Consider the following 57,671-nt stretch of genomic DNA (forward strand, 5'->3'; position numbering starts at 1 on the left):
TTGAGATGGGCCTCCGTGCGCCGCTGGGCGGCCCTGGCGGCACCCAGCGGCTCCAGCAGCATGCGCATCTCCAGGAGATCCGCGGCCTCCTGCTCCGTGGGTTCCGCGACGCACGCCCCCGCGTGCCGGCGGGTCACGACGAAGCCCTCGGCCTCCAGGGTGCGCAGCGCCTCGCGCACGGGGACACGCGAGACGCCGTAGCGCCGCGCGAGCAGTTCCTCGGTGAGCCGGCCGCCGCGCTCGTAGACACCCGCGACGATGTCGTCACGGATCGCCGTGCATACCGAGTGCGCCGGAATACGCATGACCGACCTCCGCTTTAATCCCCGCGAAACGCCATCGATTGACGCTTGTTCAGTGACTCTATTGCAGGAAGCCTGAATTTCCGATGGCAGGCCTGAATCCATGGATATTTTTTGGACATACGGCCTCCGGAAACGATGATGCCCCGGCTCGGTGAGCCGGGGCATCGAAAGCGGCGAAGAAGCCGCGAAGCGGTCGTCAGACGTTGACGCCGTGCGAACGCAGGTACGCGACCGGGTCGATGTCCGAGCCGTACTCGGCGGTCGTACGGGCCTCGAAGTGAAGGTGCGGTCCGGTCGTGTTGCCGGTGGCCCCGGAGAGGCCGATCTGCTGCCCCGGGGTGACCGTCTGCCCCACGGACACACCGATGGACGACAGGTGGCCGTACATGGTGTACGTGCCGTCGTGCATCTTGATCACGACTTGATTGCCGTAGGCACCGCCCCAGCCGGTCGTGACGACCGTGCCGGAGCCGACGGCGTGGACCGAGGTGCCGGAGGCGGCGTGGAAGTCGACGCCGGTGTGGCTGCCGGAGGACCAGAGGCTGCTGCTCGCCTGGTACCCGGTGGAGATGTACGAACCGGTGATCGGGATGACGAAGGTGTTCAGGCGCTTGCGCTCGGCCTCGCGGGCGGCGCGCTCCTTGGTCTCACGCAGCTTCGCGGCCTGCTCGGCGGCGTGCTTGCGCGCGGTCTGCTCGGCCTGCTTGCGCGCTGCGGCCTCGTCGGCGGCGCGCTGCTGCGCGAAGGCCTGGGCGTCGACCTGGTCGGCGACCGAGTCGCCGAGGGTGACGGCCTGGGTCAGCCCGGTCTGCTCCACGGGGGACTCCGCGGCGAACGCGGGGGAGCCCAGAGTTCCGATCACACCGGTGGTGGTGAGCGCCGCGACCCCGACGGCGGTCTTGGTGGTGCTGTGCACCCGGCTCGGACGACGATGCTTGCCGGTGCCACAGGAGAACGCCATGTAGGGGCTGGTCCTTTCCTTCCCTCTCGCCTACCGGGTTAGCTGACGGGTTCGGAGCAGGAAGGTCTCCTACGGGCTCCCTCCGGGGAGGGCGTCCGATTCACCCCAGGGACTACGTGTGGGTCCCCGGCTCCCCTGGCTCGCGCCATGGGGACTCGGCGATGACTGTCCGGTTGCCGCGGGCGCGGCGCACTACGTGACGAACAGACGGACCGACGCTAAGCGGGACGTCTTTCGAACAACAAACGGATCACGGTTTTTGTAGCGCATCCCACAGAGCAGAAGGGCAACCTCCGTACCAATACGGACATCTTGGGGGCGTTGTCCGCGAAAAAGAGGGCCCTGATGACTCTTCAGTCACCAGGGCCCCTCGGCCGCGCGAGCTCTACTCGGCGGCCACCACGCTGACTTCACCGATTCCGAGAGCCTTGACGGGCTCCGCGATCTGCGCCGCGTCGCCCACCAGAACGGTCACCAGACGGTCCACCGGGAAGGCGCTCACGGCCGCCGCGGTGGCCTCCACGGTTCCTGTGGCGGCGAGTTGCTGATACAGCGTCGCCTGGTAGTCGTCCGGCAGGTGCTGCTCGACCTGGTCCGCGAGTGTGCTCGCGACGGCCGCGGCCGTCTCGAACTTGAGGGGCGCCACGCCCACCAGGTTCTGCACGGCGATGTCACGCTCGGCGTCGGTCAGTCCCTCGGCCGCGAGGGTGCGCAGCACCTTCCACAGGTCGTCGAGCGCGGGACCGGTGTTCGGGGTGTCCACGGAGCCGCTGATGGCGAGCATCGCGACGCCCGTGCCGTCCGGCGCGGAGCGCAGGACCTGGCCGAACGCCCTCACGCCGTAGGTGTAGCCCTTCTCCTCGCGCAGGACGCGGTCCAGGCGCGAGGTGAGGGTGCCGCCGAGGCAGTACGTGCCGAGTACCTGGGCGGGCCACACACGGTCGTGCCGGTCGGCGCCGACCCGGCCGATGAGCAACTGCGTCTGGACGGCGCCGGGGCGGTCGACGATGATCACGCGGCCGGTGTCGTCGGCGGTCACCGGCGGCACGGGACGGGGCTCGGCCGACGAACCGGTCCAGGAGCCGAGCGTGTCGCCGAGCAGCTCGTCGAGGTCGACACCGGTCAGGTCTCCGACGACGACGGCGGTCGCCGTGCCGGGGCGCACATGCTTCTCGTAGAAGGCGCGTACCGCTGCGGAGTCGATCTTCTGGACGGTCTCCTCGGTGCCCTGACGCGGGCGCGACATGCGCGCGGTCGCCGGGAACAGCTCCTTGGAGAGCTCTTTGGCGGCACGGCGGGCGGGGTTGGCCGTCTCGTGCGGGATCTCGTCCAGCCGGTTGCGCACCAGCCGCTCGACCTCGCTGTCCGCGAACGCGGGTGCCCGCAGGGCGTCGGAGAGCAGTCCGAGCGCCTTCGCCAGGCGTGAGACGGGCACTTCGAGGGACAGGCGAACGCCCGGGTGGTCGGCGTGCGCGTCGAGCGTGGCGCCGCAGCGCTCCAGTTCGGCGGCGAAGTCCTCGGCCGAGTGCTTGTCGGTGCCCTCGGAGAAGGCACGCGCCATGATCGTGCCGATGCCGTCCAGGCCCGCGGGCTCGGCATCGAGCGGCGCGGCGAGGATGACCTCGACGGCGACGACCTGCTGGCCGGGTCGATGGCAGCGCAGCACGGTCAGGCCGTTGTCCAGGGTGCCGCGCTCGGGGGCGGGAAACGCCCACGGCTTCGGCTGGCCGGCCTCGGGCCGCGGGTGGAAGTCCATGGTGGCGAGCTCGGTCACTTCGCCGCCTCCTCGTCGGTCTCGTCGGCGGAGCCAGCCGCTTCGGTGGCTTCGGCGGTGGTCGGCTCGTAGACGAGCACCGCGCGGTTGTCGGGGCGCAGGCGGGCCTTGGCGGCCTCCTGGACCTCCTGTGCGGTGACGTCGAGGACGCGCTGCACGGCGGTCAGGGCGAGCTGCGGGTCGCCGAACAGGACGGCGTACCGGCACAGTTCGTCGGCGCGGCCCGCGACGGTGCCGAGCCGGTCCAGCCACTCGCGCTCCAACTGGGCCTGCGCGCGCTCCATTTCCTCGGCCGTGGGGCCCTCCTCGGCGAACCGGGCGAGCTCCTCGTCGACGGCGGCCTCGATGACCGGGACCTCGACGTCGCCGGACGTCTTCACGTCCAGCCATCCCAGGGAGGGCGCTCCGGCGAGCCGCAGCAGGCCGAACCCGGCCGCGACGGCGGTGCGGTCACGGCGTACGAGCCGGTTGTAGAGCCGGGAGGACTCGCCGCCGCCGAGGACGGTGAGCGCGAGGTCGGCGGCGTCGCACGCGCGCGTGCCGTCCTCCGGGAGCCGGTAGGCCGCCATCAGGGCGCGCGCCGGGACCTCTTCCTCGACGACCTCGCGCAGTTCCTCGCCGATGATGTCGGGCAGCGAGCCGTCACGCGGGGCGGCCTTGCCGTCGTGCCCGGCGATCGAGCCGAAGTACTTCTCGACCCAGGCGAGCGTCTGCTCCGGGTCGATGTCCCCCACGACCGACAGAACCGCGTTGTTGGGCGCGTAGTAGGTGCGGAAGAACGCGCGGGCGTCCTCCAGGGTGGCCGCGTCCAGGTCCGCCATCGACCCGATCGGCGTGTGGTGGTACGGGTGGCCCTCGGGGTACGAGAGCGCGGTGAGCTTCTCGAACGCGGTGCCGTACGGCACGTTGTCGTAGCGCTGCCGACGTTCGTTCTTGACGACGTCGCGCTGGTTCTCCATGGACTCGTCGTCCAGCGCGGCCAGCAGCGAACCCATGCGGTCGGCCTCCAGCCAGAGGGCGAGCTCCAGCTGGTGGGTGGGCATGGTCTCGAAGTAGTTGGTGCGCTCGAAGCTCGTCGTGCCGTTGAGCGAGCCGCCGGCGCCCTGGACGAACTCGAAGTGACCGTTGCCGTGAACCTGCTTGGAGCCCTGGAACATCAGGTGTTCGAAAAGGTGGGCGAGTCCGGTCCGGCCCTCGACCTCGTGGCGCGAGCCGACGTCGTACCAGAGGCACACCGCCGCGACCGGGGTCAGATGGTCCTCGGAGAGCACCACGCGCAGGCCGTTGGCCAGGCGGTGCTCGGTCGCTGTCAGGCCGCCGGAGCCTGCCTCAGCTGTGGCCGTGTGACCCATGGGCATGTACGTCCCTTCGATCGCGGAACTGCGTCATTCCTGTCGGTCCTGCCACTGTATGCAAGCGCGCGGACGCCTGGCGAAGTTCCCGCACCTCGTACGCCGAGAGCGAGACTTACGCGTGTCCCTGACACGCCTCGGAGAATGCTCCGAGAACCACCGCGGGCGAGTTCGCTGGCCGCCGGGCACCCGGCCCGAGGGCTGCCCGGGAACGGTCTCGGCCACACCCGCGGGACGCGTCGCGGAGGCGCTACGGACGGGTCGCGGTCGGCGTTGTCAGTGGGGCGGTCCACAATGGTGCGCGTCAGAACCCGCTCATGCCCCGGCAGAGACTGTGAAGGAGCCGCAGCAGCGATGGCCCGCCGCAGCACGAAGACCCCGCCGCCCGACGACTCGTACGAGGAGAAGATCCTCGACATCGACGTCGTGGACGAGATGCAGGGCTCCTTCCTCGAATACGCGTACTCGGTCATCTATTCGCGAGCCCTGCCGGACGCCCGCGACGGCCTCAAGCCGGTGCACCGTCGCATCGTCTACCAGATGAACGAGATGGGCCTGCGTCCCGACCGCGGCTATGTGAAGTGCGCCCGCGTGGTCGGCGAGGTCATGGGTAAGCTCCACCCGCACGGCGACGCGTCGATCTACGACGCCCTGGTGCGTCTGGCCCAGCCCTTCTCCATGCGGCTGCCCCTGGTCGACGGTCACGGCAACTTCGGCTCGCTCGGCAACGACGACCCGCCTGCCGCGATGCGTTACACCGAGGCCCGGATGGCCGACGCGACGTCGCTCATGACCGAGTCGATCGACGAGGACACGGTCGACTTCACGCCCAACTACGACGGCCAGGAGCGGGAGCCGGTGGCCCTGCCGGCCGCCTTCCCGAACCTTCTGGTCAACGGCTCGTCCGGGATCGCCGTCGGCATGGCCACGAACATGCCGCCGCACAACCTCGGCGAGGTCATCGCCGCCGCCCGCCACCTCATCCGGTACCCGGGCGCCGACCTCGAGACGCTGATGAAGCACGTTCCGGGACCCGACCTGCCCACGGGCGGCCGGATCGTCGGCCTCTCCGGGATCAGGGACGCGTACGAGACGGGCCGCGGCACGTTCAAGATCCGTGCCACGGTGTCGGTCGAGGACGTCACGGCGCGCCGCAAGGGCCTCGTCGTCACCGAACTGCCCTTCACCGTCGGCCCGGAGAAGGTGATCGCCAAGATCAAGGACCTGGTCGGGGCGAAGAAGCTCCAGGGAATCGCCGACGTCAAGGACCTCACCGACCGTGCGCACGGACTGCGCCTGGTCATCGAGATCAAGAACGGCTTCGTGCCGGAGGCGGTCCTCGAACAGCTCTACAAGCTGACGCCGATGGAGGAGTCCTTCGGCATCAACAACGTGGCACTGGTGGACGGTCAGCCGCTCACCCTGGGCCTCAAGGAGCTGCTGGAGGTCTACCTCGACCACCGCTTCAACGTCGTACGCCGCCGCAGCGAGTTCCGCCGTACCAAGAAGCGCGACCGGCTGCACCTGGTCGAGGGTCTCCTCGTCGCCCTCCTGGACATCGACGAGGTCATCCGCCTCATCCGCTCCAGCGACAACTCGGCGCAGGCCAAGGAACGCCTGATCGAGCACTTCTCGCTCTCCGAGATCCAGACGCAGTACATCCTGGACACGCCGCTGCGCCGCCTCACCCGGTTCGACCGCATCGAGCTGGAGTCGGAGCGCGACCGGCTCAACGGCGAGATCGACGAGCTGACCGGCATCCTGGATTCGGACGCGGAGCTGCGCAAGCTGGTCTCCGGCGAACTGGCCGCTGTGGCCAAGAAGTTCGGCACCGACCGGCGCACGGTGCTGCTGGAGTCGGCGGGCAGCCCCGCCGCGACGGTCTCGCTCCAGGTCGCCGACGCCCCGTGCCGGGTGCTGCTGTCCTCGACGGGACTGCTGGCGCGTACGGCGACCGGTGACCCCTTCGGGGAGGACCCGGACGGCAAGCGCACCAAGCACGACGTGATCGTCTCCGCGGTGCCCGCGACGGCACGCGGCGAGATCGGCGCGGTCACGTCCCTGGGCCGCCTCCTCCGCCTGAACGTGATCGACCTCCCGCAGCTGCCCGAGACGGCGTCGGCGCCGAACCTCTCCGGGGGTGCCCCGGTCTCGGAGTTCCTGTCCTCCCTGGAGCAGGACGAGACGGTGATCTGCCTGACGACGCTCGACGAGGCGTCCCCGGGCCTGGCGATCGGCACGGAGCAGGGTGTCGTCAAGCGTGTGGTTCCCGACTACCCCTCGAACAAGGAGGAGTTGGAGGTCATCACCCTCAAGGACGGCGACCGGATCGTCGGCGCGGTCGAGCTGCGCACCGGCGAGGAGGACCTGGTCTTCATCACGGACGACGCGCAGTTGCTGCGCTATCAGGCCTCGCAGGTACGCCCGCAGGGCCGGGCGGCGGGCGGCATGGCCGGCATCAAGCTGATCGAAGGGGCCAAGGTGATCTCGTTCACCGCGGTCGACCCGGCGGTCGAGGCGGTGGTGTTCACGGTTGCCGGCTCACGCGGGACGCTGGACGACTCCGTCCAGACCACGGCCAAGCTGACTCCCTTCGACCAGTACCCGCGCAAGGGCCGCGCCACGGGCGGTGTGCGCTGCCAGCGGTTCCTGAAGGGCGAGGACTGCCTGTCGCTGGCCTGGGCCGGTCCGACGCCGGGACGCGCGGCGCAGAAGACCGGCATGCCCGTCGACCTGCCGGAGATCGACCCGCGCCGCGACGGCTCGGGCATCTCGCTCGGCAAGCCGGTGTCGGTGGTGGCGGGCCCGGTGTAGTGCGCGGTCAGCCCTCCGGGCTCGGCTCCTGTACGTAGCGGAGGACGCCCCACATGCTGTGTTCATCGGCGTGCGGGGCGTCCTCTTCGCATGCCTCCAGCTGCTTGGTCAGCGCCGCCGTGTCGATCCCGGAGCCGATGAGCACGAGCTGGGTGGTCCGCTCGTCCGAAGCGGGCCAGGGCTCCGGGTAGAAACGCAGGAACCGCCCGACGGCGTGCACCGAGTACCGGTTGCGGATGTCCTGGACGCCGAAGTCGACGTACCCCTTGATCCGGTAGAGCCCTTCGGGCCTGCTGTCGAGGAACGTCATCAACCGCCGTGGATCCAGCGGCACTTCGGAGCTGAAGGACAGAGCCTCATAGGCGGAGTGCAGATGGCCGGCGCCACCGGGCTCCTCGTGACCGTTCTCCCCCGCACCACCTTCGACGCGGTCATGGTCATGGTCATGGAGATCGTCGAAGGACAGCTGCCCGATGCGCTCCTCGCTGGGCCTGCAGTCGAAGAGGAACTCCGGATCGACCCGGCCGTAGGTGGCGGGGACGACCGCGGCGCGGCCGGCGAGCTCCCGGACCACTGCCAGCACCCGGCCCGCGTCGTCGGCCCGGTCGATCTTGTTGACGACGACGAGATCGGCGAGGGCGAGGTGCCGGTCGATCTCGGGGTGCTTCTCGCGCGTGCCGGCGAACTCGGCGGCGTCGACGACCTCGACGAGCCCTCCGTACACGATGCCCGGAAGCTCGCTGGCGAGGACCATGCGCACGAGCTCCTGGGGCTCCGCGAGCCCGCTCGCCTCGATGACGATGACGTCGATACGGGCAGAGGGTTGAGCGAGCCGATCCATATATTGATCAAGCTCGCCGACGTCGACCGCACAGCACAGACATCCGTTGCCGAGCGAGACGGTGGAGTCACCGAGCGCTCCGGCCACGGCCATCGCGTCGATCTCGATCGCGCCGAAGTCGTTGACCACGGCCCCGATCCGGCTGCCCCCACCGCGGTGCAGAAGATGGTTGAGCAGCGTCGTCTTGCCGGAACCCAGGAAGCCGGCGAGAACGATGACCGGGATCTGCGGGGGACTCGACTGGCTCACCATGCGCCCTCTCTGAACCTGTGCGCGCACCGGCTCACTGGACCGGCGCTCACGCGGGGAATGAATGCCGACCAAGCATACGAGCGGGAGGAAACGCCCCGAAGTGAACGATTGTTAGCGGCGCTCGCGGGGCACACGTTGGACATGGCGCCGGTGGACGCGACCCGCACATCCCTCCGTGCGCCTCCTCTCCGCCTCCCTGCCGATCAGAGCCGCTCGGCAACACTGGGGGGCGGCAAGCGCGCCGCCCACCGCTCGCCGGTCCGCTCCCTGTCGCCCCACCACCGACGACCGGCGGACGGTCGCCTGACTCGGGGGTTGACATGGCCACACGGAAAGACAAAGTGCGTGGGTTGGGCTCCGCCGCCGCGGCGGCCGTCGGCCTGCTGACCGGCGCCGCCGTCACCCTCGTCGCGCAGAGAACCACGCTCGACGCGCTGCACGCCCGGATCGAACTGCTCGAACAAGCCGCCCAGACCCAGCGGCAGGCCAACCTCGCCCATCAACAGCGGCTCCACTGGGAGCTGTTGAGCAAGGCCATGGACGATCCCGAGCTGGCCGAGGTACTGGACACGTACGAGGGGACAGTCCCTCCGAGGAGACAGCGCCAGTTCCTCTTCACCAACGCCTTGTACACCAACGCGCTCTGCTACTACCGCATGGGCAACATGACCCGCGAGGAGTTCTTCGGATTTGCCCGCGGCTGGCTCCAGAACCCGATCTTCCGCGAGTACTGGTACGCAACGCGCCCTTATCGCGCGACTCTCATCAGCACATCGGACGAAGCCCAAATCGGACTTATGGTCGAAGAGCTCCTCTCCCAACTGGAGGAGACAGACGCGGACGAGTGGTGGGTGGTGGGCGAGCCGCCGAGCGAGTAGCGCTTTCCGTCCGCCACACTCCGGCGCAAACCCGTTCACTTGCGCCACCCTGTCGAGCGAATCACACGGTCGGGCGATAACGAACGAGTAAATCGGCGCGTTTCCCCAGATGCCAACAGGGTTGACTGCTGCGCAATCACGTATTGGGTCGATCCCCACCGAACGTCGTTCCAGCCGCGGGTCCGAGGTTGCAGCCCCACAGGGCCGCATCGCGCCGCGCAGCAACAGCGCGCAGGCAATCCCACCTCGAGATCAAAGGGAAGCAAGAACAGTGAGCCACATCATCCGTCGGATCGGCACTCCTCCAACCTTGCGAGGAAGCACCTCTGGTGCGAATTGCCCGGACATCTTCGAACTGTCCGACGGAACGTTCGCTGTGATCGGAACAGACGTCACCGAGAAGCTCGACGCCGAGCTTCCCCCGGACGCATCCCGGGCAGATTACGAGAGAATCGTCGTAGTGACCCGCGAAACCCTCATTCACGCGAAGATGGACATTCCCGACGCATAGGCCCGCCCCGAACGTCGCGTTCTCACGCGAGTATCGGCACACCCTCCGATCACTATGCGTTCGCTTTGCCCTTGGTAGCCCAGTTTTGCGCACCGTCCCGTCCGGTGGGCGGTCGCGAGACGACCCACACCAGGTCCGCCGGGTCACCGCACACATGTGCCCGAGACTCTCGTCCAGGCGATTTTCCTCGCGCGTAGCGGCAGCGGTTCCGGAGCTACTGACACCCCCGGGCTCGGCACCGATCTGGTGCCGGGCCCGTTTTCGCTCCGCCCCGGACCCGCGCGGTGCGGTCCGGCCCGTTCAAGCCCTGCCCGTTCAGGTCCTGCGCGATGCCGGGCGGTCCGGTGCGGGCCGATGCAGGCCGGTATGGCGCGGTGAGATGCGGTGAGGTGCGGTCAGCCGAGGGCAGGAACCGGCACCGGCGGAACCGGTCCCACGTATCGGGCCGCCGGGCGGATGATCTTCGAATCCTCCGACTGCTCCAGGATGTTGGCGCTCCAGCCGACCACCCGGGCGGCGGCGAACGTGGGCGTGAACATCGCGCGGGGCAACCCGCAGAGTTCCATGACCACACCGGCGTAGAACTCCACGTTGGTGTGCAGCTCACGGCCCGGCTTGAGCTCTGCCAGGATCGCCTCCACCTGCCGCTCCACTTCGACGGCGAACTCGACGAGCGGCCCGCCGAAGCCCTGGGCTATCCCGCGGAGCATCCGCGAACGCGGGTCCTCCGTGCGGTAGACGGGGTGTCCGAAGCCCATGATGCGATCACCTGCGAGGACACGTTCGCGGATCCAGGAGTCGATACGGTCGGGGGTTCCGATCGCGTCGAGCGTGTCCAGGGCCCGACTGGGAGCACCACCGTGGAGAGGTCCGGAGAGGGCACCGACCGCACCCACCAGGCAGGCCGCCACATCCGCGCCGGTGGACGCGATCACCCGGGCGGTGAACGTTGACGCATTGAATCCGTGATCAATGGTTGAGATGAGGTATTGCTCAACCGCACGAGCACGGACCGCTTCCGGCTCCGATCCCGTCAACATGTACAGGTAGTTGGCGGCGTACCCCAGGTCCTCGCGCGGTTCCACCGGCTCCAGCCCCTGCCCGAGCCGGTACAGGGCCGTGAGCAGTGTGGGTACGGCCGCCGACGCCACGAGGCCGTCGTCGCGGCGCCGCCCGGCGTCGATGTCGTACACCGGGCGGAACCCCAGCGAGGCCCCCAACAGCGACAACGCGGTGCGCAACCCGGCGAGCGGTCCCGCCGGTCCGGTCGCCGCCGCGATGGCGGGCAGCGCGGCGCGCACGTCGTCCGGCAGCCGGCGCAGCCTCGCCGTCCTCGCGGCGAAGGCGGCCCGGCGAGTCCCGTCGGGCAGCTCGCCATGGGCCAGCAGATGCCATACGTCCTCGAAGCCGCGGGACCGCGCGAGGTCGACGGCCGAGTACTGGCGGTAGTGATAAAAGCCCTCCAGGCCTCTGACGTCACCCAGTTCGGTGTCGGTGACGACGACGCCCGCGAGTCCTCGCGGCACGTCGACAGAGGTGGACGCGGTTCGGTTGATCGGCATGTTTCCTCCCTGGACTTGATTCGACTGTCCATGATTGACTCTAGAGCTGTCAATGTTGATTTAATCAACATAACGATCCACGGATACGGTGGCGCTCATGAGGGATCGAGAAGCGGCAACGCCGGCACACGAAGGCCGACGGCTCAGCACCAAAGAGACCGCCGAACTGCTCGGCGTGAAGCCGGAGACCGTGTACGCGTATGTGAGCCGCGGTCAGCTCAGCAGCAGGCGGGAGCCGGGAGGGCGCGGGAGCACGTTCGACACCAAGGAGGTGGAGGCGCTCGCTCGGCGCAACAGGCGGGAAAGTGGCGGCAGTTCGAGCGGCGGCGACGAGCTCTCCGTCCGCACCCGCATCACCCTGATCGACAGGGACCGCTACTACTACCGGGGCGTCGACGCGACGGAACTGGCCGCGCGGTACTCCTACGAAGAGATCGCCGAATGGCTGTGGACGGGCGTACTGCGCCCCGGGGTCGTGTTCACGGCCCCGGAAGCATCCGCGGCCGTCGCCCGGCGCAGCGTCGACGCACTGCCCGAACACGGCGGCCCGACCGACCGTCTGAGGGTCGCCGCGATCGCCGCCGCGGCGGCCGACCCACTGCGCTTCGACCTCTCCGAGAGCGCCGTGCTCGGCACCGGGCGCACTCTCATCCCCACGCTCGTCGCCGCGCTCCCCCCGGTGCGGCACGACCACCGCGACGAGGGCCCGCTGGCGCATCGACTGTGGGCACGGCTCACCGGGCGCACCCCCGATGACGCGTCACTGCGCGTACTGGACACGGCGCTCGGGCTGCTCGTCGACCACGACCTCGCCGCCTCGACGCTCGCGGTACGGGTGGCCGCGTCGGCCCGCGCCCACCCGTACGCGGCCGTGTCGGCGGGCCTCGGCGTCCTCGAAGGGCCCCTTCACGGGGCGGCCAGCGGTCTCGCGCACCGACTGCTGCTCGACGTTCTGGACCAGGGCACCGCCGTTCCCGTGGTCGCCGACGAACTGCGCGCCGGGCGCCGTGTCCCCGGACTCGGTCATCGGCTCTACCCCGGCGAGGATCCCCGCGCGCGTGCCCTGTTCGCCCTCCTGGAAGAGGTGCCCGGTGCCGCGCCCGCGCTGGCGGCGGCCCAGGATGTGGTGACCACCACGGCCCGCCACACTCCCCTGCACGCCAATGTCGACCTCGCCCTGGCCGTCTTCACCGTCTCCTCCGGCATGCCGGCCTCCGCGGGGGAGACGATCTTCGCTGTCGCCCGGACGGCGGGCTGGATCGCCCACACCCTGGAGGAGTACGCGGAGCGTCCCCTGCGGATGCGGCCGAGCGGGCACTACGTCGGCGAGCGGCCGCCGCAGCCGCTCCCGCGCTAGACGGCCGCACCCCGGGCGCGGGAGGAGCGCCCCCAGGCGCCCTCCCGCCACGTCCTCCCCCACATATCTCCGCACGCCCGGCCCCGCGCCTGGACCACCCCCGACGCGCCCCCGTACCTGCGACCGGAAGTCGCCCTGGGTGAAGTCAGGTTAGGCTCACCTCTGTGAGTACGTGCACGACCGCGTCGCGGCACCTCGACGAGCCACTCTCCGGGACCGCGGCCACCGCGAGAACATGGCTGCTCATCGAGCAGCCCGGCCCCTGGGGTGCCAAGGCGCTCACTTCGAGCCACCTGGACCCCACGCTCGGTCGTGCCCTCGAAGCGGCCGCGCGGGGCACAGGGGTACGGATCGCGCTCATCCGCCGCCCCGGACGCCATGCCGACTGCGGCACGGCCGCCGAACGGCATGTGTACGCAGCCCACACGACCCCGGGAAACGTATGGCTGCACGGCGCCATGACGCGTGATCCCGGACAGGTGCTCGACCTCGACTTCCACGCCCTCGGCGCGGGTGATCCATGCTCCTTCGACGGGGTTCTTCAGGGGCGGCCCCACACGGGCGATCCGCTCGCCCTCGTCTGCACCAACGGCAAGCGCGACCGCTGCTGCGCACTGCTCGGACGGCCCCTGGCGGCGGAACTGGCCGCGTCCGGGGTCAACGGCGCCTGGGAGGTCACCCATCTGGGCGGTCATCGCTTCTCGCCCACCGTGCTGGTCCTGCCTTACGGGTACGCGTACGGCCGCGCCCAGGCGCACGCCGTCAAGGAGGTCCTGCAGGGCGTCCGGGAAGGCCGCGTCGTCACGGAGGGCTGCCGGGGGAACTCCGCCTGGGAGCGCCCCGGCCAGGCGGCCGAGCTGGCCGTACGGACGTCGTCGGGAGAGCACGCCGCCGATGTCCTGACCGTGGTCCGCACGGAGGGCGCCGCGCCGCGCTGGGAGGTGACCGTCGCCCACGCGGACGGTCGCATGTGGCGGGTCATCGTCGCGCAGGGCGCCTCGCTGCCGCCCCGCCCGGAGAGCTGCGGCTCGGCACTGGGTTCACCCGCCCGGATGGACGTGGTGGCCGTACGGCAACTGGAGGCGACGGCCGTCGCCGTGGCCTGCTGACAAGCCGGGTCCCGCCTCCCCTCCCCCGCGCCCCACCACCGGCTCACGTATTGATCAAGAGATCCATGCCACACCCCCTTCGAAGGGGCGCGTACATCCCCGTACCGTCATGGGCATGAGCCCCACTCCCCCCGCACGACGACTGCGCCTCGGTCTGCCGCGGCGAGTGTTCTCGCAGGTGCTGCTGATGCAGATCGCGATCGCGGCGGGCGTCGCCGTGCTCGCCACTGGGCTGTTCCTGGCGCCGTTGAGCGCGCAGCTGGACGACCAGGCCATGCGGCGCGCCCTCGCGATCGCCCAGGCCACGGCCGCCCAGCCGCAGTTCGCCGTGGACCTCCAGAGGACGGCCCCGTCCCCGGCCGGACCCGTGCAGGTCGAGGCCGAGCGAATACGCAGGGCGAGCGGTGCCGAGTACGTGGTCGTGATGAACATGCGCGGCATCCGCTGGTCGCACAGGGACCCGGCCGAGATCGGCAAGAAGGTCTCCACGAACCCCAGGCGGGCGCTGGCCGGCAGTGACGTCATGGAGATCGACACCGGAACGCTGGGCCGCTCCGCGCGGGGCAAGGTGCCGCTGCGGGACACCGACAACAGGATCATCGGCGCGGTCTCGGTGGGGATCAGGTACGGCAGTGTGCGGGCACGGCTGATCGATTCGATCCCGGGGCTGCTCGCGTACGCGGGAGGTGCCATGGCGGTCGGCGCGCTGGCCGCCTATCTGATCTCGCGCAGGCTCCACCGGCAGACCCGCGACCTGGCCTTCTCCGATATCTCGGCACTGCTGGCGGAGCGCGAGGCCATGCTGCACGGTATCCGGGAGGGCGTGGTCGCCCTGGACCGCGACGGTCGCGTACGCCTTCTGAACGACGAGGCTCAGCGGCTGCTGGCGGTGGGCGCCGAGGCCGTCGGACGGCCCCTGGACGACGCGCTGGGCCCCGGCCGTACGACGGACGTCCTGGCGGGGCGCGTCACCGGCACCGATCTGCTCACCGTTCGCGGCCAGCGCGTCCTCGTGGCCAACCGGATGCCCACCGAGGACGGCGGCGCGGTCGCCACCCTGCGCGACCGGACCGAACTGGAACAGCTCGGCCGGGAGCTCGACTCCACACACGGTCTGATCGACGCGCTCCGCGCGCAGGACCATGAGCACGCCAACCGGCTGCACACGCTCCTGGGCCTGCTCGAACTGGAGATGTACGACGACGCCGTGGAGTTCATCGGAGAGGTGGTCGGCGACCACAGGGTCACCGCGGAGCAGGTGACGGAGAAGGTCCACGATCCGTTGCTCGCCGCCCTGCTGGTGGGCAAGGCGACGGTGGCGGCGGAGCGTGGAGTTGCGCTGTGGTTCTCGGACCGGACACTGTTGCCGGACCGGTTGATCGACCCGCGCGGGCTCGTCACCGTCGTCGGGAACCTCGTCGACAACGCGCTGGACGCCGTCGCGGGCACGCCCCACGCGCGCGTGGAGGTCGAACTGCGCCGTGAGGGCCGCACCGCCGTACTCCGGGTACGGGACACCGGACCGGGCATCCCGCAGGACCGTCGAGAGTTGATCTTCACGGACGGCTGGAGCACCAAGAAGCCTCCGGCGCACGGCAAGCGCGGAATCGGCCTCTCCCTGGTGCGGCGTCTCGCCGAGCGGCAGGGCGGCAGCGCCGAGGTGACCGACGCGGACGGCGGAGGCGCGGAGTTCACGGTCGTCCTGCCGGAGGCGCTGACGGACCCGGGGCTCACGCCGGACGAGGTGCCGGCGACCGCCCTCGCCGCTGCCGGAGACACCAGGGAGACCCGGGAATCCGGGGAGACGAGCGGGACCCACAGGACCAGCGGGACCGGGACCAGCGGGGCCAGCGGGGCCAGCGGCGGCGGGACGAGGGACGGCGCGGCGGCCAGGAAGGTGTCGCGATGATCGAGGTCCTCATCGTGGAGGACGACACACGGGTCGCCCATGTGAACGCCGCTTACGTGGAGAGGGTCCCGGGCTTCCGTGTCGCCGGCGAGGCGCACAGCGCAGCCGAGGCGTTGCGCCGGATGGAGGCGCTGCCGCGCCCGGATCTGGTCCTGATGGACCACCATCTGCCGGATGAGACAGGCCTCGCGGTCGTCCAGGAGATGCGCCGCCGGGGTCACCGGACCGATGTGATCATGGTGACGGCGGCCCGTGACGTCTCGACCGTCCAGGCGGCCATGCGGCAGGGCGCGCTCCAGTACCTGGTCAAGCCGTTCACGTTCGCAGGGCTGCGCTCCCGGCTGGAGGCGTACGCGGAGCTGCGGCGGACCCTGGACGGCGGCGGCGAGGCGGAACAGCACGAGGTGGACCGGATCTTCGGCGCCTTCTCCGCGAGAGCCGAGCCGGATCCGCCCAAGGGCCACTCCCCTCCGACGGCCGAGCTCGTACGGCAGGCCCTGCTGGACGCGGAGGGCTCGCTGTCTGCCCAGGAGGTCGCGGCCAGGACGGGACTGAGCCGGCAGACCGCACAGCGCTATCTGAAGCTGCTGGAACGCGCGGGAAGGGCCGGTCTGACGCTCAAATACGGTGATGCGGGCCGCCCCGGGCATCGCTACTTCTGGGCGACCCGCGCCTGAGGACAGAGCCGACGAGGGCGGAACTGCGGCCGCCCCGTCGCGCGTACGACTGCCGGGGAGCACAGTCGTACGCGCGACGGGGCGGTGGTTCACCGGTGGGACGGCTCGGTGAGTGGCCGGCCGGGCGCGGCCGTCGGCACGGTCAGCCGGTCGCCTTCTTCACGAACTCCGTGGTGTACGTCTTGTCCAGGTCCACATGGGCGTTCTTGATATTGGTGTTGAACGCCTTGAGGACCTTCTCGACGGTCTCGGGACCGTCCTGGGGCATCACGCCGTCCTCGGTGAACATCGGCAGCGTGCTCTGGATCGCACGGGCGTACAGCGTCTTGTCGCCCTGGGAGTAGTCGGCGGGCATCTTGGCTGCGATGTCGGCGGCGCTGTGCGCGGCCATCCACCGAAGGGTCTTCACGAAGGCGTTGGCCAGCTTCTGGACCGTCTCCTTGTGACCGTTCACCCAGTCCGTCTGCATGTAGAGACTGGACGACGGGTACGGCCCACCGAGCGCCTTCTGCGAGCCCTCGGGGGTCCGCATGTCGATGAGGACCTTGCCGAGCTTCTTCTCGATGACGGTGGCGACGGTCGGGTCCGTCGTCATTCCGCCGTCGATGGCGCCCTGCTGGAGAGCGGAGACGAACGTCGGTCCGGCGCCGACGGCGACCGGGGTGAACTCGCTGACCTTCACGCCGTTCTTGACCGCGAGGTACTTCGTGAGGAAGTCGGTCGAGGAACCGAGCCCTGTGATGCCGAGCTTCCTGCCCTTGAAGTCCTTGGGGGAGGCGATGTCGCCCTCGCGCTTGTCGGAGACGATCTCGACCTCGCCCGGAGCGTGCGAGAACTGCACGACGGACTCGACGGACTTGCCCTTGGTCTGCAGGTCGAGCGTGTGGTCGTAGAAGCCGACGGCCCCCTGCACCTGCCCCGAGACGAGGGCGGTCTCGGCCTGGACACCGGCCGGCTCACTGAGGAGCTGGACATCGAGACCCTCGTCCTGGAAGTAGCCGAGCCGCTGCGTCAGCATCGCCGGCAGGTAGATGACCTTGTCCAGACCGCCGACCATGATCTTGACGTGCTCCCCCTTGCCGCCACCCCCACCGCTGCCGGAGTCGGCCGTCGTGCTCGCCGCGTCATTGGCGCAGGCGGTGAGCGAGGTGAGAGCAAGCAGACCGGCGGCTGCCAGCGCGGAGTATCTGGCGGTCTTGCGCATGGTGGTTCACGTCCTTGTGAGTGGAGGAGAAGCGAGTGCGTGCGTACGGCGGGGTCGTGAGCGCGCGGGAACGGGACCGGGCCTACGGGACCGGGCCTACGAGCGCGGACTGCGTGACGTACGGCGGGGTCAGCGGTCGGATTCCGACGACTTCCAGCGGAAGATGCGCCGTTCGCCGAAGGTCAGCAGCCCCTCGGCGAGGAGGGCGACTACGGCGAGGATGACCATCGCCGCGTACACGCCGGCCGCGTTGAAGGTGCCCTGCGACTGCGCGACGAGCAGGCCGATGCCCTTCGTGGCGCCGATGTACTCCCCGACGATCGCGCCGATGAGCGCGAACCCGAAGCTGACATGGAGGCTGGTGAAGATCCACGAGGTGGCGGACGGAATGACGACCTGAAGCGTCACCCGGCGGTCGCTCGCGCCGAGGATCCGGGCGTTGGCCACCAGGTTCCGGTCGACCTCACGGGCTCCCTGGAAGGCGTTGAAGAACACCGGGAAGAAGACGAGCACCACGGCCGAGGCGACCTTGGAAGCCGGTCCGAGCCCGAACCAGATCACGAAGATCGGGGCAAGGACAATCCTCGGTATCGAGTTGAGCACCTTGATGTATGGACCAAGAATGTCGGCAAGCAAGGCGATCCGCCCGAGCGCGATACCGAAGACCACCCCGGCGACCACACCGATGACCCAGCCGAGCAGCGCCTCGTGAAGCGTGTACCAGATCTGCTCGCCGAGCGGGCCGAGCGCGGTCCCGTGAGTCACCCAGGTCCAGATCTGTTCCCAGATCTTCGAGGGCATCGAGAAGTTGAACGGGTCGATGACCTCGGCCCGGGACAGCACCTCCCACAGGCCGAGCACGACGACCAGGAGCAGTGCTCGGGCGGCGCCCACCACGATCTTGCGCCTGCGGGCGGCACGGGCTCGGGAGTGCGCGCGGCCCGGGATCTTGGCCGTGTCGACGACCGGGGTGCTGAGAACCTCAGGCGACATGAGCGGCACCCCTCTCACGGGTGATGCGGACCTCTTCGCCGAGCGACTCCCAGATCTCGCGGTAGATCTCGATGAACCGCGGCTCCAGGCGTACCGCTTCGACCTTGCGCGGCCGCGGCAGGTCGATGTCGAAGACCTGCTTCACGGTGGCGGGGCCCGCTGTCATCACGACGACCTTGTCGGCGAGCGCGATGGACTCCTCCAGGTCGTGGGTGACGAAGACGACAGAGGCGCCCGTGCCCTCCCACAGTTCGAGCAGTTCGTCGGACATCAGGGCCCTGGTCTGCACGTCGAGCGCCGAGAAGGGCTCGTCCATCAGCAGGATCTCGGGGTCGTTGACGAAGGTCGCGGCGAGGGCGACGCGCTTGCGCTGACCGCCGGAGAGCTGGTGCGGATAGCGGTCCTCGAAAGCCGCCAGTCCGACCCGGGCGAGCCATTCCCGGGCCTGTCGCTTGGCCTCCGCCTTGGGCACACCGCGGAAGCGGGGTCCGGCCATCACATTGGAAAGGACCGTGCGCCAGGGGAAGGTGGCGTCCTGCTGGAAGACGAAGCCGACTTTTCCGCCCACGCCGGTGACGGGCTCTCCGGCGACCAGTACCTCGCCCTCGGTGGGCTCCTCAAGACCGCTGACCAGGGTCAGCGTGGTGGACTTCCCACAGCCGGTGGGTCCGACTACGGCCACGAACTCGCCCCGGCCGATGGTCAGATCAAGATCCCTCACCGCCGTGTGCGCACCCCCTGACGGGGTCTTGAAGATCTTGCTCGCGCCCCGCAGCTCGATGGCGGGACTGGTGTCTGTGCTCATGGCCCGGGACCGTAGATGTGGTGCGGGCCACAGCGTCAGTCTTCTGGGCGCAAGGCATTCTTCTGCTCGCAAGGGGCTGTTGTGCTCGTTTTGCTCGCGCTACAACAGCGGAGCCGAAACACGGGCGCAACATTCGCCCAGGCCTTGAGAGAAAGAGGCCCGATGATTGACGTCCTGGTCGTGGACGACGATTTCCGCGTTGCCGAGATCAACGCGAAGTACGTGGGGAAGGTTCCCGGATTCCGGGTGGCCGCCCGCGCGCACAGTGCCGCCCAGGCCCTGGCCGCCGTCGAGCGCGCGCCCATCGATCTGGTGCTGCTCGACCAGTACCTGCCGGACCGGACGGGCCTCGAACTGGTCCACCGGATGCGGGAAAGCGGTCACGGCACCGACGTCATCATGATCACCGCGGCCAGCGACGTGGTCACCGTGCAGGCGGCGATGCGCCTTGGCGCGCTGCACTACCTGGTCAAGCCGTTCACCTTCACCGCCCTGCGTACCCGACTGGACTCCTACGCGGCCCTGCGCCGCACCGTCGACCGGGTGGGCGGACGCGGTGTGGCGGGCCAGGAGCAGGTCGACCGGATCTTCGGTGCCCTGCGCACCACGCCCGCACCGTCCTCCCCCGGGCTGCCCAGCGGTCACTCGGAGCCGACGACGGACCTGATCTGCGACGTGCTGCACCGCGCCGCCCGGCCGTTGTCCGCCCATGAGGTGGCCGCCGAGACCGGCCTCAGCCGGTCCACCGCCCAGCGCTATCTGCGCCACCTGGAACAAGCGGGAAGGTTGTGCCTCTCCCTCAAATACGGCGACACAGGACGCCCGGAACACCGCTACGCGTGGGTCGCGCCTTGAGCGCCCCCCTGCGGCCCTGGGTGGTCGCGTACGCCGCCCCGGGCGCCCTCAGACCGCTCCGGCGCCCGTGAGCGCGCGGACCTCGATCTCGGCGTGCTTGGCCTCGTCCGGCGGCTCCGCCGAGGTGACGGTGCCGAGCCAGCCGGCGACAAAACCCAGAGGGATCGACACAAGACCCGGGTTCTGGAGCGGGAAGTACTGGAAGTCCACTCCGGGGAACAGCGATTCGGGGCTGCCCGACACCACCGGCGAGAGCAGCACGAGCAGCAGCGCGGGCACCAGACCGCCGTATACGGCCCACACGGCACCGCGTGTCGTGAAGGACCGCCAGAACAGGGAGTACAGCAGCACCGGCAGGTTCGCGGACGCGGCGACCGCGAAGGCGAGACCCACCAGGAAGGCCACGTTCAGATCGCGGGCCAGGAGGCTCAGAGCGATGGCGACCAGCCCGATGCCGACCGACGCGGCGCGCGCCACCGCCACCTCGCCGTGCGGCTTCGCGCGGCGGCGACGCAGCGAGGCGTACAGGTCGTGGGCCACGGAGGCCGAGGACGCGAGGGTGACGCCGGCGACGACCGCGAGAATGGTGGCGAAGGCGATGGCGGCGACGACCGCGAACAGAACCGTTCCCCCCGTGGAGTCGGCTCCGCCGCCCAGATCGAGGGCCAGCAACGGAACCGCCGTGTTCCCCGCGGCGTTCGATCCGCGTACCGCCGCCGGACCGACGACGGCGGCCGCGCCGAACCCCAGCACGATCGTCATCAGGTAGAAGCCGCCGATGAGTCCGATCGACCACAGCACCGAGCGCCGTGCGGCTCGCGCGGTCGGCACGGTGTAGAAGCGCGACAGGATGTGCGGCAGCCCGGCGGTGCCGAGCACCAGCGCCAGCCCGAGGCTCATGAAGTCGAAGCGCGCCGTCCAGTCCCCGCCGTACTTCAATCCGGGCGCGAGAAAGGCCTGGCCGTGCCCGCTGCGCCGCGCGGCCGTACGCAGCAGGTCGTTGATGTCCCCGTGGAACCGCATCAGGACCAGCACGGTGAGCACGACGGCACCGCCGATCAGCAGGACCGCCTTGACGATCTGGATCCAGGTGGTCGCCCGCATCCCTCCCATCGACACATAGATCACCATGAGGGCGCCGACACCGATCACCGTCCAGTTGCGCGCCGCGTCGCTCGTACCTCCCAGCAGCAGGGAGACGAGGCTGCCCGCACCCACCATCTGCGCCACCAGATACAGAACGGACACCACGACCGAGGACGTTCCGGCCGCGATCCGTACCGGCCTCTCGTCCATCCGCGCCGCGACGACGTCGGCGAGTGTGAACCGCCCGCAGTTGCGCACCAGTTCGGCGACGAGGAACAGAACGATCAGCCAGGCCACCAGGAACCCCACGGCGTAGAGCAGCCCGTCGTAGCCGTAGAGGGAGATGAGTCCGGTGATGCCGAGGAAGGAAGCGGCCGACATATAGTCACCCGAGAGGGCAAATCCATTCTCCATCGGCGAGAACAACCGCCCGCCCGCGTAGAACTCCTCGGCCGAACCGTGCCGGTTGCGGCTCACCCACGTCGTGATCCCCAGCGTCACGGCGACGAACGCGCTGAACAGCAGGAGTGCCAGCGTCTGATGGTGGCCGCTCACCGCTGACCACCCCGGGCGTTCCGTGTCATCTCTTGTGTGTCCCAGCGCAGTTCGAGCGCGGCACGGTCCCTGTGGAGCCGCGCGTGCCGTGCGTACGCCCAGGCGAGCACGAACGTCGTGAGGAACTGCCCGAGTCCCGCGAGCAGTGCCACGTTCACCACTCCGACGACGGGCCGCGCCATGAACCCCGGCGCCGTCGTCGCTGTCACGACATAGCCCACGTACCAGGGGAAGAAGAGGGCAATGGCCGGAATCACGAACCTGCGGTACCGGCCGCGCACTTCCTGGAAGGCGGCACTGCGCTGCACCTCCAGATAGACGTGGGCTGCCCCGCCCGTTCGTCCGTCGTGCCCCGCGCGGGCGGCCGGAACGGCGGGAGCGAGCGCACCCGTACCGTCCAACTCACCCCAGCCGGAAGCGAGCGCGTCGTACCAGGGGTCGTCGAACCGGACCTCCCCTGTGCCGCCGCCGTCGTGCTTGTCCACCGAACTCTCCTTGTCCGCGACCCGTTTCGGCCGCGTACCCAAGGATGTGCAGATCGGGACGCTCCCGGGCTCCTCTCTCCGAGCTCTTCACCCCATCAGGTGACTTCATCCCGCCGGCGGCCGTACGAGACCTTTCCCATAGGCATAACGGACAGCTTGAGCACGGTCCTTGAGACCGGTCTTGGCGAAGAGATTGTTGATGTGGGTCTTCACCGTGGCCGTGGACACATGCAGCTTGCGGGCGATCTCGTGATTGCTGAGGCCCTCGGCGATCAGCAGGAGTACCTCCGTCTCGCGCGAGGTGAGCCCGTCCGGCGCTTCCGGAGGCGGGCCGGGCCTCGGTTCCGGATCCGACAGCCGCTCCAGCAGTCGCCGCTGGATGCTCGGCGAGAGCCCCGCGTCCCCGGAGAGCACGCTTTCCACGGCCCGCACGATCTCGTCGCCTCCCGCGTCCTTCGTCAGATAGCCGCGGGCTCCGGCGCGGAGTGCGGGAAACAACGACTCGTCGTCCGCGTACGTCGTGAGCACGACGACCTGCGTCCCGGGATACTCGGCACGGATGCGGCGGGTGGCCTCGACCCCGTCGCAGCGGGGCATGCGCAGATCCATCAGCACGACGTCCGGGGCGAGTTCGGCCACCAGCCGCACCGCCTCAGCCCCGTCACCGGCCGCGCCGACGACCTCGATCCCCGGCAGCAGTCCCAGAAGCATCACGATGCCTTCGCGGACGACCGTCTGATCGTCCGCGACCACGACGCGCGCCGGCTTCCTGCCCTCCGCCCTCTCGGTCATACAGGCACCTTCAGCGTCACCACGAACCCCTCCTCGCCCGGTCCGGCATCCAGCGAGCCGCCCAGCAACTCGGCGCGCTCCCGCATGCCCAGCAGACCGTACCCGGCTCCCGAAGCGCTGAGCTCGCCCGGTTTTCCACCCGAATCCCGTACGTCCAAAGTCACTTCGTGCTCGCCGTAGTCGAGCCGGATGTGGACTCTGGCACCCGGAGCGTGTTTGCGTACGTTCGTCAGCGCCTCCTGCGCGACTCTGCGCACCGCCTGGGAGGCCTCCGCCGGCAGTGGCTGGCGCTCGCCCGTCACCATGACTTCGGCTCCGTCGGCGGTCGTGACGAGTTCGCCGAGGAAGTCCTCCAGCGGAGACATCTCGCCCCGGAGCGCGGAGAGTGCCTGGCGGGTCTCCGCGAGTCCCTCGCGCGCCATTCCCCGTGCCGCCACGACCCGTTCGAGGATCGTCTCCCGGTCCGCCCCCCGCTCGATGAGCAGCCGCGCCGCCTCCAGATGCACGAGTTGCGCCGAGAGGCTGTGGGCCAGGACATCATGGATCTCCCGCGCTATCCGGGCACGCTCCCCGAGCGCGGCCGACTGCGCCTCCGCCGCACGTGCCGCGCGCTCCTGGGCCAGCAGCCGCTGCGCACTCCCCCGTGCCTCCGCGTCGAGGCGCAGCACATACCCCGCGAGGGCGAGTCCCACGGTGGTGGCCACGGTGGTCAGCCAGTCGTCGTTGTTGACCGCCGCGTACGCGCCCAGTGCCACCGCGGCGAACGGCAGTGCCGCCGCGAGGGGCAGCCGTTCGATGGCGCTGACGGCACATCCGCACCAGAGGACGACCGCCGCAACCCGGAAGCCCACGTCCTGCCCCACGGCCGCGAGCGCCAGCAGCAGAACGAGCAGCCCCAGGGACGGCAGGAGGCGATGCTCCAGCGTGGTCCGCCAAAACCCCCAGGCGAGGACCCCGCACACGACGATTCCCGTGATCGCTCCGGCGAGGGCCCAGCCGTTCAGCTCCGTGTTCGTGAACGTCGTGGCGATGAGCATGGCGAGGACGAGGACCCGCGTGACCCGGGCGAGCGCTCGGCGGGCCCTGTGGACGCCCACGCGGGAGAGTGCCTCACGGGAGGGCCAGCGCAGCCACGCGTTGTCCGTCACAGACGCTCCTTCCGCAGGGCCCGACCCACGCCGTCACCGTACGCCGGGCTCTGTCCGATCACCGACGGCCGCGAGGACTGCACCCGCCAGGCCACCAGCCCGGAACGGACCAGCAGGGTGGCCGCCAGGCCGAGCGTCAGGGCCGAGGAGCCCTGGTGCACACCGAGCACGGCACCGATACCGAACAGCCCAAGGCGCAGGCAGATGCCGACGATCCAGACGGCCCCGCCGGCCTTGGTGCTCCTGCTCCACACGGCGCCGTCCGGCTCCGTCCATATCCGGGTCGTCCACGCCCATCCGGCTCCGACGGCCAGTGCTGTCACCAACTCCGTACCCAGGAGGAGGGACGCCTCGACCTGGTGGTGCGGGTCGATCAATCCGGGGTCGCGCAGTGCCATGAAGGCCAGCACGGCGGGCACGATCCACCAGCGCCTGTCCGAACTGATCCGGCGCGCACGGAACTGGCGCGCGATCACCACAACCGCGACGGCGACGATCACCACAGCATTGACGAGCCCGGACATGCACGGCCTCCGTGAGCGAGAAGCGGTTGTCCGCAGCGAGCGCTGCCGACACCGTCGACGCTACGGAAATCGCGTCCCCGGCAGATCGGAGCCCGGGTGGATCGTGGGTGGATCCCCCGTGCCGCGCTCCTCCACCCGCGGGTGGAGCCTCGCCGCGCGCCGCGCCGGGCCGCGACCGGCGGCCCGGGCTCAGGCTTCCTTCGCCCCTCCGCGCCGACCCGGCCCACCCGGGGGGTCCGCGCCGGAGCCCGCTCCTCGAACGCCGGAGGGGCGGAGTTCTCACTCCGCCCCGCACCAGACAGTTCCAGGCACCCGAAGACGCCCGGGAGGGCTCCTACGCGTCGATCCGCGACCGGTCCAGCGTCGCGGCCGAGCTCGAGATGAACTCCTTGCGGGGAGCCACGTCGTTACCCATCAGCAGATCGAACACCTGCTCGGACGCTTCCAGGTCGGAGATGTTGATCCGGCGCAGCGTCCGGAACCTCGGATCCATCGTCGTCTCGGCCAGCTGATCGGCGTCCATCTCGCCGAGACCCTTGTACCGCTGGATCGAGTCCTTGTAGCGCACACCCTTGCGCTGCAGCTCCAGCACCGTCTCCCGCAGCTCACGGTCCGAGTACGTGTAGACGTACTTGTCCTGCCCCTTCTTGGGCTGGCTGAGCTCGATCCGGTGCAGCGGCGGGACCGCCGCGAACACCCGGCCCGCCTCGACCATGGGCCGCATGTACCGCTGGAACAGCGTCAGCAGCAGAATCCGGATGTGCGCGCCGTCGACATCGGCGTCGACGAGGAGAATGATCTTCCCGTAGCGCGCCGCGTCGATGTCGAAGGTCCGCCCGGACCCCGCCCCTATGACCTGGATGATCGCACCGCACTCGGCGTTCTTCAGCATGTCCGTCACGGACGCCTTCTGAACGTTGAGGATCTTGCCCCGGATCGGCAGCAGCGCCTGGAACTCGGAGTTCCGGGCCAGCTTCGCCGTACCCAGCGCGGAGTCGCCCTCGACGATGAACAGCTCGCTGCGCTCCACGTCGTCGCTGCGGCAGTCGGCGAGCTTGGCGGGCAGCGAGGAGGATTCCAGAGCCGTCTTCCGGCGCTGCGCGTCCTTGTGCTGACGGGCGGCGATCCGCGTACGGGCGGCGGCGACGGCCTTCTCCATCACGACCCGCGCCTGCGCGGCCGTGTCCCGCTTCGGGGAGGTCAGGAACGCCTTGAGCTCCTTGGTCACCACGTTCGTCACGATGCGGCGGGCAGCCGAGGTGCCAAGGACCTCCTTGGTCTGCCCCTCGAACTGCGGCTCGGCGAGACGCACGGTGACGACGGCCGTGAGGCCCTCCAGCGCGTCGTCCTTGACGATGTCGTCCTCGGCGACCCGGAGCATCTTCTTGGCCCGGAGGACCTCGTTCATCGTCTTGGCGACGGCCTGCTCGAAGCCCGCGACATGGGTGCCGCCCTTGGGCGTGGCGATGATGTTCACGAACGACTTCAGGTTCGTGTCGTAACCGGTGCCCCAGCGCATCGCGACATCGACACCCAGCTCACGGGTGACCTCGGTCGGCGTCATCTGTCCGTGCTCGTCGAGGACCGGGACGGTCTCCTTGAAGGTCCCCTGTCCGAAGAAGCGGAGGACGTCGTTGACCGGCTTGTCGGAGGCCAGGTACTCGCAGAACTCGCTGATCCCGCCGTCGAAGCGGAACGACTCCTCGCCCTTGCTGCCACCGTCGCCGAGCCCGTATTCGTCACGGACGACGATGGTCAGGCCAGGCACCAGGAAGGCGGTCTGACGGGCGCGCTGGTGGAGGTGCTCCAGCGAGAGCTTGGCGTCCTTGAGGAAGATCTGGCGGTCGGCCCAGTAGCGCACACGGGTGCCGGTGCGGGTCTTCGGGATCCGCTTGAGCTTGCGCAGCCCGCCCGTCGCGTCGAAGGCGGCGTCGGAGCCGTCGGCCTTGAACGCTCCCGGGGTGCCACGGCGGAAGCTCACCGCGTGGGTCTGGCCGTTGCGGTCCACCTCGACGTCCAGCCGGGCGGAGAGCGCGTTCACCACAGAGGCGCCCACGCCGTGCAGACCGCCCGAGGCGGCGTACGAGCCGCCGCCGAACTTGCCGCCGGCGTGCAGCTTGGTCATGACGACCTCGACACCGGAGAGCCCGGTCTTGGGCTCCACGTCGACGGGGATGCCGCGGCCGTTGTCCCGCACCTCGACGGAGGCGTCGTCGTGCAGGATGACGTCGATGTGGTCGCAGTAGCCCCCGAGGGCCTCGTCCACGGAGTTGTCGATGATCTCCCAGAGGCAGTGCATCAGGCCACGACTGTCGGTCGACCCGATGTACATGCCCGGGCGCTTCCGCACTGCCTCGAGCCCCTCAAGGACGAGCAGGTGCCGCGCGGTGTAGTTGGAACCGTCCCGGTCTGCTCCGGTCAGCAGCGCTGTGGACGGCACGGACGTCTCGGCGGTCACGCGGTTCGCTCCTCGCTGAATTTCATGGGAGACCCTTTTGGGTAAGGGCCCGGCTTCGGTCGCCGCTCAGAGGGTACCGAGGCCTGGTAGAGCCGTTGTAGCACCACCCTCGCATGAACTCACACTAGTCCAGGGTCGCATGGGTGTTCGATCCCTCGATGGAGTGAAGTACATATCACGTTCCCTTCCAGGCATGAACCATTTAGGCTCCGGGCACGTCCTCATGAACAACCGGCAATCCAGCCGGGAGGACCGACCACCTGACAGACAGCGCGAACCCGTACAGACACGAAGACACGCAATACGGCTCATTCGCCGCCAACCGGCAACAGACAGCCGGCTCGAAAGAAAATTTCGAGGAAAAGCCGCGAGCGGGAACGTTTTCGGCCTGGTTGGATGTTGACCCTGGTACGACAGCTCGTCGAGCTAGAGAAGAGGCGACGTGACTACTGTTCTGACCCCCGCGAGCCCGCTGACGGCCGCTGACCGCTGCGACCGTTGCGGCGCCCAGGCATATCTGCGCGTCGTCCTCCTGAGCGGCGGAGAACTGCTCTTCTGCGCCCACCACGGTCGCAAGTTCGAGCCGGAACTCAAGAAGATCGCCGCTGAGATACAGGACGAGACGGAGCGGCTGACGTCCGTTCCCGAAAGCGTCAACGACGAAGAACACTGACCCTTCGCATCAACGACGAGCGGGTGCCGGCGACAGGCCGGTCGGTGGGCGGTCACCCCCTGGACACAGGGAGTGGCCGCCCGCACTCGTACCGCATCGTCAAGGGCTCTCAGCGACCCGCGTCGAGCGCCTGGACCACCTCCGAGACCCGCGTGTAGACACCCGGGCTCCCGGCGCGCCCACAGCCGCTCCCCCAGGAGACCAGGCCGATGAGGCGCCCCTGGGCGACCAGCGGCCCGCCACTGTCCCCCTGGCAGGCGTCACGCCCGCCCTCCGGCTCCCCGGCGCACACCATGGACGCCGCGTCGTAGGTCCCGGCCTCATTGCCGGGATAGGCCCGCTTGCACGAGGCGTCGGAGAGCACGTGAACGTCCGCGGCCCGCAGGCTGTCGGAGTAGTCCCCGCCGCCCGTCAGGTCGCCCCAGCCATAGACGACGGCGGCCGTCCCTGACTCGTACGCCGGATCACCGGGCGGCGCCATGCGGATCACGGAGGCGGCCGGCAGCGGCTCGGCCAGCGTCAGCACGCCGAAGTCCCCGGCGTTCGTATCACTGTCGTAGTGCGGGTTGACCCAGATGTCGCGTACGGCGATCTCCTTGCCGTCGTCGGACATCAGGTTCCCGCGCCCCGCGATGACCTTCAGATCGCGCGCCTGGCGCGGTGGCGCCCCCAGCACGTCGTCTCCCAGGCAGTGCGCCGCGGTCACGACCGTGGTCGGTCCGACGACCACGCCTCCGCAGAACTGCCCCCCGCGTGTACCTCCGAACCGGTCACGACTGGACAGCGCGACCGTCCAGGGACTCTCGGAGATCCGGACCGGACGGCTTCCGATGACAACGCTGTCGGAAGCCGCGAGGGCAGGAGTGGTCAGCGGTATCACCGCTGCGGCGGCCGCAAGGGCCAGCGTCGGGACGAAGGGACGGCGCATGCGCGCTCCTCACACTGGGACGGTCGTGGAATACCCAGAGTGATCCAGTGAGCGGAGGCACGCACTCCGCGCGTACGTCGAAGGCCCGACCCCCGGCAGAGGGTCGGGCCTTCGACGTACGCGCGGCCGAGGCCTAGTCGAGGTAGTCGCGCAGCACCTGGGAACGCGACGGGTGACGCAGCTTCGACATGGTCTTGGACTCGATCTGGCGGATCCGCTCACGGGTCACGCCGTACACCTTGCCGATCTCGTCGAGGGTCTTCGGCTGACCGTCGGTGAGACCGAAGCGCATCGAGACGACGCCCGCCTCGCGCTCGGACAGGGTGTCGAGAACGGAGTGCAGCTGCTCCTGCAGAAGCGTGAAGCTGACCGCGTCGGCCGGGACCACGGCTTCGGAGTCCTCGATGAGGTCACCGAACTCGCTGTCGCCGTCCTCGCCCAGCGGCGTGTGCAGCGAGATGGGCTCACGGCCGTACTTCTGGACCTCGATGACCTTCTCAGGGGTCATGTCGAGCTCCTTGGCCAGCTCCTCCGGGGTGGGCTCACGGCCCAGGTCCTGGAGCATCTGGCGCTGCACGCGCGCGAGCTTGTTGATGACCTCGACCATGTGCACCGGGATACGGATGGTGCGGGCCTGGTCGGCCATCGCGCGGGTGATCGCCTGACGGATCCACCAGGTGGCGTACGTCGAGAACTTGTAGCCCTTGGTGTAGTCGAACTTCTCGACCGCGCGGATCAGACCGAGGTTGCCCTCCTGGATGAGGTCCAGGAAGAGCATGCCGCGGCCGGTGTAACGCTTGGCCAGGGAGACCACCAGACGGAGGTTGGCCTCCAGGAGGTGGTTCTTGGCGCGGCGGCCGTCCTCGGCGATGATCTCCAGCTCACGCTTGAGCTTGGGGGCGAGCTTGTCGGCGTTGGCCAGCTTGTCCTCGGCGAACAGACCGGCCTCGATGCGCTTGGCGAGCTCGACCTCCTGCTCGGCGTTGAGCAGCGGGACCTTGCCGATCTGCTTGAGGTAGTCCTTGACCGGGTCGGCGGTGGCACCGGCGGCGGCGACCTGCTGCGCGGGCGCGTCGTCCTCGTCCTCGTCCGACAGGACGAAGCCCTGGGCGCCGTCCTCGGCGGGCTCCTCGGCACCGGCCTTGCCCGGGGTCTCCTCGGTAGCCTCGTCGTCGACGAGCTCGGCGTCATCCTTCTTGGCGCTCGTCTTCTTGGCCGCCGTCTTCTTGGCGACCGTCTTCTTGGCGACGGCCTTCTTCGCCGTCGTCTTCTTGGCTACAGCGGCCTTGCCTGCGGACGCGTCCTCGGCCGAATCGTCGGCGAGGGCAGCCGGAGCCGCAGTGGCGGTCGCCTTCTTGGCAGTCACCGTCTTGGCCGCCACGGTCTTGGTGGCGGTGCGCTTGGCCGGACTCTTCGCTGCGACGCTCTTTCGGGTGCGCTTGGGCTCCGCGGCACTGACCATCAGCGTCACACCCTCTTCCTCGAGGATCTGGTTGAGGCTGCGCAGTACGTTCTTCCACTGAGTGGCCGGAATCTGGTCAGCTTCGAAGGCCCGACGCACGTCATCGCCGGCGATCTGCCCCTCAGCCTTTCCCCGCTCGATGAGCGCCATGACAGAGACGGACTCGGCGATCTCCGGCGGGAGCGTACGGGATGTGCTGGCCGACACGAACAACCTCTCGGAACGTTGAAAAACGGCTTCCGGCCCCGTCCATTGTGGACAGGAACCGACGACCGCCGACTGGGGATGGGCCGACGGCGCGGGCGGGGCCGGGAAGATGCACAGCGCCATGAACGGCGTCTGTATTCCTTCCTCGGCTATCACCTCTTAGGTCATCGCGCTGCCCGGAAGAGCGTTACGCCCAATCTGCGTGGCCCGAGTCACACCCCGTAAGCGCTCAAAAGATGGCAGATCACGTCAGACCAGGTCAGGTCATGATCGGCCACCCGCTCGCGGCGTCGGGACCCCACCGAATCCGCGAAGGATTCGGTGGGGTCCCGACGAGCGATGGTTCGCCGGCCCGGCGGGGGCACGGACGCGCGCACACTCCGGACCGCGTCACCCTCGGCGCGCGATCAGTGCTCGCGCGGCGCGGGCACGACACGCTCCACCTCGGGGTGGACGATGAGCAGCTGCCGCATGGCGGCCTCGGCCGCCGCGCCGTCGGCGGCCGCGAGGGCGTCGACGATGCGGGCGTGGTGTCCCAGCGAGGCGTCGTTCGGACGGTCACAGCCGGTGACCGGGCTGCCCGAGACCTGGAGCGCAGCCGACACGATCCCGGAGAGGTGTTCCAGCATCCGGTTGCCCGCGAGCTGGATGAGCAGCGAATGGAACTCGGCGTCGGCTCGCGAGAACGTGAGCGAGTCACCCTGCGACATGGCGTGGCCCATGATCTCGACCATGTCGCCGATACGCTGCTGGATCTCCTCGCGCCCGTGTCCGGCCGCGAGGCGCGCGGCGAGCGGCTCGATGGTCCAGCGGAGCTCGCCGAGCTCGCGCCGCTGGTCGTCCCGCTGCGGCCCGAAGGCCCGCCATTCGATGATGTCCGGGTCGAGAAGGTTCCAGTCACTGACGGGGCGCACGCGCGTGCCGACGTTCGGGCGGGCACTGACCAGCCCCTTGGCCTCCAGGACGCGGAGCGACTCGCGGACGACGGTCCGGGAGACCTCGAACCGCTGGCCGATCTCCTCGGGCACGAGCGGACGGTCCGCGCCGAGGTCTCCGGAGACGATCATCTGGCCCAACTGCTGGACGAGTTGGCCGTGCAGCCCGCGCCCGCGGCTGCCGGCGGTGCGTCGGCCCACACGGCCGAGCTCCGGCTCGGCGCTCTCCCACACAGGGGGGCCCACGCGGTCGACACCCGCAGCGTCGGTGTAGGGGTAACGGTCGAGTTCGCCCGGTCCGGCCAGGCCGGAGTCTGCGGAACGGGCGGCGGTCATCATGGTCTGCGCAAGGGTACTCACGGGTCTTTTGTCGGCGCCGACTCCAACTGCCTTGAGGTCTTTGGTGAAAAGCACACGAAAGGGTGATCGCTCACCCCGTCGCAATTGACGCCTTATCGGAAAGAAATGGGCGTTCTTCGGGGAGTTGTGCGCACAGGGGGAACGGAAGGGTGCGGACGGTTGTCATCGGACCCGGCTCCGCAGGGTGGTGAGCAGATATGCGCAGAGCAAAGCGGTCAGCGACAACATCAGGGCTCCGCCCACGGGTTGGGCGAGCACCCGCACGCCGGCCGCCAGGTAGCGCTCCCCACCGAACGGCCACTGCATGAGGACCAGCTCACGAAGCCGTTCCGGGAAACCGGCCGCCGACCGCACAGACGGCCCCTGCAAGACCTTTTGTACGAGCGGTACGACGACGACGGGCACGCCGAGGACCGCCGCGAGCCCGGCGGCGGTGGACCGGAAGAGGCCCGCCGCCAGCACGCCCGCCCACGCGCAGCCCACCACGAGGCCGAGCCAACTCGCGCTCAGCGAGAGCCAGTCCGACGGAACTCCGGTGAGCTCCGATCCGTAGACGAGGTAGAGCATTTCGAGGTCGCATCCCACCGTGAGGAACGCGAGCATCAGCGCGGTGCTCGAGGAGACCAGGAGCTTGGCCGTGAGCAGTCCCAGTCGGCGCGGGACGGTGCCGCGGTCGGCGGCCAGCGCCGGGTGACGGAACTCCTCGCCGAAGGCGACGGCGCCCAGCAGCCCGGCGCCCAGCGCGGCGGGCGGCAGTGGGAGTTCCCGGGGCCACGCGGCCAGCAGACGCGGCTGAGGCGTGTGCCCGATTCTGGCCAGGAGGACGGACAGCAGGACCGAGGTGATGAGAGCGGCGGCCACGGTGAGGTAGCCGGTGCCCACACCGCCGGCTCGGCGCAGCTCGTACCGCAGGGGGCGCAGCGGGCTCGGGGCCTGGCGTACGGCGATGGGCGGCGGGAGGGGCGAGAGGTCGTTCGCTGCCGTCGCGGAGGCACACGGACCGCCGGCCACCGCCGCGGAGGCACGCGGATCGTCGGCCGTCACCTCAGAGGTGCTCGGATCGCCGGCCGTCGCCGCCGAGCTGCTCGGACCGTCGGTCACCCCCGCGGAGCTGCACGTATCGTCGGCCGTCGTCGCGGAGGCGCGGAGCCCGTCGGCCGTCGTCGCGGAGGTGCGCGGTTCACCGGCCGGACGCTCGGCCTCCTCCTCGGGCGGGATCGGGGCCGGCCCCATGTCGCCGGTCTCGTCCGCGAGTTGGTGTACGAGGATGCCGTGCCGGAAGGCCGTCTCGCCGACGTCGGCGCAGGTGCTGCCGTACACCGAGAGCCGGTTGCCCTCCTCACGCACGACTTCGACGGAGCGCCGCGCCGTGCGGGCCTCCTTGGCCAGGAGGGAGCCGAGCCGGGCGGCGTGCGGACTGCGGACGGCGACCCGGGGCCGGAGCCGGGTGCGGGCGAACTCCGTGGCCTCCTGGTCGGCGACGAGGCGGCCCCGCTCCAGCGTGACGACCCGGTCAGCCGTTCGCGCGGCCTCTTTGGGATCGTCCGTGGTGAGCAGCACCGTGCCGCCCTGTGTCGCGTGCGCGCGCAGAATCCCGTGCAGCCAGCGGCTCTCGCGGGTGGAGAGCCCGTCCGCGGGGTCGTCGAGCACGAGGGTGTGCGGGTCGGGCAGGAGCGCGCAGGCCAGTCCCAGCCGACGGTCCATGCCTCGGGAGAGCGTGCCCAGGCGTTCGTCGCGGAGGCTCACGAGCCCGACCACTTCGAGGACGTCGTCCGCGCGGCGCACGGGCACGCCTGCGGCGGCGCACAGCATGCGGAGCTGACCGCGGACCGTACGGGCCGGATGGCCGGGCACCTCGCCCATGAGGACGCCGACTTCGCGCGAGGGCCGGGCGATGCGATGCAGTGGTCTCCCGCGGAAGTAGGTGATTCCGCGGCCCTGCTGGAGTTCGAGCATGAGTTTCAGGGCCGTCGTCTTGCCCGCGCCCGGGGCTCCGAGGAGCGCTGTGACGTGGCCCGCGCGCGCCTCGAAGGACACGTCGTCAACCGCGAGCGGACGCGCCTTGCGGGTGTTGCTGGTCAGTCCGATGGCCTGGATCACTCACAGCAAGATAGCGCGACATTTCCGATTTTCCGGGCGCCATGCGGCTCGTCTCCGATGGGCCTCTCCGCTCTCGCGCACCCGCTGGGGCTCCAGAGCCCAAAACCCGGTTCGCAGCCCTTCTCAGACCTCGGGGCGCAGCATCGGAGGGTTGAGCAACGTGGCGCCTCCCGCGCGGAACAACTGGGCGGGGCGGCCACCCTGCCGGGTGGTCGTACCTCCGGTGGGCACCAGGAAGCCCGGTGTACCGGTCACCTTGCGGTGGAAATTGCGCGGGTCGAGCACCACACCCCACACGGCTTCGTAGACGCGGCGCAACTCCCCCACGGTGAACTCGGTGGGACAGAAGGCGGTCGCCAGCGACGAGTACTCGATCTTGGAGCGGGCTCGCTCCACACCGTCCGAGAGGATCTGCGCGTGGTCGAAGGCGAGAGGCGCCGCCTGCTCCCCGTCGCGCCCGTACCCGCCCTGGTTCAGCAGTTCCTCGACCGGCGCCCAGCGCGCGCTGTTCGCGTCGCCGCCCGCCCGGGGCGCTGGCAGGTCGGGGGCCAGGGCCAGATGCGCGACGCTGACCACTCGCATCCGGGGGTCGCGCTTCGGGTCGCCGTAGGTCGCGAGCTGTTCCAGGTGCGCGCCGTTGTCCTGCGCGGGTACGGAGGGGTCGTGGGCGCGCAGGCCCGTCTCCTCGGCCAGCTCGCGTGCCGCGGCCTGGGCCAGGTCCTCGTCGGTGCGCACGAATCCGCCGGGCAGCGCCCATCGCCCCTGGAACGGCTGCTCGCCCCGCCGTACCGCCAACGCGCACAGCGCATGGCGGCGCACGGTCAGCACGACCAGGTCCACGGTCACGGCGAAGGGCGGAAAGGCTGACGGGTCGTAGGGCATGCCGTGATCATAGTCGTCTGCCTGACGATAAACACCTCCTTCGGGAGCCCTGTCCACGGTTGACCGGCTGGCGTCCGGTGGGCCACCTCACGGCCAGGAGCCCTCGTTCCCAGGCGCCTCCCTCGACGTCACATCCCCAGTTGCAGTCCCTCACCCGCCTCCTCGACCGTGGCAAGACCCAGTCTGCTGACACATACGGAGAAGGGGGCACCCGAGATCCGCAGGCCCGTCAGTGCGATCTCGCCCAGGGGCGCGGTCCGGAACGGGCGCAGGGTGACGGTTCCCGCGGGCGCATCGGGGCGGATCCCGGCCAGGGAAGCGAGCAGCAGCACCCCGGCGGCCGCGGAGGTGGCCGCCGGGCGGGAGGCGGCCGGATGGGGAAGAGGGGCGCTCCCGGGTGTGCGCTGCTCCCCCGCGTACATCTCGGGCAGCCGGCTGCCGAACGAATCGGCCGCCGCCAGTACACCGCGCAGCAGTGCGCAGGCCTCCTCCTCGTGACCTGCGGCGGCGAGCCCGGTGACGGCAATGGCGGTCTCCTGGACGCGCACGGCCCCGCTGCGATGGCCGAACGGGTTGTAGGCCGTCTCCTTCGTCCCGAGGCTGCGCAGCCCCCAGCCCGAGTCCATGGCCGGGTCGCCGAGCAGCCGCGCGAGCTGCTCGGTCCGCGCCTTGTCGAGCAGACCGGGGGCCAGCTCTCCGGAGCCCAGCAGACCGGTGTCGAGGAGATGGCAGGTGCTCGAACCGAGCTGGGGCACGAGGCGCCCGTCCGGGGTGAGGGCGGCAGCCGGCCTGCCACCGCTCGTGTCCTCGGTCCAGAAGTCGTCACGGAACGCCGTCCGCAACGCCTGGGCCCACTGGCGCAGCCCGTTGCCACCGGACCGGCCGTACGCGTCGAGCAGATCGGCGCCGAGCACCGCCGCACGATGCGCGTGCGCCTGCGTCTCGCAACGGAACGGTCCGCCCGGCTGCGGGTCGGGCAGATATGCGCCGTCGCCGACCGCGGTCCGCAGCCAGACCAGACACCGCTCGGCAGCGGGCAGCAGCACCTCGACCTCCCGCTCAGCCAGTCCCCACCGCCGGGCCTCCGCGAGGAGCACGGGGAAGAGAAGCGTCGCCTCGGTGGCCGTGCAGCCGGGCGGCAGGTGTGGCCCACTGTCCCGGAGCGGTCCCGGAATCAGTCCGGAACGCGGCCCCGGGCCGGCGAGCTGGGTGCGGGCGAGGGTCCGCAGGGTGCCCGCGGCGAGGCGGGTGCCGAGCGGCAGTGTCATCCGGGCCGCGGCCAGTGCTTCCGCCGGCGCCAGCCCGCAGCGCCAGGGAGCCCCGGCCGCGAGGTGCGTGTCCGTGGGATGCCGGGGGTCGCGGAGCAGCAGGGCCCTGAGGTCCTCGACACAAGTACGCAGGAGCGCTTTCGCCCCGGGCTCGTCACTCAGTACCCGGGCCTCGGCGAACGGGCTCGCCGCGCCGAGGCCCACAGCCCTGATCGGCCCCTGCCCGTCCGGCCGGACGCGCAGTTCCAGGGTGCGGGTGCCGCCCGGTGGCAGTTCGAGCTCCCAGCGCAGCAGTCCCGCCGAGGCCAGGGCGTCCGTGGGCGGCGGGTCGGCGGTGACGGTCGCGTACCCCGCGGGGCAGGACCAGCGCAGGCCGGCGGCGTGGACGGTGGCCGGCAGTTCGGGTCCGGCCCGGCCCGAGGCGACGTCGCCGAGTTCCGCGAGGTCCGTCCCGAGGGCGACCTCGACGGGCAGGCGCAGTGCGCGAGGGGCCGAGCTGCGCAGCGTGATCAGCTCGGTGCCGTCCGCATGGCGTGTTCTCTCGACGAGCACGTCCGGGTCAGGACCGGTGTCGGGCGCGGCACGCAGCGTGCCCACGAAGCGGACCCGGTCGGCCGCGAGCATCCGGGCCTGGACGGCGAGCGGTTCCCGGCCCGCGACCCTGACCTGGCAACGGGACAGTACGCGGCGACCCGCCATGTAGAAGCCCTCCAGCCCCCTGCCGGTCAGTTGTCCCTCCTCTGTGGAGATCACCAGCCCTGGCAGAGCCACGCAGATCAGAGTGGTGTGGGCGGGTGGCAGGTCCGCCGGTCGGCCCGGCACGGGAAGGGACGTCCGGGGAAGACCGGGGCCGCGCCCTCCCGGGAGGGAGGGCGCACCGGTGTCCCGGCCCGCGCGAGGAGCCGGCGGGGCGCCCCCGCGTCTGATGGGCTGGGCGGACTCGCGCCCGGACGGACGGTCGTCGTCGGGGGCCGAGGACGGATGGGGCAGGGGCATGGGGTGGCTTCCTCCGCGCTCGGTGCGCCTGGAGCGCGCTGGGCTCCTGGTGGGGGCTCCGCAAGGTCGGGGGCGTCGCGGGGGCGCGATCCGGCCACCGATTCCGCCACTCAGGTGAACGGGGCAGCCCCGTCCGGGGTCACGCCTTTGCCCCAGGAAGCCGACCGAATGGCGGTGGGGCCGCCCGCCGGTCCCACCGGCCGCAGTCGAACGGAGGCCGCCCGCGCAGACGGTGCCGTGGCCGCCGGGAAACTCGCCGGACGCCGACGCCGTCGCCGGAACGCGGCCTGACTCCGGGGCCTCGGAATTCCCGTCCGGCCTTGGCGGAGCGGGCCGATCCGTCCTCGTCCCGGCCCCGCCCGGCCGTGCTGTGCCCTGGCCACTCACCCGTCCTCCCCCGCACCCCGTGGGGCGCTGTCGCCCCTCGCGCGCGACCGGGCGTCCGCCCTGCCCGTCGTTCGCCCCGGTCCTTCCCCGGCCGTCGTGGCATCGCGTGCCGGGCGTCCGCCTTGGGCACGCGCGGTTCCGGCGCCGCGTCGTCCTGGGCGGCTGCCGCCGTCCTCGGCCGGGCGGGGCCGCCGGCGGCGTCGAGCGGTGGGCGCGGAGGAACGGGAGTCCGGTGTGCGGGAAGCCCGCGCGGGGTCGGCCGCCGGACGCGGGGCGCCGGAATCGGCCGGCTGAGCCGCGTCCTTCGCGCCAGGGCCTGTACCTTCCTCGCGCAGACACCGCCGGACGGATTCCGGATCCAGGCCTTCGTTGCATGCCTGGTGGAGAAGACGGGCGAACAGATAGTCGGGATCGGCGCCGAGCGCCATGGCGAGCGCTTCCCGTGCCTCCAATTCGTCTCCCATGGACCAGGCGACCCACCCTGCGAGGGTGAGCGGTGCCGCGGCGTGCTCGCGGTAGGGCCCGACACAGCGACGGGCCAGCGCCCGCCACAGGCGCAGTGCCGGGGCGGCCTCGTCCCCCTCCATCCACTGCGCGGCACGGTCACGGGTCGTTCGGTCCTGGAGGCCGAGGATCAAGATGGCGGCCTCGTCGTTCTCCAGGAGTCCGTCGTCGCGCAGGTCCGACGGACGCGCTCCGGACACGGGGCGGGCGGAGGCGAGCCGGTCCCTGATCCGCCGGGCCAGTGCGAGTGCCTCCTCCGCCACTTCCGCGCGGCTGTCGTCCTCCAGGATCCTCGGTACGAGGGCCATGCTGGCCGTGTCGAGGGCCACCTCCTGGCCCAGCGCGGCGGTGGACTCCCACGGAAGCAGCCTGGCTGTGAGCTCCTTCAGGGATCCGCGCACCTGAAGGCCCGCGTACGTCGCCGCAGCGGCGAGGACGGACGTCCCGGGCAGTCCCATCGACGTGCCGTCGACCGGACAGCATCCCTGCCCCGGGCAGGTGTACGACCAAAAGCGGCCGTCGGAGATGCAGAGTGCCTCGATCACCGGAACGTCGAGACGTCCGCAGGCCGTCCGCAGCAACTGCGCGAGCGGGCGCAGGCGTTCCATGGCCTCCCGCCCCGATTCACCGCTGCGGGGTTCCTGACAGAGGTACGCGACCATGCTCCCGGGGCGGGAGCCCCGGCGTTCGCTCCCCTTCACCAGACCTTGCGCCAGTTGCTCGGAGACGGACGGCCAGTCCTCCGCGTGGGCGGGGATTCCGAGGCGTGCCCGACCGCCGAACCGGCCCCGCCGGTCCCGGTCGTGCAGGGCGACCAGCACGATGCTGTCCTCCGGGCGGTACCCGAGGAGATACGGCAGCGCGTCGGCGAGCTCCGCCGGGGTACGCAGCGTCACTTGGTGCTCCCCGCCCGGGACGCCGGCGAGGCCCGCGTGATGGTCGTCGCCGGCAGTGCGCGCGCCGCCTCCGTGATGCAGCAGTCCGGGGAGGGCGGTACCTCCGGGCATCTCAGCGGCGGCTTGCCTGCGGATCCGGTCCGGGTCGACCCGGTCCCGGCCCTCGCGTCCGGGTCGGCCGACCGCGCCGTCCCGCCCGTCGTCGGCGCGTCCGCCCGACCCGCTCCGGCTGCCGTGATCGCCATCGGCGCCGGATCGGTCGCGCCTGGGGTTCCGGCCGTAACGACCGGCCGCGCCGATGTTCTCGTCTCCGGACCTGCTGGGTGCTTCGTCGTGATTCGTCATGCGGTGACCATCCCGCGGATCGCGGGATTCCGGTTGAGCCTGTGGATAACCATGGCCATGATCACGACAGAATTTGTCCACAGTCCGACGCGCTCGTTCGCGCTATGTCCGACCCATCGGGTTGCATGGAGCCATGACCAACGAAGACCCGCGACCCTCAGTCACCGACCACGCACCCGACGCCGCCCGCACGGACCTCCGGGCCACGGCCGACGCCGTCCTGGCCCGCCTGGTGGGCGCCCGGCCGGGCGAGGCGCGGCTGCGCGAGGACCAGTGGCGCGCCATCGAGGCGCTGGTGGCAGACAAGCGCAGAGCGCTGGTCGTCCAGCGCACCGGTTGGGGCAAGTCCGCGGTGTACTTCGTCGCGACCGCGCTGCTGCGCGAGCGGGGCGCCGGTCCCACAGTGATCGTCTCGCCGCTGCTCGCGCTGATGCGCAACCAGGTGGAGGCGGCGGCCCGCGCCGGAATTCGCGCGCGGACGATCAACTCCTCGAACACGGAGGAGTGGGAGACCATCCAGGCCGAGGTGGCGGCGAGCGAGGTCGATGTCCTCCTGGTGAGTCCGGAGCGGCTGAACAATCCCGACTTCCGCGACCAGGTGCTGCCCAAGCTGGCCGCGGCCACCGGCCTCCTGGTGGTCGACGAGGCGCACTGCATCTCCGACTGGGGGCACGATTTCCGGCCGGACTACCGTCGCCTGCGCACGATGCTGGCCGACCTGCCGCCCGACACCCCGGTGCTGGCCACCACCGCCACGGCCAACGCGCGCGTGACGGCCGATGTCGCCGAGCAGTTGGGCACCGGGGTGAGCACCGACGCGCTGGTCCTTCGCGGCCCGCTGGACCGGGAGAGCCTGAGCCTCGGCGTGCTGCGGTTGCCGGACGCCGCGCACCGGATGGCCTGGCTCGCCGAGCATCTGAACGATCTGCCGGGCTCCGGCATCATCTACACGCTCACCGTGGCCGCGGCCGAGGAGGTCACCGCGTTCCTGCGCCAGAGCGGGTACACCGTGGCGTCGTACACCGGGAAGACGGAGAACGCGGACCGCCAGCAGGCCGAGGAGGACCTGCTCGCCAACCGCGTCAAGGCCCTGATCGCGACGTCGGCACTGGGTATGGGCTTCGACAAGCCCGACCTGGGCTTCGTGGTGCACCTGGGCTCCCCGTCCTCCCCGATCGCCTATTACCAGCAGGTGGGACGCGCGGGCCGCGGTGTGGAGCACGCGGAGGTGCTGCTACTGCCGGGCAAGGAGGACCAGGCGATCTGGGAGTACTTCGCCTCGATCGCCTTCCCCCCGGAGGAGCAGGTGCGGCGCACCCTGGACGTGCTGGCCCACGCCGGGCGTCCGCTCTCGCTGCCCGCGCTCGAACCACTGGTGGAGCTGCGCAGGTCCCGCCTGGAGACCATGCTCAAGGTGCTCGACGTGGACGGAGCCGTGCACCGGGTCAAGGGCGGCTGGATCTCCACGGGTTCACCCTGGACGTACGACACGGAGCGCTACGCCTGGGTCGCCAAGCAGCGGGCGGCGGAGCAGCAGGCGATGCGGGACTACGTATCGGGGACCGGCTGCCGTATGGAGTTCCTCCGGCGACAACTGGACGACGAGGGAGCCGCGCCGTGCGGGCGCTGCGACAACTGCGCCGGCGGTCGGTTCCAACCGGCCGTGTCCTCCGCCGCGCTGGACGCGGCGAACGGCGAGCTCGGCCGTGCGGGCGTCGACGTCGAGCCCCGGAAGATGTGGCCGACCGGGCTGCCCGCGGTCGGCGTCGAGCTGAAGGGACGCATCCCGGTCGGTGAGCAAGCCGCTCCCGGACGGGCCCTGGGACGGCTCTCGGACATCGGCTGGGGCAACCGGCTGCGGCCGATGCTCGCCCCGCAGGCCCCGGACGGACCCGTGCCGGACGATGTCGCCAAGGCCGTGGTCGGCGTCCTCGCCGACTGGGCGAAGGGCCCCGCCGGTTGGGCCTCGGGGCAGCCCGACGCTCAGCCGCGCCCGGTCGGCGTGGTGACCGTCGCCTCGCGCACGCGGCCGCAGCTCATCCAGTCGCTCGGCGCGCGGATCGCGGAGATCGGCCGCATGCCGCTGCTGGGGTCCGTGGAATACGTCGGAGAGGTGCCTCAGATGTCACGGAGCAACAGCGCTCAGCGACTGAAGGCGCTGGACGGGGCCTTGACCGTGCCTCCGGCGCTGGCGGACGCTCTGAAGGAGGCGGGAGGTCCGGTACTGCTGGTGGACGATGCCACGGAGACGGGCTGGACGCTTGCGGTGGCATCACGGATGCTTCGCAGAGCGGGTGCTCAGGGCGTGTTGCCGCTGGTCCTCGCCGTTCAAGCGTGACGCGCGTGTCGCGATACGAAACACCGGGCAGGTATATAGGACGCTAATCGCCCGAAAACGGTCTGTGGCCCCAATTGCTCGTTGCCGCAACCCAGTTCGACAGGAAGAATTGAGGTCCGCTCCCCGCACGGTTTGCCCGTGGTCCGGTAGGGCTCTGCTGCGGCGTGCCATTCCCCCAAGTCCGACCCCGCCCGCTGTACGGGCACGTAGCCGAAGGGAGGACCGTGACCTTCGGATTCGCTCCGTCCTCGGCGGCATCCATGTCGACGTCTCCCGACCTGTCCGCCGCTTCCACCCATCCACTGACGCGCATGCTGGAACCCGCCGAATGGGCCTCGGCCGGAATTCCGCTTCTGCGCGATCCGCGTGAGGTCGTGAGCGGCCTTCACGCTCGACACAGGCCCAGACCGTCGACGGCGGTCGTCGCGGTGCTCGACCAGGACGAGCGGCTGATGGCGAGCGCCTCCTTCACGCGGCGTTCGGCACCGGCCGACGGCTGGATGTTCCGCAACGCGCTGCTCGCGCAACTACGCCGGGTCATCCCGCACGACCTGCGACGCCGTTCTCCCGCACGTACGGCCGTGCTGCTCTACTGCCGGGACGGCGACGCGCGCTGGACGGAGGAGGACGGGGCCTGGATGTGGGGACTGCGGGACGCCTGCACGCTCCACGGACTGCGGTGCGGGGCGTACATCACGCTGACACGTGACGGCTGGCAGGTCCTCGGCGAGGGCCGCGGCGGACGCCGCCCCAACTCCGACTCACCACCGGAGTTCTTCGTGGGCGAAGTGCTGCCACCCCTGCCTCGCACGGGAGGCGTCGCGTCGGAAGTCATGCGCCGGGCAGCCGCCCGCTGAGAAGCGGGCACGCATCGCCCGGCACCGGCCCGCCCTCGGGGGAAGGCGGGCCGTAGCCGTCCGACAGCTCACCGCGCTGTCGCATCCGCCCATGTGCGGACACGACGCGGACGCGGTTCCGTGCGCGGACCCGCGCCAGGTACCGACACCCCCGGACCCGCGGTCACCCGGACCCGCGGTCACGCGAGGGAGCGCACCGGGCGGCGCAAGCGCACACCTGGCGAGCGACTGTCGACAGTTGATGACGCGCCCATGCCAGACGACTTGCCGTCCCCAGCCCAGCCGGACACGGAAAAAGGAGTGGCCCCCGCCCCTCGACGTCCGCCAGGGCGAGATGACGCCCAGCGGGAGCGAGCACTCTGGGTCGACTGTGCGGAGAGGCGGGCGCACAGCAAAGCACCACACACCACGCGAACGAGCGACGAGCGGAACCTCGCTGAGCGTGGACGCGGTTGCGGGTACGCCGAAGGGACCGCCGTGCAGGTGCCGCCGCGGCGGCACCCTCAGCGTCCCGCCGGGCGCGTTCCGGACCGGATCCGGAACGCGCTCAGACGCCCGCGGCCAGGACCGAGTTGATCAGCTGCGGGTCACCGCAGACGATCAGCAGGGCTCCGGCCCGGCCGAGGGCCAGGGGCAGAGCGGTGGTGGCAGCCTCGTCGGTGCCGCCGTTGACCGCGACCACGACCACGGGACGGGACGCGGCCCGGCCCACGGCAGAGGCGTCGGCGTAGAAGACGTCGTCGCCGGCGTCGTGCTGCGCCCAGTACGCGGTCTCGCCGAAGGAGAGTTCGTGCGCGGCCCACGGGTGCGGATCGCCGGTGGTGATCACCAGCACCTCACCGGGGGCGCGGCCAGACTCCAGCAGCAGGTCGACGGCTTCTTCGGCTGCGTCCAGCGCACCCGCGGCCGAGGCCGGGACGAGCTGGATCTGCGGGGCGGCGGCAGCGGGTGCCGCCGCCGTGACGGACGGTCCCGGCGTGGCCACGACCGGCTCGCGCGGGGTGCGTTGGGCCGGCATCGGCCGGACAGGACCCGGACGGCCGGGACGCGGCGGAGCCGCGGGACGGGGACCGGGTACGGGGCGAGGGGTCGGCGCGGTGCGGCCACTGGCCGGAGTGACGCGGGGACCCTGGGCACTCTCGTGAATCTGAGGCTCCTCGGGAATGAGAGGCATGAGCTGATATCTATCAAACGCCGGTGCGACTCGCCTCGGCGGGTGGCACATGAGTACGGGCGGAATGGTCAGAAGTCGAAGCCGAGCTGGCCCTCGATCTCCGGAACGTTTCCGTCCGCCCAACTGCGGGCCTTCTTGAGGTGCCGCCACTGGGGCAGCGCATCAAGATACGCCCACGACAACCGGTGGTACGGGGTGGGTCCCCGCTCCTCCAGCGCGGCTTTGTGGACCGGCGCCGGGTACCCGGCGTTGGCCGCAAAGCCGAAGTCTGCATGGTCGATGCCCAGTTCGGCCATCATTTTGTCGCGCCGCACCTTGGCGATCACCGAGGCCGCCGCGACGGCGACGCAGGACTGGTCGCCCTTGATCACCGTACGGACCCTCCAGGGAGCGCCCAGGTAGTCGTGCTTCCCGTCGAGGATGACCGCGTCGGGGCGGACCGGCAAGGCTTCCAGGGCGCGTCCGGCGGCAAGGCGCAGGGCGGCCGTCATCCCGAGCTGGTCGATCTCCTCCGGGGAGGCGTGCCCGAGGGCGTACGCCGTCACCCATTTCTCCAACTCCACGGCGAGCGCGGTCCGGCGCTTGACGGTCAGGAGCTTGGAATCGGTGAGTCCTTCGGGCGGACGGCGCAGGCCGGTGACGGCGGCGCAGACGGTGACGGGACCGGCCCAGGCACCGCGCCCCACCTCGTCGACACCGGCAATGACCTTCGCTCCGGTCGTGGCGCGGAGGGAGCGCTCGACGGTGTGGGTGGGGGGTTCGTACGGCATGGCGTCCTCAGACTACGCCGCCCGGCACCCCGCGCGACACCCAGGTTCCCCGAGCGGCCGGGAAGCCCGTCCCGGAACCGGTCACGCGACCCGCGCCCGCAGCAGCGGGACCATCAACTGGTCGATCATCTCCTGGAGATCAAGATCGCTCCATTCGCTCGCGCACACCTTGGAGCGGTACATCATCATCGCCGGGACCGCGTCGAAGACATACGAGTTCGCCGCGTCGGGACGCACCTCCCCTCGCTCGATACCACGGCGGACGACCTCTCGGAGCAGGTGCAGGGTGGGTTCGACGACCCCGCCGACGATCACCTGGCTGAAGCGCTCGGCCTGCGTCACACCGCATTCGTGAAGCACCGAGCGAAGCGCGAGTCCCGGCGGCGAGAACATCGCCTCACGTACACGTCGGCACACTTCCAGCAGGTCCTCGCGGACTCCGCCGAGGTCGGGAACCTCCGTCAGGTCCGGCAGTCCGGCCTGGAGCGCGTCCGCGACCAGGTCCTCCTTCGACGGCCAGCGGCGATAGACCGCGGCCTTGCCGGTCTGGGCTCGCGCGGCCACGCCCTCCATGGTGAGGCTGTTCCAGCCGACCGCGCCGAGCTGGGCCAGCGCGGCTTCCAGGATCGCGCGCTCGAGCACGGCACCGCGCCGGCGCGGGGAGGGTGCCTGAGCGGGGGCGGCCGTCCAACGCGAAGTAACCATCAGAGTGTCTCCGTCGTGCAGGGAAGCGGAATGCGGTGAGGTTCGGGCTTTCTCGGGGGGCGACCGGGTCGATGTCGCCGGGAAGCGAGCTCAGTGAACGCTTGCGTTCACTGACGGGGACTCACTACCGTTGACATGACAGTGAACGCGAGCGTTCACTAACACACTTGTGGGGGAAGCACAGTGACGACCTCTCAGTTGATTCAGGACACCAAGCCGGGTGCGGCCCGCCGGGAGGGGCATCCCGGTATCGCGCTCACCGTCATCGCGGCCTGCCAACTCATGGTGGTACTCGACGCGACGATTGTGAACATCGCGCTCCCGCACATTCAAAACGCCCTCGACTTCAGTACGACCGACCTGACCTGGGTGGTCAGTTCGTACACTCTCACCTTCGGCGGCCTGCTCCTTCTCGGGGCACGGGCCGGCGACATCCTCGGCCGGCGCAGGGTCTTCATGACCGGCATCCTGCTGTTCACCTTCGCCTCACTGCTCGGCGGACTCGCCCAGGAGCCATGGCAGTTGCTGGCGGCGCGCGCTCTGCAGGGTGTCGGCGGCGCGATCGCCTCACCGACGTCCCTGGCGCTGATCACCACCACGTTCCCCGAAGGCCCGGAGCGGAACAGGGCGTTCGCGGTCTTCGCCACGGTCTCTGCCGGGGGCGGCGCCATCGGTCTGCTCGCCGGAGGCATGCTCACGGAGTGGCTCGACTGGCGGTGGGTCCTGTTCGTCAACGTCCCCATCGGCATCCTGATCGCCGTCCTCGCGCCCGTCTACATCAACGAGTCGCGACGGCACCCGGGGCGCTTCGACGTCGCGGGCGCGCTCACCTCGACCGCGGGCATGGCGTCCCTGGTCTACGGCTTCATCCGCGCGGCGGAGCAGGGTTGGCGGGACGGCCTCACGATCGGGTCGTTCGGTTCCGCCGCGGTCCTGCTGCTGGCCTTCGGGATCATCGAGACGCGGGCGAAGGAGCCGATCACCCCACTGAGGATGTTCACCGACCGCAACCGCTCGGGCACGTATCTGATCATGCTGAGCCTCGCCGCCGCGATGTTCGGCATGTTCTTCTACATCGTGCTGTTCGTGCAGAACGTGCTGGGGTACAGCCCGATCTCGGCCGGTGTCGCGTTCCTTCCGGTGACGGTCGCGATCGCGGTCGGCGCGGGTCTGTCGCAGCGGTTCCTGCCGGTGCTCGGCCCCAAGCCGTTCATGGTCACCGGCGCGACGCTCGTGGCGCTCGGGCTCGGCTGGCTGACGTTCATCAGCCCCGACGACTCGTACGCGGGCGGAGTCCTCGGCCCGATGCTGCTGTTCGGCATCGGGATGGGCCTGAACTTCGTGACGCTGACGGTGACCGCTGTCTCCGGTGTCGCCCAGCACGAGGCGGGCGCGGCCTCGGGTCTGCTCAATGTCACGCAGCAGGTGGGCGGTTCGCTGGGGCTGTCCATCCTCACCACGGTCTTCGGTTCGGCCGCCCGCGACGAGGCGAAGACCCAGACGCCGAAGTTCCTGGCGGACGGCTCGGCCGCGCAGAAGGCGGAGTTCGCCAGGACCCACCAGCTGCCTGCCCCTTGGGGCCATGAGGTGCTCGCCCAGGGCATCTCGACCGCCTTCGTGCCGGCGGCGGCGATGGCGCTGCTCGCCCTGGTCACCGCGACCCTGGTGATCAGGGTCCGCAGGAGCGACCTGGACGCTCTCGCGGGTACGGCGGCACCCGCCGCGGGCTGAGGACGGGCCCGCGGGCGGCCGGGCCGTGTCGCCATGTGTCTCCGGCGACACGGCCCGGCCGTCCGCGGCACGAAGCAGGAGCGGGCGCCTCGGAGCGGAGCCCGGCCCGCCGCTCCGGAACATGCCGCACGAGCCCGGCCGCCCGGGGCACCCGGGGCACCCGGGGCACCCGCCCGACGGGAAGCCGCTCAGCGGTAGCTGAGAGGGTCCACCAACTGGCTGCACGTGCTCCAGTCGGTGGACGCGACCGGCGGGCGGTCGCGCAGGATGTCGCGGGCTCGGGTCTCGCCCCAACTGGTTGCGTACCAGGGGGCGTCGTCCTTGCCCAGGTCATCGGCGATCGACTTCAGCACGCAGGAACGCATCGGCTCCTTGAGCCTGTCGAGGGCGGGTACGGCGTCGGCCGACAGGTCGCGGGCGTACAGGAGGTCGAACTTGCCCGTGTCCTCGTACCGCTGGACGTTGCGTTCGGCGATCAGGCTGTCGGGCGACATCAGCCCGAACGCGAGCACACCCGCCGCCGCGCTGGCCGCGACGGCGCGGGGCAGCCAGCGGGCGCCCCACACGCCGGCCGCCATGATGAGCACGATGACCAGGCCCAGCCACAGCTCCCCGGCCAGCACCGACACTCTCAGCCGCGTCAGCCCATAGACCTCCACATACATGTCCATACGTCGCACAGCGGACGCCACGACAACGAGCGCCAGGGCGCAGAGAGTTCCCAGCACACCCCGCACCAGCCTGCGGTCGCTCGCGCCGTCCCGAGGCGCCCAGCGCAGCGCGAACACCACGACGAGCAGGGTCAGCAGCGTGACGAGCAGCAACTGCCAGAAGCCCTGGCGCGCGTACTCGGAGTACGTCTGGCCGGTCTTCTTCAGTACGGCGTCGTAACCGCCGAAGAGAACGGCGAGCTGGACGGCGTTGAAGGCCGCGAAGAGCAGGGTGAGCACGATCAGCGGCAGGGCCCACTCGACGCGGTTGCGCGGGCGGCCCGCGGGCACCACGACCCGGTCCCACCGCACCGGCGCGGCCGCCGTGTGGGCCACGGCCAGCGCTCCGACCAGGCCGAACAGCAGGAGCACCACACGCCAGGGTCCACCGGCGACGGAGGTGTCCGGGACCAGATCGCCGAGCAGATTGGCGAAGGCGGAGTCGGCCCCGGCGAACAGCGCCCCGAAGACCAGCAGCAGGACCGCGCTCACCACGAGCGCGCGCAGCCCGACACCCACGTGGCGACGGGCACCGCCGAAACGTTCCCGCAGCCCGCGCCAGCCCCAGGCGGGGCCGGTGACCAGGGAGTTGAACACGCCGATCGGGCCCAGCAGGATCGCCGGCCAGGTGCGTCCGCCGTTCAGCGCGAGCGAACCGAGCGCGATCGCCGTCACGACGGCCAGGAACGACGGCCAGTCCGCGTCCCGCAGAGCGGGAACGGTCAGCAGGCCGATGCCACCGATGCCCCAGACCAGGCTCCACGCGCGCGTGGTGCGCCCCGCGGCCCGACCCGAGAAGTACGCGGCGAGCGCGGCGGGGAGGGCGACCAGCAGGAGGTTGATCGCCAGACCGCCGTCGAGGAGCAGCGTGCTCAGGACCCCGGTCGCGAGCACGGCCCACAGGGTGGGTGTGCGCACCGGGGCGGGCGATGTGAAGCGAAGATCGGCCGACCACGGACCGGGGCCGGGTGACGGGTTCGGTCCGCCGCTCCGTCCGGGGAGCGATCTTGCGGCCCGAGCCTGAGCCTGGGGGTTCACGCCTCCGCCGACGGCTGGGACGGCACCTCCGCCGGACTCCTTCTCGCGCCCGGACTCCACCGAGCCCCGGGGCTCTCCCGCGCCCCCGGACTCCACCTGGTTCCCGGGCTCTTCCTCCTTCCCGAGCTCGTCCTTGGCCTCGTCTCGGGGCTCGGGCGTGGACGGTATGTCGGACAAGGGATCCCCTCCCAGCCGGTCACCGGGCAGCCCGCATCGCGCCACGGGGGCGGAGGGCTGTCAACCGGTGTTTCGTCGGCACACGCCCGCCATGATCAACGGGCGGCGTGGCGCACACGGTATCCACGGACAAACGGGCTCACGGCCCTGCTGCGGGGCTGTAGCAAGCCTGTGACACAAGTGGGCGGCCGGACTCCCGGAAGCGGCTCTGTCGGGCTCCAGGAGCCGCCAGGGGGCCTGGAAACCCACACCTGGCGACGTCCCCGCCCGAACCCGGCCCCGCAGTGCCTCAACACCTCGGTGCCTCGGTTCGGCGGGCCTGGGAACCTCTGCCGTACGTCCTACGCCTCGTCGGCCGTCCGACGTCCGGTCGCGAGTCCCGGCAGCCATCCCGGCAGCGCCTCCGTGGCTTCCAGCCATGCCCCGGGCGGCGCTCCGGCCTTCCCGGAGGCGACCACACCGCCCACGATGGAGCAGGTCGTGTCCACGTCACCGCCGACCTGGGCGGTGACCCAGAAGCCCTCTTCGTAGTCACCCAGAGCGCGGGCGGCCGACCAGAGGGCGAAGGGAACGGTGTCGTGCGCCGACGTACGCCGTCCGCAGCCCAGCACGGCGGCCACGGTCGCGGCGTCCCCGTAGTCGAGCATGTCCCGTGCGCGGCGCAGACCGGCGCCCACCGCGCTGCGCGGTACGAGCGCGATGACGCCGTCGAGCAGGGCCTCGGCGCTCGGCGGGCCCGCCGGGTCGGCTGCCAGCGCGGCGGCCGCGGCGACGGCCATGGCACCCACCACGGCCTCGCGGTGCTGGTGCGTGGGATAGGCGGAGATCTCCGCCTGGTGGGTCGCCTGTTCCGGGTCGTCGGCGTACCAGGCTCCCAGCGGGGCGATCCGCATCGCGGCGCCGTTGCCCCAGGAACCCTGTCCCTTGAAGAGGGCCGACGCCAGCTCGCGCCAGTCGCCGCCCTCCCGGACGAGCCTCAGCAGCCGGTTGACCGCCGGGCCGTAGCCCCGGTCGAAGTCATGGTGGTGCGCGAAGGAGCGGGCCAGTTCGTCCTGGTCGATGCGGTGGTGCGTGGCGAGGACGGCGACCACGGAGCAGGCCATCTCCGTGTCGTCGGTCCACTGCCAGGGGCGGGGCGGCAGCTCTCGGCGCTTCAGCAGGGGGTAGTTCGCGGGCACGAAGAACTGTGAGCCCAGCGCGTCCCCCACCGCGAGTCCGCGCAGGCTGGCCAGGGCGCGCTCGAAGCGCCCGTCGGGAGAGGAGTCAGCGATCATCGCTCCCCCACTCTATCCGGTGACTCCGTACGATTCCGGATCACGCCACTGCTCGAAGGGACGGTCGATCGTGTATCTGCCGTCCTCTCCCAGAACGAGCATCCTCATCTCTCCGTTCCCCGGGTTGGAGAGCGACTCGAACTCGGCGACGGTCCAGTGGAACCAGCGCATGCAGAACAGCCGCATGGCCAGGCCATGGGTCACCAGGAGCACGTTCGGCGGATGGTCGGGGGCCTCGAAGCTCCGGTAGAGGCTCTCCAGGAAGCCGCCGACCCGGTCGTAGACATCGGCGCCGGACTCGCCCTGCGCGAACCGGTAGAAGAAGTGTCCGTACGCGTCGCGATAGGCCTTCTGGAGCCTCACGTCGTCACGGTCCTGCCAGTTGCCCCAGTCCTGCTCCCGCAGCCGCGGCTCCTCGCGCACCCGGACGAGCCCGGGGTCGAGGTGGAAGGCGCGGAACGTCTCGTGGGTGCGGCGGTAGGGCGAGACGTAAACGCTTACGCGCTCCCTGCCGAAAACCTCGCGCAGCCGTTTGCCGGTGTCCTCAGCCTGCTGCCACCCCGTCTCGGTGAGCGCCAGAGCGTGGTCGGGCTCGCGTTCGTACACGGTGTCATCGGCATTGCCCACCGACTCGCCGTGCCGGACAAGGACGATGCGCCGCGGTCGTGCCATGCCACGACCCTAGATCGTGCCGGGGCTGTTCGAGGAGCCGTACGGGCCTCATACGGCGCAGGTCACACCGTTCCCGCATATCAGGACCCGCCGGCCGGAGGCCGCCGTCAGACGATCCAGCCCGGTTCGAGCTGCACGATGTCGCCCGCGAGGGCGGCTATGTCGGCCTCGATCTGGGCGCGCAGCGCCAGCCTCTCCACCCGCTCGGCGCGGTACTTGCCGTGCTCGGCGGACGACCGCCACATGGACAGGACCAGGAACTCGCTCCCGGGCGCCTCGCCGAACATGCCCCGCACCATGCCGGGCGAACCGGCCATCGCGGGGTTCCAGACCTTCTCCTGCATCAGCGCGAAGTGCTCGGCGCGTTCCTCGTGGACACGGCAGTGCGCGACCCGCACCACGTCGGAGTCCGTGAAGCGCGGTTCGAAGCCGGACTTCACGTCGAAGCGGTAGTCGAACAGCTTGACCTGGGAGTTCTTGAAGGTGCCCGACTGCGCCGCGGCGAGCCGGTCATGGGACCGGGCCATGAAGGAGTCGTAGAAGGCACGGCTCTCCCAGAAGGAGAAGATGTGCGCGACGCCGGACCGCCCCGCACTCCACCCTCCGCCCTGTCCCCGGAATCCCGGCTCCCCCAGAAGCCCCGCCCACTTTCGCTGCCCCCGTTCGAAACCGCGGCGATCGACCACGGTGCAGCGAATCCACTTGACCAGCACCGCGCCATCGTAAGGCCCCGGAACGTGGCGTCGGTCACTCTCCGGCCCAGTGGATCCGGGCGAGCCCCTCGGCACGCGTGGCACGATGGACAACCTGCCCTACTCTCAGGGGAGTTGGTCCGGCGCCTGCTGGGGAACGGGGAGGGGACATCCGGTGAACGGTCTCAACAAGGGCATCCGCAAGGCGGAGTTGGCGATCAAGTGGGATCCGAGTCCCGTCGGGGAGCCCGCGACCGATCTCGACATCATCGCGGCGACGTATCTGGCGTCCGCACCGCAGGGAAGTCCGGACTACGTGGTGTATTTCGGCAGCCGCTCGCCGGACGGCACCATCTATCTGAACCGCGACAGCAAGGACGGCAAGGGCTTCGGCTGGGACGAGGTCATGACCCTGGAACTCGACCGCCTGGACGGCCGTTACGCGCGCGTGGTCGTCGGGGTCCTCATCCAGCAGCGCACCGAGGCGAGGACCTTCGCCGGTGTCCTCAACCCCGGCTTCCGCCTGCGCGAGGGCTACACCGTCCTGACGGAGGGCGACTTCGGCGACGTACTGGGCGCGACGGCCGCGACCATCGGGGAGTTCGTGCGCGACCACTCCGGGGAGTGGACGTTCCACGCGGGCATCCACGGCTACGACACCGACCCGGCGACCTTCGCCAGGGTCATGGGCGGCCCGCACCGGGCGTGAGGCACACTCCCCGTGGTGGCGTCGCTCGCCCCGCGGGCCGGCGCCGTCGTCTCAGCCGCTCTTCCAGCCCGGGATCGTCGGCAGCACCAGTTCGGCGACACGGAACAGTGCCGCGTCGTCGGGCGTGACATCGTCCTGACGCCAGATGGCGATCTCGAACGAACCGCCCCCGTCCTTCGCGTCCCTGGCGACCAACAGGCTGCGGGCGATGCCGCCGGCGCCGGCGTCGGCTTTGCCCGAACCGAAGGTGAGGGCGATCGTCCGGTCCGAGTAGAGGATCGCGGGATGGCCCAGGATCTGCCTCGGCTCGGACGAGGGAAGCAGACCGGTACCCCGGGCGACGGAGACCGGGTCGTCGGAAGCCGACAGCTTCACGGAGTAGGTCCTCAGCGTGACGTTCGCTTCGGGACTGGCGATCCGGGTGCCACCGTCGAGGGTGATCCAGCTGTCGCTCCCGTCGGCCGTCTCCGCGTGCTCCTCGGGCGTCCCGAGGAGCACCGGCAGGTCCTGGCGGTTCAACGCCTGGCACAGCTCCGTGCCGGAGACGCGCTTCGCCGACCCGGTGCCGTGCCCCTTGGAGCAGGTGGCCGGCTCGGCGACGCCGGTCTTCGGGAAGACCCGCGACAGTCCCCATATGCCCCCGGTGACGCCGGCGACCAGCACCACCGCCGCGACGGCCTGGGCCCCCACGCCCACGCCTCTCTTCGATCCGGCCACTGCGTCGGCCATGTCCCCCGCCTCCCCTTCGCGCTCCGTACGCGCGGAGGGAGACTAACCGTTTGATCGTTTCGCGGGAAACCCGCGTTCCGACGACGCCCGGACCAACGCCGAGGGCGGTGGAGTCGACTGTCGACTCCACCGCCCCGAACAGCTACTTCACGCCCGGCGGGCGCTCGGCGTCAGCTGCAGCCGCTGGTCGAACCGCATCCCTCGCAGATGTAGCAGGACCCGGCCCGCTGCATCTTCGTACCGCAGGAGAAGCAGAGCGGGGCGTCCGCCTGGATGCCCAGTTGCATCTCCACCAGTTCGGCGCTGGTGTGGACCTGCTTCAGGACGGGCTCGGCCACCACGGCCTCGGCCTTGGGGGCCGCGACGGCCTTCAGCTCCTGCGCGAGGGGCGCGGACTGGGCCAGACCCTCGACGTCGACCTCGTCGTCGGAGGGCTCGTAGGAACCCGTCTCCAGGTGACGCTGACGCTCCTCGGCGGAGTGGATGCCGAGCGCGGAGCGCGTCTCGAAGGGCAGGAAGTCCAGCGCCAGGCGGCGGAAGATGTAGTCGACGATCGACTGCGCCATCCGCACGTCCGGGTCGTCCGTCATGCCGGCCGGCTCGAAGCGCATGTTGGTGAACTTCGAGACGTACGTCTCCAGGGGCACGCCGTACTGCAGACCGACCGAGACGGCGATCGAGAAGGCGTCCATCATGCCCGCGAGGGTGGAGCCCTGCTTCGACATCTTCAGGAAGACCTCGCCGAGACCGTCGTCCGGGTAGGAGTTGGCGGTCATGTAGCCCTCGGCGCCGCCCACCGTGAAGGAGGTCGTGATGCCGGGACGGCCCTTGGGCAGACGCTTGCGGACCGGGCGGTACTCGACGACCTTCTCGACCGCGGTACGGATGGTGTCCTCGGCCTTCGCCGTGACCTCGACCTTTTCCTTCTCCTTGGTCTTCGCGGAGAGGGGCTGGCCGACCTTGCAGTTGTCGCGGTAGATCGCGAGCGCCTTGACGCCCATCTTCCACGCCTCGAAGTAGACCTCTTCGACGTCCTCGACGGTCGCCGTCTCCGGCAGGTTGACCGTCTTGGAGAGCGCGCCCGAGATCCACGGCTGGATCGCGGCCATCATGCGGACGTGGCCCATCGCGGAGATGGAGCGCTCGCCCATGGCGCAGTCGAAGACCTCGTAGTGCTCGTGCTTGAGACCCGGGGCGTCGACGACATTGCCGTTCTCGGCGATGTGGGCGACGACCGCCTCGATCTGCTCCTCCTGGTATCCCAGGCGGCGCAGTGCCTGCGGCACGGTGCCGTTGACGATCTGCATCGAGCCGCCGCCGACCAGCTTCTTGAACTTGACCAGCGCGAGGTCGGGCTCAAGACCGGTGGTGTCGCAGGACATCGCGAGACCGATGGTGCCGGTCGGGGCGATGACGGACGCCTGCGCGTTGCGGAAGCCGTTCTTCTCGCCGAGGCGGACCACGTCCTGCCAGGCCTCCGTGGCGGCGGCCCAGATCGGGGTGTCCAGGTCGTCGACGCGGACGGCCGTGGTGTTGGCGTCGGCGTGCTGCCGCATGACCCGCTGGTGGGGCTGCGCGTTGCGGGCGTAGCCGTCGTACGGGCCGACGACCGCGGCGAGCTCGGCGGAACGCCTGTACGAGGTACCCGTCATCAGGGAGGTGATGGCGCCGGCGAGGGCGCGGCCGCCGTCGGAGTCGTACGCGTGGCCGGTCGCCATCAGCAGGGCGCCGAGGTTGGCGTAGCCGATGCCCAGCTGACGGAAGGCGCGGGTGTTCTCGCCGATCTTCTGGGTCGGGAAGTCCGCGAAGCAGATGGAGATGTCCATCGCGGTGATGACCAGCTCGACGACCTTGGCGAAGCGCTCGATCTCGAAGGACTGGCGGCCCAAGCCGTCGTCCTTGAGGAACTTCATCAGGTTCAGCGAGGCGAGGTTGCAGGACGTGTTGTCCAGGTGCATGTACTCGCTGCACGGGTTCGAGCCGTTGATACGGCCGGACTCCGGGCACGTGTGCCACTGATTGATCGTGTCGTCGTACTGGATGCCGGGGTCGGCGCAGGCCCACGCGGCCTCGGCCATCTTGCGGAAGAGCGACTTGGCGTCGACCTCCTCGATGACCTCGCCGGTCATGCGCGAGGTGAGACCGAACTTCCCGCCCGACTCGACGGCCTTCATGAACGTGTCGTTCACGCGGACCGAGTTGTTGGCGTTCTGGTACTGGACGGACGTGATGTCGTCGCCGCCCAGGTCCATGTCGAAGCCCGCGTCACGGAGGGCGCGGATCTTCTCCTCCTCCTTGACCTTGGTCTCGATGAAGTCCTCGATGTCGGGGTGGTCGACGTCGAGGATGACCATCTTGGCCGCGCGGCGGGTGGCGCCGCCCGACTTGATCGTTCCTGCGGAGGCGTCGGCACCGCGCATGAAGGAGACGGGACCCGAGGCGTTGCCGCCCGAGGAGAGGAGCTCCTTGGAGGAGCGGATGCGGGAGAGGTTCAGGCCGGCGCCGGAGCCGCCCTTGAAGATCATGCCCTCTTCCTTGTACCAGTCGAGGATCGACTCCATGGAGTCGTCGACGGCAAGGATGAAGCAGGCGGAGACCTGCTGGGGCTGCGGCGTCCCGACGTTGAACCAGACAGGGCTGTTGAAGCTGAAGATCTGGTGCAGGAGCGCGTACGCCAGCTCGTGCTCGAAGATCTCGGCGTCGGCGGGCGAGGAGAAGTACTTGTGGTCCTCACCGGCCTTCCGGTACGTCTTCACGATGCGGTCGACGAGCTGCTTGAGGCTCACCTCGCGCTGCGGGGAGCCCACAGCACCGCGGAAGTACTTGCTGGTGACGATGTTGACCGCGTTCACCGACCAGAAGCCGGGGAACTCGACGCCACGCTGCTCGAAGTTGATCGAGCCGTCGCGCCAGTTGGTCATGACGACGTCACGGCGCTCCCACTCCACCTCGTCGTACGGGTGCACGCCGGGGGTGGTGTGAATGCGCTCGATGCGCAGTCCCTTGCTGGCCTTGGCTCCGCTCTTCGCGCGGGAACCTCGTGCCGGACCGCTCGTCGTCTCTGTCATTGCCGCCTCCCTGTAACAGGCTAAAACGCGCTGAAGTGCCGCGAACTTCCCGTGGCACGGTCTGTGTCTGATGCTGCGCGTGCCGCTGATGCGGCTTTTTTTTCGCAGCAAGTCTGTGGTCGCCGCCCGCGGGCGGGGCCGGACGCCCTGAGGGCGCCGGCCCGCTGTCAGTCGGCGGCGGTGGCGGGCACGGGAACCTCTACGGTTCCGCCGGGCCCGCAATCGGTCTTCTGGCGCACCACGTCCGGGTCGTCGTCGTCCACGGCGGGGCGCTGGTTCACCTGCCTGAGTTCCGCGATGGCGGCTTCGAAGTCGTCGAGCGAGTCGAAGGCCCGGTACACGGACGCGAACCTCATGTAGGCCACGAGGTCGAGTTCCTGCAAGGGTCCGAGTATGGCCAGCCCGACGTCGTGGGTGGTCAGTTCGGCGCTTCCGGTGGCTCGCACGGCCTCTTCGACCCGCTGCCCGAGCTGGGCGAGCGCGTCCTCGGTGACGGGCCGCCCCTGGCATGCCTTGCGCACGCCGTTGATGACCTTGATCCGGCTGAAGGGCTCGGTCACACCGGAGCGCTTCACCACCATCAGCGAGCACGTCTCCACGGTCGTGAAACGACGGGAGCAGTCGGGGCACTGGCGGCGCCTGCGGATCGACGTGCCGTCGTCGGTCGTACGACTGTCGACGACGCGGCTGTCCGGGTGCCTGCAGAAGGGGCAGTGCATGGCTCCAACCCTCCTTCACAGCACGACACGGGGACCTCGCGAGACCTCACCGGCCCCTCGAAGCAGCCTCAAGCATAGGCGATACCCGAGGGCCTGAAGACCCGGGGGACCACAACTTCTGGGATGCCTCCGCAATCCAACCACTAGATGTGGGGATCGGCTCCCGAATTCGCCCACGTCCCGCGTGTCGTACACGTAAGGGCATGTGCCGCACAGGCATACCCATCCCGGACACGCGGGGATAGCGTGGCCGACGCACGGAAGGGGGCCGCTTCCCGGCCGGTCGGCCATCGGATGGCAGACTGGGCGGCGGCCCAGGTCAGCCGGCACGGCTGCCGCCTCCGGCGGTGAAGGGTACAGCAATAGGGCCTTTTGTCCGCCAGGCACGTCGCCAGCCATACACCCAGACACACGCTCACGTCAGACAATTCGCGGTTTTTCACTCGAACGTGTGTTTGGCGCAACCTTTCGAAAGCAACTACCGTTGTCCAGCAGGGAGACCATCGAGAGGGGCCGACGTGACCACCACCGCAGACAGCGCCACCATCACCGCCCAGGACCGCTCCCAGGGCCGACTCGAGCCGGTGCATGTGATGAACGAAGCCGCGAATCATGAGGGGCCCAAGCGCTCCCTGCCTGGCCGACCTCCAGGCATCCGGGCCGACAGCTCGGGACTCACGGACCGGCAACGCCGGGTGATCGAGGTGATCAGGGACTCCGTGCAGCGGCGCGGCTACCCACCGTCGATGCGGGAGATCGGTCAGGCCGTCGGCCTTTCCAGTACCTCCTCGGTCGCGCATCAGCTCATGGCACTGGAGCGCAAGGGGTTCCTGCGCCGAGACCCGCACCGCCCGCGTGCGTACGAGGTGCGGGGCTCCGACCAGTCCTCGGTGCAGCCGACGGACACGGCGGGCAAGCCTGCCGCGTCCTATGTGCCGCTCGTCGGCCGTATCGCCGCCGGTGGCCCGATCCTCGCCGAGGAGTCGGTCGAGGACGTTTTCCCTCTCCCCCGCCAGTTGGTCGGCGACGGAGAGCTGTTCGTCCTGAAGGTCGTCGGTGACTCGATGATCGAGGCCGCCATCTGTGACGGGGACTGGGTGACGGTCCGCCGCCAGCCGGTCGCCGAGAACGGCGACATCGTCGCCGCGATGCTCGACG

The 57,671-nt window shown here is 70.2% G+C and carries 46 protein-coding genes and 1 riboswitch (2 of these 47 only partly in view); of the genes, 14 read left to right on the forward strand and 32 right to left on the reverse strand.

Annotated features, from left to right (window positions below; all coding sequences use genetic code 11):
• The 4 genes from OHT01_RS11155 to OHT01_RS11170 all read right to left on the reverse strand — a co-directional run.
• Positions 1 to 305: the start of a GntR family transcriptional regulator gene (locus OHT01_RS11155; protein ID WP_328552985.1), read on the reverse strand. It extends 391 nt beyond the left edge of the window; only the first 305 of its 696 coding nucleotides appear in the window; it begins with the start codon at positions 303 to 305; its stop codon lies beyond the left edge, outside the window.
• Between the two features lie 196 nt (positions 306 to 501).
• Positions 502 to 1,266 carry a M23 family metallopeptidase gene (locus OHT01_RS11160; RefSeq protein WP_328552986.1) on the reverse strand — a complete coding sequence of 255 codons (765 nt, stop codon included), beginning with the start codon at positions 1,264 to 1,266 and terminating at the stop codon, positions 502 to 504.
• Between the two features lie 12 nt (positions 1,267 to 1,278).
• Positions 1,279 to 1,437, reverse strand: a riboswitch (cyclic di-AMP (ydaO/yuaA leader).
• A 214-nt stretch (positions 1,438 to 1,651) separates the two neighbouring features.
• Positions 1,652 to 3,040, reverse strand: coding sequence for a M16 family metallopeptidase (locus OHT01_RS11165; RefSeq protein ID WP_328552987.1), 1,389 nt, complete (start codon positions 3,038 to 3,040; stop codon positions 1,652 to 1,654).
• Positions 3,037 to 4,398 (reverse strand): M16 family metallopeptidase, encoded by a 1,362-nt coding sequence (locus OHT01_RS11170; RefSeq protein ID WP_328552988.1) that lies wholly within the window; start codon positions 4,396 to 4,398, stop codon positions 3,037 to 3,039. Before OHT01_RS11170 ends, OHT01_RS11165 begins: the two co-directional genes overlap by 4 nt.
• Before the next feature lie 348 nt (positions 4,399 to 4,746).
• Between OHT01_RS11170 and OHT01_RS11175 the strand changes: the two genes are divergently transcribed.
• Entirely contained in the window at positions 4,747 to 7,206 is a 2,460-nt protein-coding gene (locus tag OHT01_RS11175; RefSeq protein ID WP_328552989.1) for a DNA gyrase/topoisomerase IV subunit A, read from the forward strand.
• 7 nt (positions 7,207 to 7,213) lie between these two features.
• Here OHT01_RS11175 and OHT01_RS11180 read toward each other — a convergent pair whose 3' ends face one another.
• The gene (locus tag OHT01_RS11180) at positions 7,214 to 8,299 is read right to left on the reverse strand and encodes a CobW family GTP-binding protein (RefSeq protein WP_328552990.1); all 1,086 of its coding nucleotides are present in this window, start codon (positions 8,297 to 8,299) and stop codon (positions 7,214 to 7,216) included.
• A 341-nt stretch (positions 8,300 to 8,640) separates the two neighbouring features.
• On the opposite strand from OHT01_RS11180, the gene OHT01_RS11185 reads away from it, so the two are divergent.
• Together OHT01_RS11185 and OHT01_RS11190 are read left to right on the forward strand one after the other, a co-directional pair.
• On the forward strand, positions 8,641 to 9,177 hold the full coding sequence (locus OHT01_RS11185; RefSeq protein ID WP_328552991.1) for a DUF6082 family protein: 537 nt from the start codon (positions 8,641 to 8,643) through the stop codon (positions 9,175 to 9,177).
• A 271-nt stretch (positions 9,178 to 9,448) separates the two neighbouring features.
• Positions 9,449 to 9,688 carry a hypothetical protein gene (locus OHT01_RS11190; protein WP_328552992.1) on the forward strand — a complete coding sequence of 80 codons (240 nt, stop codon included), beginning with the start codon at positions 9,449 to 9,451 and terminating at the stop codon, positions 9,686 to 9,688.
• Between the two features lie 395 nt (positions 9,689 to 10,083).
• On the opposite strand, the gene OHT01_RS11195 is transcribed toward OHT01_RS11190, so the two are convergent.
• Positions 10,084 to 11,250, reverse strand: coding sequence for a citrate synthase/methylcitrate synthase (locus tag OHT01_RS11195; protein ID WP_328552993.1), 1,167 nt, complete (start codon positions 11,248 to 11,250; stop codon positions 10,084 to 10,086).
• Positions 11,251 to 11,347: 97 nt separating this feature from the next.
• Between OHT01_RS11195 and OHT01_RS11200 the strand changes: the two genes are divergently transcribed.
• The 4 genes from OHT01_RS11200 (at position 11,348) to OHT01_RS11215 (ending at position 16,302) form a co-directional block, all read left to right on the forward strand.
• Positions 11,348 to 12,607, forward strand: a complete 1,260-nt coding sequence (locus tag OHT01_RS11200; RefSeq protein WP_328552994.1) for a citrate synthase — start codon at positions 11,348 to 11,350, stop codon at positions 12,605 to 12,607.
• Positions 12,608 to 12,771: 164 nt separating this feature from the next.
• On the forward strand, positions 12,772 to 13,716 hold the full coding sequence (locus OHT01_RS11205; protein WP_328552995.1) for a sucrase ferredoxin: 945 nt from the start codon (positions 12,772 to 12,774) through the stop codon (positions 13,714 to 13,716).
• Between the two features lie 115 nt (positions 13,717 to 13,831).
• Positions 13,832 to 15,625, forward strand: coding sequence for a sensor histidine kinase (locus OHT01_RS11210; protein ID WP_328552996.1), 1,794 nt, complete (start codon positions 13,832 to 13,834; stop codon positions 15,623 to 15,625).
• Positions 15,622 to 16,302: a response regulator gene (locus OHT01_RS11215; RefSeq protein WP_328552997.1), complete on the forward strand. Its 681-nt coding sequence runs from the start codon at positions 15,622 to 15,624 to the stop codon at positions 16,300 to 16,302. The genes OHT01_RS11210 and OHT01_RS11215 overlap by 4 nt, the downstream gene beginning before the upstream one ends.
• 142 nt (positions 16,303 to 16,444) lie before the next feature.
• On the opposite strand, the gene OHT01_RS11220 is transcribed toward OHT01_RS11215, so the two are convergent.
• The 3 genes from OHT01_RS11220 to OHT01_RS11230 all read right to left on the reverse strand — a co-directional run bounded on the left by OHT01_RS11220 (position 16,445) and on the right by OHT01_RS11230 (position 19,304).
• Positions 16,445 to 17,506 (reverse strand): ABC transporter substrate-binding protein, encoded by a 1,062-nt coding sequence (locus tag OHT01_RS11220; RefSeq protein WP_328552998.1) that lies wholly within the window; start codon positions 17,504 to 17,506, stop codon positions 16,445 to 16,447.
• 129 nt (positions 17,507 to 17,635) lie between these two features.
• The gene (locus tag OHT01_RS11225) at positions 17,636 to 18,499 is read right to left on the reverse strand and encodes an ABC transporter permease (RefSeq protein WP_328552999.1); all 864 of its coding nucleotides are present in this window, start codon (positions 18,497 to 18,499) and stop codon (positions 17,636 to 17,638) included.
• Positions 18,489 to 19,304, reverse strand: a complete 816-nt coding sequence (locus tag OHT01_RS11230) for an ABC transporter ATP-binding protein (RefSeq protein WP_328553000.1) — start codon at positions 19,302 to 19,304, stop codon at positions 18,489 to 18,491. The genes OHT01_RS11225 and OHT01_RS11230 overlap by 11 nt, the downstream gene beginning before the upstream one ends.
• Positions 19,305 to 19,466: 162 nt before the next feature.
• Between OHT01_RS11230 and OHT01_RS11235 the strand changes: the two genes are divergently transcribed.
• On the forward strand, positions 19,467 to 20,159 hold the full coding sequence (locus tag OHT01_RS11235) for a response regulator (RefSeq protein ID WP_328553001.1): 693 nt from the start codon (positions 19,467 to 19,469) through the stop codon (positions 20,157 to 20,159).
• 48 nt (positions 20,160 to 20,207) lie between these two features.
• Here the strand turns inward: OHT01_RS11235 and OHT01_RS11240 are convergent, their stop codons facing one another.
• From OHT01_RS11240 to OHT01_RS11265, 6 genes are all read right to left on the reverse strand, one after another.
• Positions 20,208 to 21,800 (reverse strand): solute symporter family protein, encoded by a 1,593-nt coding sequence (locus tag OHT01_RS11240; protein WP_328553002.1) that lies wholly within the window; start codon positions 21,798 to 21,800, stop codon positions 20,208 to 20,210.
• The gene (locus tag OHT01_RS11245; RefSeq protein ID WP_328553003.1) at positions 21,797 to 22,285 is read right to left on the reverse strand and encodes a DUF485 domain-containing protein; all 489 of its coding nucleotides are present in this window, start codon (positions 22,283 to 22,285) and stop codon (positions 21,797 to 21,799) included. Before OHT01_RS11245 ends, OHT01_RS11240 begins: the two co-directional genes overlap by 4 nt.
• A 105-nt stretch (positions 22,286 to 22,390) precedes the next feature.
• Positions 22,391 to 23,077 carry a response regulator transcription factor gene (locus tag OHT01_RS11250; protein WP_328553004.1) on the reverse strand — a complete coding sequence of 229 codons (687 nt, stop codon included), beginning with the start codon at positions 23,075 to 23,077 and terminating at the stop codon, positions 22,391 to 22,393.
• Positions 23,074 to 24,225: a sensor histidine kinase gene (locus tag OHT01_RS11255; RefSeq protein ID WP_328553005.1), complete on the reverse strand. Its 1,152-nt coding sequence runs from the start codon at positions 24,223 to 24,225 to the stop codon at positions 23,074 to 23,076. Before OHT01_RS11255 ends, OHT01_RS11250 begins: the two co-directional genes overlap by 4 nt.
• Positions 24,222 to 24,749 (reverse strand): DUF1453 domain-containing protein, encoded by a 528-nt coding sequence (locus OHT01_RS11260; protein ID WP_328553006.1) that lies wholly within the window; start codon positions 24,747 to 24,749, stop codon positions 24,222 to 24,224. Before OHT01_RS11260 ends, OHT01_RS11255 begins: the two co-directional genes overlap by 4 nt.
• Positions 24,750 to 25,083: 334 nt before the next feature.
• Positions 25,084 to 27,207: a DNA gyrase/topoisomerase IV subunit B gene (locus tag OHT01_RS11265; RefSeq protein WP_328553007.1), complete on the reverse strand. Its 2,124-nt coding sequence runs from the start codon at positions 27,205 to 27,207 to the stop codon at positions 25,084 to 25,086.
• A gap of 442 nt (positions 27,208 to 27,649) precedes the next feature.
• On the opposite strand from OHT01_RS11265, the gene OHT01_RS11270 reads away from it, so the two are divergent.
• Positions 27,650 to 27,880 (forward strand): DUF7455 domain-containing protein, encoded by a 231-nt coding sequence (locus OHT01_RS11270; protein WP_266763423.1) that lies wholly within the window; start codon positions 27,650 to 27,652, stop codon positions 27,878 to 27,880.
• A 109-nt stretch (positions 27,881 to 27,989) separates the two neighbouring features.
• Here the strand turns inward: OHT01_RS11270 and OHT01_RS11275 are convergent, their stop codons facing one another.
• From OHT01_RS11275 to OHT01_RS11305, 7 genes are all read right to left on the reverse strand, one after another.
• A complete protein-coding gene (locus OHT01_RS11275; protein WP_328553008.1) occupies positions 27,990 to 28,808 on the reverse strand; it encodes a serine protease in 819 nt (272 codons plus the stop codon).
• Positions 28,809 to 28,941: 133 nt separating this feature from the next.
• Positions 28,942 to 30,477 carry an RNA polymerase sigma factor gene (locus OHT01_RS11280; RefSeq protein ID WP_328553009.1) on the reverse strand — a complete coding sequence of 512 codons (1,536 nt, stop codon included), beginning with the start codon at positions 30,475 to 30,477 and terminating at the stop codon, positions 28,942 to 28,944.
• A gap of 407 nt (positions 30,478 to 30,884) precedes the next feature.
• On the reverse strand, positions 30,885 to 31,772 hold the full coding sequence (locus OHT01_RS11285; RefSeq protein WP_328553010.1) for a FadR/GntR family transcriptional regulator: 888 nt from the start codon (positions 31,770 to 31,772) through the stop codon (positions 30,885 to 30,887).
• A gap of 162 nt (positions 31,773 to 31,934) precedes the next feature.
• Positions 31,935 to 33,872, reverse strand: a complete 1,938-nt coding sequence (locus OHT01_RS11290; RefSeq protein ID WP_328553011.1) for an ATP-binding cassette domain-containing protein — start codon at positions 33,870 to 33,872, stop codon at positions 31,935 to 31,937.
• A 123-nt stretch (positions 33,873 to 33,995) separates the two neighbouring features.
• A complete protein-coding gene (locus OHT01_RS11295; protein ID WP_328553012.1) occupies positions 33,996 to 34,754 on the reverse strand; it encodes an NUDIX hydrolase in 759 nt (252 codons plus the stop codon).
• A 128-nt stretch (positions 34,755 to 34,882) separates the two neighbouring features.
• A complete protein-coding gene (locus OHT01_RS11300) occupies positions 34,883 to 36,793 on the reverse strand; it encodes a glycogen debranching N-terminal domain-containing protein (protein ID WP_328553013.1) in 1,911 nt (636 codons plus the stop codon).
• 608 nt (positions 36,794 to 37,401) lie between these two features.
• Complete coding sequence (locus OHT01_RS11305) at positions 37,402 to 39,150, reverse strand: DUF4192 domain-containing protein (protein ID WP_328553014.1); 1,749 nt, start codon at positions 39,148 to 39,150, stop codon at positions 37,402 to 37,404.
• Positions 39,151 to 39,283: 133 nt separating this feature from the next.
• Between OHT01_RS11305 and OHT01_RS11310 the strand changes: the two genes are divergently transcribed.
• Positions 39,284 to 41,488 carry a RecQ family ATP-dependent DNA helicase gene (locus OHT01_RS11310; protein ID WP_328553015.1) on the forward strand — a complete coding sequence of 735 codons (2,205 nt, stop codon included), beginning with the start codon at positions 39,284 to 39,286 and terminating at the stop codon, positions 41,486 to 41,488.
• A 224-nt stretch (positions 41,489 to 41,712) separates the two neighbouring features.
• A complete protein-coding gene (locus OHT01_RS11315; RefSeq protein WP_328553016.1) occupies positions 41,713 to 42,345 on the forward strand; it encodes a hypothetical protein in 633 nt (210 codons plus the stop codon).
• Positions 42,346 to 42,892: 547 nt separating this feature from the next.
• Here OHT01_RS11315 and OHT01_RS11320 read toward each other — a convergent pair.
• The 3 genes from OHT01_RS11320 to OHT01_RS11330 form a co-directional block, all read right to left on the reverse strand.
• Positions 42,893 to 43,519: a hypothetical protein gene (locus OHT01_RS11320; RefSeq protein ID WP_328553017.1), complete on the reverse strand. Its 627-nt coding sequence runs from the start codon at positions 43,517 to 43,519 to the stop codon at positions 42,893 to 42,895.
• A gap of 68 nt (positions 43,520 to 43,587) precedes the next feature.
• Positions 43,588 to 44,289, reverse strand: coding sequence for a ribonuclease HII (locus tag OHT01_RS11325; RefSeq protein WP_328553018.1), 702 nt, complete (start codon positions 44,287 to 44,289; stop codon positions 43,588 to 43,590).
• 81 nt (positions 44,290 to 44,370) lie between these two features.
• Entirely contained in the window at positions 44,371 to 44,994 is a 624-nt protein-coding gene (locus tag OHT01_RS11330) for a TetR/AcrR family transcriptional regulator (protein WP_328553019.1), read from the reverse strand.
• A 183-nt stretch (positions 44,995 to 45,177) separates the two neighbouring features.
• On the opposite strand from OHT01_RS11330, the gene OHT01_RS11335 reads away from it, so the two are divergent.
• Positions 45,178 to 46,725: an MFS transporter gene (locus OHT01_RS11335; RefSeq protein ID WP_328553020.1), complete on the forward strand. Its 1,548-nt coding sequence runs from the start codon at positions 45,178 to 45,180 to the stop codon at positions 46,723 to 46,725.
• 188 nt (positions 46,726 to 46,913) lie between these two features.
• Here OHT01_RS11335 and OHT01_RS11340 read toward each other — a convergent pair whose 3' ends face one another.
• From OHT01_RS11340 to OHT01_RS11355, 4 genes are all read right to left on the reverse strand, one after another.
• Entirely contained in the window at positions 46,914 to 48,353 is a 1,440-nt protein-coding gene (locus tag OHT01_RS11340) for a DUF4153 domain-containing protein (protein WP_328553021.1), read from the reverse strand.
• Positions 48,354 to 48,991: 638 nt separating this feature from the next.
• Positions 48,992 to 49,924 carry an ADP-ribosylglycohydrolase family protein gene (locus OHT01_RS11345; RefSeq protein WP_328553022.1) on the reverse strand — a complete coding sequence of 311 codons (933 nt, stop codon included), beginning with the start codon at positions 49,922 to 49,924 and terminating at the stop codon, positions 48,992 to 48,994.
• 12 nt (positions 49,925 to 49,936) lie between these two features.
• Complete coding sequence (locus OHT01_RS11350; RefSeq protein WP_328553023.1) at positions 49,937 to 50,596, reverse strand: histidine phosphatase family protein; 660 nt, start codon at positions 50,594 to 50,596, stop codon at positions 49,937 to 49,939.
• Between the two features lie 107 nt (positions 50,597 to 50,703).
• Entirely contained in the window at positions 50,704 to 51,309 is a 606-nt protein-coding gene (locus OHT01_RS11355) for a YdbC family protein (RefSeq protein WP_328553024.1), read from the reverse strand.
• Positions 51,310 to 51,463: 154 nt separating this feature from the next.
• Here OHT01_RS11355 and OHT01_RS11360 point away from each other — a divergent pair, with 154 nt between their 5' ends.
• On the forward strand, positions 51,464 to 51,997 hold the full coding sequence (locus OHT01_RS11360; protein ID WP_328553025.1) for a TerD family protein: 534 nt from the start codon (positions 51,464 to 51,466) through the stop codon (positions 51,995 to 51,997).
• Between the two features lie 51 nt (positions 51,998 to 52,048).
• On the opposite strand, the gene OHT01_RS11365 is transcribed toward OHT01_RS11360, so the two are convergent.
• The 3 genes from OHT01_RS11365 to nrdR all read right to left on the reverse strand — a co-directional run bounded on the left by OHT01_RS11365 (position 52,049) and on the right by nrdR (position 56,513).
• The gene (locus tag OHT01_RS11365; RefSeq protein ID WP_328553026.1) at positions 52,049 to 52,726 is read right to left on the reverse strand and encodes a DUF6215 domain-containing protein; all 678 of its coding nucleotides are present in this window, start codon (positions 52,724 to 52,726) and stop codon (positions 52,049 to 52,051) included.
• Positions 52,727 to 52,896: 170 nt separating this feature from the next.
• Positions 52,897 to 55,794 (reverse strand): vitamin B12-dependent ribonucleotide reductase, encoded by a 2,898-nt coding sequence (locus OHT01_RS11370; protein ID WP_328553027.1) that lies wholly within the window; start codon positions 55,792 to 55,794, stop codon positions 52,897 to 52,899.
• A 167-nt stretch (positions 55,795 to 55,961) separates the two neighbouring features.
• A complete protein-coding gene (gene nrdR / locus OHT01_RS11375) occupies positions 55,962 to 56,513 on the reverse strand; it encodes a transcriptional regulator NrdR (RefSeq protein WP_328553028.1) in 552 nt (183 codons plus the stop codon).
• Positions 56,514 to 57,031: 518 nt separating this feature from the next.
• Between nrdR and lexA the strand changes: the two genes are divergently transcribed.
• Positions 57,032 to 57,671, forward strand: partial view of a transcriptional repressor LexA gene (lexA, locus tag OHT01_RS11380; RefSeq protein WP_103549644.1) — the 5' portion only. It continues 137 nt past the right edge of the window; the window shows 640 of its 777 coding nt (coding positions 1–640); its start codon is at positions 57,032 to 57,034; the stop codon falls past the right edge of the window.

Origin of the sequence: Streptomyces sp. NBC_00358, from assembly GCF_036099295.1 — a bacterium.
GTDB lineage: Bacteria > Actinomycetota > Actinomycetes > Streptomycetales > Streptomycetaceae > Streptomyces.

What these genes read in the sequence shown, in the direction of transcription:
- OHT01_RS11305 (WP_328553014.1), bottom strand. Translation starts at nt 39,150, where the DNA reads ATGACGAATCACGACGAAGCACCCAGCAGGTCCGGAGACGAGAACATC.
- OHT01_RS11230 (WP_328553000.1), bottom strand. Translation starts at nt 19,304, where the DNA reads ATGAGCACAGACACCAGTCCCGCCATCGAGCTGCGGGGCGCGAGCAAG.
- OHT01_RS11275 (WP_328553008.1), bottom strand. Translation starts at nt 28,808, where the DNA reads ATGCGCCGTCCCTTCGTCCCGACGCTGGCCCTTGCGGCCGCCGCAGCG.
- OHT01_RS11235 (WP_328553001.1), top strand. Translation starts at nt 19,467, where the DNA reads ATGATTGACGTCCTGGTCGTGGACGACGATTTCCGCGTTGCCGAGATC.
- OHT01_RS11160 (WP_328552986.1), bottom strand. Translation starts at nt 1,266, where the DNA reads ATGGCGTTCTCCTGTGGCACCGGCAAGCATCGTCGTCCGAGCCGGGTG.
- OHT01_RS11195 (WP_328552993.1), bottom strand. Translation starts at nt 11,250, where the DNA reads ATGCCGATCAACCGAACCGCGTCCACCTCTGTCGACGTGCCGCGAGGA.
- OHT01_RS11220 (WP_328552998.1), bottom strand. Translation starts at nt 17,506, where the DNA reads ATGCGCAAGACCGCCAGATACTCCGCGCTGGCAGCCGCCGGTCTGCTT.
- OHT01_RS11310 (WP_328553015.1), top strand. Translation starts at nt 39,284, where the DNA reads ATGACCAACGAAGACCCGCGACCCTCAGTCACCGACCACGCACCCGAC.
- OHT01_RS11330 (WP_328553019.1), bottom strand. Translation starts at nt 44,994, where the DNA reads ATGGTTACTTCGCGTTGGACGGCCGCCCCCGCTCAGGCACCCTCCCCG.
- OHT01_RS11225 (WP_328552999.1), bottom strand. Translation starts at nt 18,499, where the DNA reads ATGTCGCCTGAGGTTCTCAGCACCCCGGTCGTCGACACGGCCAAGATC.
- OHT01_RS11295 (WP_328553012.1), bottom strand. Translation starts at nt 34,754, where the DNA reads ATGCCCTACGACCCGTCAGCCTTTCCGCCCTTCGCCGTGACCGTGGAC.
- OHT01_RS11365 (WP_328553026.1), bottom strand. Translation starts at nt 52,726, where the DNA reads ATGGCCGACGCAGTGGCCGGATCGAAGAGAGGCGTGGGCGTGGGGGCC.
- OHT01_RS11200 (WP_328552994.1), top strand. Translation starts at nt 11,348, where the DNA reads ATGAGGGATCGAGAAGCGGCAACGCCGGCACACGAAGGCCGACGGCTC.
- OHT01_RS11250 (WP_328553004.1), bottom strand. Translation starts at nt 23,077, where the DNA reads ATGACCGAGAGGGCGGAGGGCAGGAAGCCGGCGCGCGTCGTGGTCGCG.
- OHT01_RS11210 (WP_328552996.1), top strand. Translation starts at nt 13,832, where the DNA reads ATGAGCCCCACTCCCCCCGCACGACGACTGCGCCTCGGTCTGCCGCGG.
- OHT01_RS11320 (WP_328553017.1), bottom strand. Translation starts at nt 43,519, where the DNA reads ATGCCTCTCATTCCCGAGGAGCCTCAGATTCACGAGAGTGCCCAGGGT.
- OHT01_RS11350 (WP_328553023.1), bottom strand. Translation starts at nt 50,596, where the DNA reads ATGGCACGACCGCGGCGCATCGTCCTTGTCCGGCACGGCGAGTCGGTG.
- OHT01_RS11345 (WP_328553022.1), bottom strand. Translation starts at nt 49,924, where the DNA reads ATGATCGCTGACTCCTCTCCCGACGGGCGCTTCGAGCGCGCCCTGGCC.
- OHT01_RS11170 (WP_328552988.1), bottom strand. Translation starts at nt 4,398, where the DNA reads ATGCCCATGGGTCACACGGCCACAGCTGAGGCAGGCTCCGGCGGCCTG.
- OHT01_RS11175 (WP_328552989.1), top strand. Translation starts at nt 4,747, where the DNA reads ATGGCCCGCCGCAGCACGAAGACCCCGCCGCCCGACGACTCGTACGAG.
- OHT01_RS11325 (WP_328553018.1), bottom strand. Translation starts at nt 44,289, where the DNA reads ATGCCGTACGAACCCCCCACCCACACCGTCGAGCGCTCCCTCCGCGCC.
- nrdR (WP_328553028.1), bottom strand. Translation starts at nt 56,513, where the DNA reads ATGCACTGCCCCTTCTGCAGGCACCCGGACAGCCGCGTCGTCGACAGT.
- OHT01_RS11260 (WP_328553006.1), bottom strand. Translation starts at nt 24,749, where the DNA reads ATGTCCGGGCTCGTCAATGCTGTGGTGATCGTCGCCGTCGCGGTTGTG.
- OHT01_RS11180 (WP_328552990.1), bottom strand. Translation starts at nt 8,299, where the DNA reads ATGGTGAGCCAGTCGAGTCCCCCGCAGATCCCGGTCATCGTTCTCGCC.
- OHT01_RS11215 (WP_328552997.1), top strand. Translation starts at nt 15,622, where the DNA reads ATGATCGAGGTCCTCATCGTGGAGGACGACACACGGGTCGCCCATGTG.
- OHT01_RS11370 (WP_328553027.1), bottom strand. Translation starts at nt 55,794, where the DNA reads ATGACAGAGACGACGAGCGGTCCGGCACGAGGTTCCCGCGCGAAGAGC.